Annotated in this window: 56 protein-coding genes and 1 pseudogene (2 of these 57 only partly in view); 37 read left to right on the top strand and 20 right to left on the bottom strand. The window is 69.2% G+C overall.

Translation table 11 applies throughout. The annotated features are described in order from the left end of the window. The 6 genes from IEY84_RS20995 to IEY84_RS20970 all read left to right on the top strand — a co-directional run. Nucleotides 1–649, top strand: partial view of a glycoside hydrolase family 25 domain-containing protein gene (locus tag IEY84_RS20995; protein ID WP_183548452.1) — the 3' portion only. Its footprint begins 299 nt before the window's first position; the window shows 649 of its 948 coding nt (coding positions 300–948); its start codon lies beyond the left edge, outside the window; it ends in the stop codon at nt 647–649. Nucleotides 650–710: 61 nt separating this feature from the next. After that, nucleotides 711–2,591, top strand: a complete 1,881-nt coding sequence (gene lepA, locus IEY84_RS20990) for a translation elongation factor 4 (RefSeq protein ID WP_183548450.1) — start codon at nt 711–713, stop codon at nt 2,589–2,591. An 8-nt stretch (nt 2,592–2,599) separates the two neighbouring features. After that, on the top strand, nt 2,600–3,100 hold the full coding sequence (locus tag IEY84_RS20985) for a GNAT family N-acetyltransferase (RefSeq protein WP_183548448.1): 501 nt from the start codon (nt 2,600–2,602) through the stop codon (nt 3,098–3,100). A gap of 411 nt (nt 3,101–3,511) precedes the next feature. Then, the gene (locus IEY84_RS20980) at nt 3,512–4,810 is read left to right on the top strand and encodes an HNH endonuclease (protein ID WP_183548446.1); all 1,299 of its coding nucleotides are present in this window, start codon (nt 3,512–3,514) and stop codon (nt 4,808–4,810) included. An 80-nt stretch (nt 4,811–4,890) separates the two neighbouring features. Further along, complete coding sequence (locus IEY84_RS20975) at nt 4,891–5,358, top strand: pyridoxamine 5'-phosphate oxidase family protein (protein WP_183548444.1); 468 nt, start codon at nt 4,891–4,893, stop codon at nt 5,356–5,358. A 31-nt stretch (nt 5,359–5,389) separates the two neighbouring features. Then, a complete protein-coding gene (locus IEY84_RS20970; protein WP_183548442.1) occupies nt 5,390–5,842 on the top strand; it encodes an NUDIX hydrolase in 453 nt (150 codons plus the stop codon). Here IEY84_RS20970 and IEY84_RS20965 read toward each other — a convergent pair. Next, nucleotides 5,827–6,351: a cupin domain-containing protein gene (locus IEY84_RS20965; RefSeq protein WP_229788894.1), complete on the bottom strand. Its 525-nt coding sequence runs from the start codon at nt 6,349–6,351 to the stop codon at nt 5,827–5,829. The genes IEY84_RS20970 and IEY84_RS20965 overlap by 16 nt on opposite strands. A gap of 56 nt (nt 6,352–6,407) precedes the next feature. Here IEY84_RS20965 and IEY84_RS20960 point away from each other — a divergent pair, with 56 nt between their 5' ends. Beyond that, nucleotides 6,408–7,301, top strand: a complete 894-nt coding sequence (locus tag IEY84_RS20960) for an aminoglycoside phosphotransferase family protein (protein ID WP_183548440.1) — start codon at nt 6,408–6,410, stop codon at nt 7,299–7,301. A 6-nt stretch (nt 7,302–7,307) separates the two neighbouring features. Here the strand turns inward: IEY84_RS20960 and IEY84_RS20955 are convergent, their stop codons facing one another. Both IEY84_RS20955 and IEY84_RS20950 read right to left on the bottom strand, forming a co-directional pair. Then, nucleotides 7,308–8,183 (bottom strand): hypothetical protein, encoded by an 876-nt coding sequence (locus IEY84_RS20955; protein ID WP_183548438.1) that lies wholly within the window; start codon nt 8,181–8,183, stop codon nt 7,308–7,310. Next, nucleotides 8,180–8,671, bottom strand: a complete 492-nt coding sequence (locus tag IEY84_RS20950; protein ID WP_183548436.1) for a SigE family RNA polymerase sigma factor — start codon at nt 8,669–8,671, stop codon at nt 8,180–8,182. Before IEY84_RS20950 ends, IEY84_RS20955 begins: the two co-directional genes overlap by 4 nt. Nucleotides 8,672–8,824: 153 nt before the next feature. Here IEY84_RS20950 and IEY84_RS20945 point away from each other — a divergent pair, with 153 nt between their 5' ends. From IEY84_RS20945 to IEY84_RS20915, 7 genes are all read left to right on the top strand, one after another. Continuing rightward, on the top strand, nt 8,825–10,372 hold the full coding sequence (locus IEY84_RS20945) for a family 10 glycosylhydrolase (protein ID WP_183548434.1): 1,548 nt from the start codon (nt 8,825–8,827) through the stop codon (nt 10,370–10,372). Nucleotides 10,373–10,468: 96 nt separating this feature from the next. Then, nucleotides 10,469–10,999 carry an ArsR/SmtB family transcription factor gene (locus IEY84_RS20940; protein ID WP_183548432.1) on the top strand — a complete coding sequence of 177 codons (531 nt, stop codon included), beginning with the start codon at nt 10,469–10,471 and terminating at the stop codon, nt 10,997–10,999. Then, nucleotides 10,996–12,240 (top strand): MFS transporter, encoded by a 1,245-nt coding sequence (locus IEY84_RS20935; RefSeq protein ID WP_183548430.1) that lies wholly within the window; start codon nt 10,996–10,998, stop codon nt 12,238–12,240. The genes IEY84_RS20940 and IEY84_RS20935 overlap by 4 nt, the downstream gene beginning before the upstream one ends. Continuing rightward, on the top strand, nt 12,237–14,000 hold the full coding sequence (locus tag IEY84_RS20930) for a serine hydrolase domain-containing protein (protein ID WP_183548428.1): 1,764 nt from the start codon (nt 12,237–12,239) through the stop codon (nt 13,998–14,000). Before IEY84_RS20935 ends, IEY84_RS20930 begins: the two co-directional genes overlap by 4 nt. 160 nt (nt 14,001–14,160) lie before the next feature. Next, nucleotides 14,161–14,850, top strand: coding sequence for a DnaE2-dependent mutagenesis accessory factor ImuA' (imuA', locus tag IEY84_RS20925; RefSeq protein ID WP_183548426.1), 690 nt, complete (start codon nt 14,161–14,163; stop codon nt 14,848–14,850). Then, entirely contained in the window at nt 14,847–16,379 is a 1,533-nt protein-coding gene (locus IEY84_RS20920; RefSeq protein ID WP_183548424.1) for a DNA polymerase Y family protein, read from the top strand. The genes imuA' and IEY84_RS20920 overlap by 4 nt, the downstream gene beginning before the upstream one ends. A gap of 14 nt (nt 16,380–16,393) precedes the next feature. Beyond that, nucleotides 16,394–19,885: an error-prone DNA polymerase gene (locus IEY84_RS20915; RefSeq protein ID WP_183548422.1), complete on the top strand. Its 3,492-nt coding sequence runs from the start codon at nt 16,394–16,396 to the stop codon at nt 19,883–19,885. 119 nt (nt 19,886–20,004) lie between these two features. Here IEY84_RS20915 and IEY84_RS20910 read toward each other — a convergent pair whose 3' ends face one another. Then, complete coding sequence (locus tag IEY84_RS20910; RefSeq protein ID WP_183548420.1) at nt 20,005–20,712, bottom strand: GNAT family N-acetyltransferase; 708 nt, start codon at nt 20,710–20,712, stop codon at nt 20,005–20,007. Nucleotides 20,713–20,781: 69 nt separating this feature from the next. Here IEY84_RS20910 and hemW point away from each other — a divergent pair, with 69 nt between their 5' ends. Continuing rightward, nucleotides 20,782–21,993 (top strand): radical SAM family heme chaperone HemW, encoded by a 1,212-nt coding sequence (gene hemW, locus IEY84_RS20905; RefSeq protein ID WP_183548417.1) that lies wholly within the window; start codon nt 20,782–20,784, stop codon nt 21,991–21,993. A gap of 89 nt (nt 21,994–22,082) precedes the next feature. Beyond that, entirely contained in the window at nt 22,083–22,277 is a 195-nt protein-coding gene (locus tag IEY84_RS20900; RefSeq protein WP_183548415.1) for a PspC domain-containing protein, read from the top strand. Here IEY84_RS20900 and IEY84_RS20895 read toward each other — a convergent pair. Together IEY84_RS20895 and IEY84_RS20890 are read right to left on the bottom strand one after the other, a co-directional pair. Next, on the bottom strand, nt 22,271–23,119 hold the full coding sequence (locus tag IEY84_RS20895; protein WP_183548413.1) for a DUF3097 domain-containing protein: 849 nt from the start codon (nt 23,117–23,119) through the stop codon (nt 22,271–22,273). The genes IEY84_RS20900 and IEY84_RS20895 overlap by 7 nt on opposite strands. Nucleotides 23,120–23,172: 53 nt before the next feature. Then, nucleotides 23,173–23,445 (bottom strand): hypothetical protein, encoded by a 273-nt coding sequence (locus tag IEY84_RS20890; protein ID WP_183548411.1) that lies wholly within the window; start codon nt 23,443–23,445, stop codon nt 23,173–23,175. Between the two features lie 193 nt (nt 23,446–23,638). On the opposite strand from IEY84_RS20890, the gene hrcA reads away from it, so the two are divergent. From hrcA to IEY84_RS20840, 10 genes are all read left to right on the top strand, one after another. Further along, nucleotides 23,639–24,673, top strand: coding sequence for a heat-inducible transcriptional repressor HrcA (hrcA, locus tag IEY84_RS20885; RefSeq protein WP_183548409.1), 1,035 nt, complete (start codon nt 23,639–23,641; stop codon nt 24,671–24,673). A gap of 34 nt (nt 24,674–24,707) precedes the next feature. Beyond that, nucleotides 24,708–25,901, top strand: coding sequence for a molecular chaperone DnaJ (dnaJ, locus tag IEY84_RS20880; protein WP_183548407.1), 1,194 nt, complete (start codon nt 24,708–24,710; stop codon nt 25,899–25,901). 6 nt (nt 25,902–25,907) lie between these two features. Then, nucleotides 25,908–26,651 (top strand): 16S rRNA (uracil(1498)-N(3))-methyltransferase, encoded by a 744-nt coding sequence (locus IEY84_RS20875; protein ID WP_183548405.1) that lies wholly within the window; start codon nt 25,908–25,910, stop codon nt 26,649–26,651. A 201-nt stretch (nt 26,652–26,852) separates the two neighbouring features. Further along, a complete protein-coding gene (locus IEY84_RS20870; RefSeq protein WP_183548404.1) occupies nt 26,853–27,443 on the top strand; it encodes a hypothetical protein in 591 nt (196 codons plus the stop codon). Between the two features lie 100 nt (nt 27,444–27,543). Continuing rightward, nucleotides 27,544–28,005 carry a Gmad2 immunoglobulin-like domain-containing protein gene (locus tag IEY84_RS20865; protein ID WP_183548402.1) on the top strand — a complete coding sequence of 154 codons (462 nt, stop codon included), beginning with the start codon at nt 27,544–27,546 and terminating at the stop codon, nt 28,003–28,005. 15 nt (nt 28,006–28,020) lie between these two features. Continuing rightward, complete coding sequence (locus tag IEY84_RS20860) at nt 28,021–29,073, top strand: winged helix DNA-binding domain-containing protein (protein ID WP_183548400.1); 1,053 nt, start codon at nt 28,021–28,023, stop codon at nt 29,071–29,073. Nucleotides 29,074–29,163: 90 nt separating this feature from the next. Continuing rightward, on the top strand, nt 29,164–30,210 hold the full coding sequence (locus IEY84_RS20855) for a PhoH family protein (RefSeq protein WP_183548398.1): 1,047 nt from the start codon (nt 29,164–29,166) through the stop codon (nt 30,208–30,210). Continuing rightward, nucleotides 30,207–30,671, top strand: coding sequence for an rRNA maturation RNase YbeY (gene ybeY, locus IEY84_RS20850; protein WP_183548396.1), 465 nt, complete (start codon nt 30,207–30,209; stop codon nt 30,669–30,671). Before IEY84_RS20855 ends, ybeY begins: the two co-directional genes overlap by 4 nt. A 17-nt stretch (nt 30,672–30,688) precedes the next feature. Beyond that, a complete protein-coding gene (locus IEY84_RS20845) occupies nt 30,689–32,125 on the top strand; it encodes a hemolysin family protein (RefSeq protein WP_183548394.1) in 1,437 nt (478 codons plus the stop codon). After that, nucleotides 32,118–32,453 (top strand): cytidine deaminase-like protein, encoded by a 336-nt coding sequence (locus IEY84_RS20840; RefSeq protein WP_183548391.1) that lies wholly within the window; start codon nt 32,118–32,120, stop codon nt 32,451–32,453. Before IEY84_RS20845 ends, IEY84_RS20840 begins: the two co-directional genes overlap by 8 nt. A 20-nt stretch (nt 32,454–32,473) precedes the next feature. Here IEY84_RS20840 and IEY84_RS20835 read toward each other — a convergent pair whose 3' ends face one another. Next, entirely contained in the window at nt 32,474–32,746 is a 273-nt protein-coding gene (locus tag IEY84_RS20835) for a hypothetical protein (protein WP_229788893.1), read from the bottom strand. A gap of 147 nt (nt 32,747–32,893) precedes the next feature. On the opposite strand from IEY84_RS20835, the gene IEY84_RS20830 reads away from it, so the two are divergent. Next, nucleotides 32,894–34,255 (top strand): FAD-binding oxidoreductase, encoded by a 1,362-nt coding sequence (locus IEY84_RS20830; protein WP_183548387.1) that lies wholly within the window; start codon nt 32,894–32,896, stop codon nt 34,253–34,255. Continuing rightward, nucleotides 34,252–35,556, top strand: coding sequence for a class I SAM-dependent methyltransferase (locus IEY84_RS20825; RefSeq protein ID WP_183548385.1), 1,305 nt, complete (start codon nt 34,252–34,254; stop codon nt 35,554–35,556). Before IEY84_RS20830 ends, IEY84_RS20825 begins: the two co-directional genes overlap by 4 nt. A gap of 62 nt (nt 35,557–35,618) precedes the next feature. On the opposite strand, the gene IEY84_RS20820 is transcribed toward IEY84_RS20825, so the two are convergent. Next, on the bottom strand, nt 35,619–36,479 hold the full coding sequence (locus IEY84_RS20820; protein ID WP_183548383.1) for a putative endonuclease domain-containing protein: 861 nt from the start codon (nt 36,477–36,479) through the stop codon (nt 35,619–35,621). A gap of 319 nt (nt 36,480–36,798) precedes the next feature. Between IEY84_RS20820 and IEY84_RS20815 the strand changes: the two genes are divergently transcribed. From IEY84_RS20815 to era, 4 genes are read left to right on the top strand one after another with little or no spacing between them, the layout of a single operon-like run. After that, entirely contained in the window at nt 36,799–37,335 is a 537-nt protein-coding gene (locus tag IEY84_RS20815; protein WP_183548381.1) for a pyridoxamine 5'-phosphate oxidase family protein, read from the top strand. Beyond that, entirely contained in the window at nt 37,335–37,694 is a 360-nt protein-coding gene (locus tag IEY84_RS20810) for a VOC family protein (protein ID WP_221209079.1), read from the top strand. Before IEY84_RS20815 ends, IEY84_RS20810 begins: the two co-directional genes overlap by 1 nt. 25 nt (nt 37,695–37,719) lie before the next feature. Next, nucleotides 37,720–38,514, top strand: coding sequence for a siderophore-interacting protein (locus IEY84_RS20805; protein ID WP_229788891.1), 795 nt, complete (start codon nt 37,720–37,722; stop codon nt 38,512–38,514). Next, nucleotides 38,511–39,458, top strand: coding sequence for a GTPase Era (gene era / locus IEY84_RS20800; protein WP_183548377.1), 948 nt, complete (start codon nt 38,511–38,513; stop codon nt 39,456–39,458). Before IEY84_RS20805 ends, era begins: the two co-directional genes overlap by 4 nt. Before the next feature lie 15 nt (nt 39,459–39,473). Here the strand turns inward: era and IEY84_RS20795 are convergent, their stop codons facing one another. Genes IEY84_RS20795 through IEY84_RS20780 form a run of 4 tightly spaced genes read right to left on the bottom strand, consistent with a single transcriptional unit; the run spans nt 39,474 to nt 42,083 of the window. Beyond that, nucleotides 39,474–40,316 (bottom strand): septum formation family protein, encoded by an 843-nt coding sequence (locus IEY84_RS20795; protein WP_183548375.1) that lies wholly within the window; start codon nt 40,314–40,316, stop codon nt 39,474–39,476. A gap of 2 nt (nt 40,317–40,318) precedes the next feature. After that, nucleotides 40,319–41,152: a septum formation family protein gene (locus tag IEY84_RS20790; RefSeq protein WP_183548373.1), complete on the bottom strand. Its 834-nt coding sequence runs from the start codon at nt 41,150–41,152 to the stop codon at nt 40,319–40,321. 47 nt (nt 41,153–41,199) lie between these two features. Further along, on the bottom strand, nt 41,200–41,688 hold the full coding sequence (locus tag IEY84_RS20785; RefSeq protein ID WP_183548371.1) for a flavodoxin family protein: 489 nt from the start codon (nt 41,686–41,688) through the stop codon (nt 41,200–41,202). Then, nucleotides 41,688–42,083, bottom strand: coding sequence for a pyridoxamine 5'-phosphate oxidase family protein (locus IEY84_RS20780; RefSeq protein ID WP_183548369.1), 396 nt, complete (start codon nt 42,081–42,083; stop codon nt 41,688–41,690). Before IEY84_RS20780 ends, IEY84_RS20785 begins: the two co-directional genes overlap by 1 nt. Before the next feature lie 229 nt (nt 42,084–42,312). Here IEY84_RS20780 and leuA point away from each other — a divergent pair, with 229 nt between their 5' ends. Continuing rightward, on the top strand, nt 42,313–44,073 hold the full coding sequence (leuA, locus tag IEY84_RS20775) for a 2-isopropylmalate synthase (protein ID WP_183548367.1): 1,761 nt from the start codon (nt 42,313–42,315) through the stop codon (nt 44,071–44,073). On the opposite strand, the gene IEY84_RS20770 is transcribed toward leuA, so the two are convergent. Then, nucleotides 44,070–45,029, bottom strand: coding sequence for a DMT family transporter (locus tag IEY84_RS20770; protein ID WP_183548365.1), 960 nt, complete (start codon nt 45,027–45,029; stop codon nt 44,070–44,072). The genes leuA and IEY84_RS20770 overlap by 4 nt on opposite strands. A 58-nt stretch (nt 45,030–45,087) precedes the next feature. Between IEY84_RS20770 and pdxR the strand changes: the two genes are divergently transcribed. Further along, a complete protein-coding gene (gene pdxR / locus IEY84_RS20765) occupies nt 45,088–46,473 on the top strand; it encodes a MocR-like pyridoxine biosynthesis transcription factor PdxR (protein WP_229788890.1) in 1,386 nt (461 codons plus the stop codon). Here the strand turns inward: pdxR and IEY84_RS20760 are convergent. Further along, the gene (locus tag IEY84_RS20760; protein WP_183548363.1) at nt 46,470–48,236 is read right to left on the bottom strand and encodes a serine/threonine-protein kinase; all 1,767 of its coding nucleotides are present in this window, start codon (nt 48,234–48,236) and stop codon (nt 46,470–46,472) included. The two genes, pdxR and IEY84_RS20760, sit on opposite strands and share 4 nt — an antisense overlap. A gap of 93 nt (nt 48,237–48,329) precedes the next feature. Then, entirely contained in the window at nt 48,330–49,139 is an 810-nt protein-coding gene (locus IEY84_RS20755; RefSeq protein WP_229788888.1) for an ion transporter, read from the bottom strand. Nucleotides 49,140–49,251: 112 nt separating this feature from the next. On the opposite strand from IEY84_RS20755, the gene recO reads away from it, so the two are divergent. From recO to IEY84_RS20740, 3 genes and pseudogenes are all read left to right on the top strand, one after another. After that, the gene (gene recO / locus IEY84_RS20750) at nt 49,252–49,980 is read left to right on the top strand and encodes a DNA repair protein RecO (protein ID WP_183548359.1); all 729 of its coding nucleotides are present in this window, start codon (nt 49,252–49,254) and stop codon (nt 49,978–49,980) included. A 6-nt stretch (nt 49,981–49,986) separates the two neighbouring features. Continuing rightward, nucleotides 49,987–51,141, top strand: a pseudogene (locus IEY84_RS20745) (YibE/F family protein); the annotation flags it as partial. Nucleotides 51,142–51,271: 130 nt separating this feature from the next. Next, nucleotides 51,272–52,060 carry an isoprenyl transferase gene (locus tag IEY84_RS20740; RefSeq protein ID WP_221209077.1) on the top strand — a complete coding sequence of 263 codons (789 nt, stop codon included), beginning with the start codon at nt 51,272–51,274 and terminating at the stop codon, nt 52,058–52,060. A gap of 188 nt (nt 52,061–52,248) precedes the next feature. On the opposite strand, the gene IEY84_RS20735 is transcribed toward IEY84_RS20740, so the two are convergent. The 5 genes in view from IEY84_RS20735 to bioD are tightly spaced (at most 11 nt apart) and all read right to left on the bottom strand, a layout consistent with a single transcriptional unit that may run on beyond the window. Then, the gene (locus IEY84_RS20735) at nt 52,249–52,641 is read right to left on the bottom strand and encodes a Fur family transcriptional regulator (RefSeq protein ID WP_183548355.1); all 393 of its coding nucleotides are present in this window, start codon (nt 52,639–52,641) and stop codon (nt 52,249–52,251) included. Further along, complete coding sequence (locus tag IEY84_RS20730; RefSeq protein WP_183548353.1) at nt 52,628–53,647, bottom strand: metal ABC transporter permease; 1,020 nt, start codon at nt 53,645–53,647, stop codon at nt 52,628–52,630. The genes IEY84_RS20735 and IEY84_RS20730 overlap by 14 nt, the downstream gene beginning before the upstream one ends. Next, a complete protein-coding gene (locus IEY84_RS20725; RefSeq protein ID WP_183548351.1) occupies nt 53,647–54,471 on the bottom strand; it encodes a metal ABC transporter ATP-binding protein in 825 nt (274 codons plus the stop codon). Before IEY84_RS20725 ends, IEY84_RS20730 begins: the two co-directional genes overlap by 1 nt. Next, nucleotides 54,468–55,472, bottom strand: a complete 1,005-nt coding sequence (locus IEY84_RS20720; RefSeq protein WP_183548349.1) for a metal ABC transporter substrate-binding protein — start codon at nt 55,470–55,472, stop codon at nt 54,468–54,470. Before IEY84_RS20720 ends, IEY84_RS20725 begins: the two co-directional genes overlap by 4 nt. 11 nt (nt 55,473–55,483) lie before the next feature. Continuing rightward, on the bottom strand, nt 55,484–55,583 hold the 3' end of the coding sequence (bioD, locus tag IEY84_RS20715) for a dethiobiotin synthase (RefSeq protein ID WP_183548347.1). 548 nt of this gene lie beyond the right edge of the window; 100 of the gene's 648 nt are visible here — the last part of the coding sequence; its start codon lies beyond the right edge, outside the window; its stop codon occupies nt 55,484–55,486.

The following is a 55,583-nucleotide window of genomic DNA, read 5'->3' as shown; positions in this document are numbered from 1 at the left end:
GGGGTTGCCGATGCCGCTGGAGACGGCGGAGTACGTGATCATCGGGCTCACCAACGGCCCAGCGTTCCACCCCAACCCGTGCCTGGCCTCGCAGGTCGAGTGGGCGAAGAAGAACAAGCTGATGACCTCGGCGTACGCGGTCACCTCGTTCCCCGACGAGGCCACGACGCGCAGGTACGGAGGCGAGGGCCCTGGCGACCCGGAGACGAGGATCGGCCGGCTGACCAACGTCGGCTACCAGCAGGCGCTGTGGAACCTCGAGACGATGAAGCGTGCCGGGCTCGAGTCGCCCGCGATCTGGATCGATGTCGAGCCGGTCGCCGTATGGGAGTGGTCCGACGACGTCGCCGCGAACCAGGCGGTGGTCACGGGCGCGGTCGCCGGCTACCGGGATGCCGGGAAGCGGGTGGGGGTCTACTCGATCGAGGGGCTGTGGACGCCGATCGTCGGTGACCTGCAGCTGCAGCTCCCCGAATGGCGTCCGGCGGGCGAGAGCTCGCGGTCCGCAGCCCTGGAGCGCTGCGGTGGCGACTGGATGTTCCAGGGCGGCGCTGCGGTGATGGTGCAGTGGCTCGAGAACAACCGCGACCGCAACGTGACCTGCCCCGGGGAGTCGGTTCAGCTGCCGCTTTGGTTCCATCAGTACTGAGCGTGGGACAATCGAAAGAAGACGTACGTCCCCCTCAAGAGACACAGAGCGAAAGCAGCCCGTGCCCACGAACTCCGCGCCGAAGCCTGGGTCCACCGACCCGGCGATCATCCGCAACTTCTGCATCATCGCCCACATCGACCACGGCAAGTCGACGCTGGCCGACCGGATGCTGCAGCTGACGGGCGTCGTCGGCGAACGTGAGGCCAAGGCGCAATACCTCGACCGCATGGACATCGAGCGCGAGCGGGGCATCACGATCAAGTCCCAAGCGGTCCGCATGCCGTGGACGGTGACGGAGGACAACGAGGCCGGCACCGAGCCGGGCACGTACATCCTCAACATGATCGACACCCCCGGACACGTCGACTTCACCTACGAGGTCTCGCGATCGCTCCAGGCATGCGAAGCGGCGATCCTGTTGGTCGACGCCGCGCAGGGCATCGAGGCGCAGACGCTGGCCAATCTCTACCTCGCCATGGGTGCCGACCTGCACATCATCCCGGTGCTCAACAAGATCGACCTGCCGTCGGCCAACGTCGAGAAGTACGCCGTGGAGCTGGCCAACCTCGTCGGCTGCGACGTCTCGGACGTCCTGCTCACCTCCGCCAAGACCGGTCTCGGCGTCGAGAACCTGCTCAACGAGATCGTGCGGCAGGTGCCGGCGCCCGTCGGCGACCCGGACGCCCCGGCGCGGGCGCTGATCTTCGACTCGGTCTACGACACCTACCGCGGCGTGGTCACCTACGTCCGGGTCTTCGACGGCAAGCTGACCCACCGCGACAAGATCAAGATGATGTCGACCAACGCGGTCCACGAGATGCTCGAGCTCGGTGTGATCAGCCCGGAGCCGATCAAGGCCGATCACATCGGCGTCGGCGAGACCGGCTACCTGATCACCGGTGTGAAGGACGTACGCCAGTCGCGCGTGGGTGACACCGTCACCGGCAACAACCGTCCGGCCAAGGAGATGCTCGGCGGCTACTCCCACCCCAACCCGATGGTATTCGCGGGGCTCTACCCGATCGACGGCGACCAGTACCCGGTGCTGCGCGAGGCGCTCGACAAGCTGCAGCTCAACGACGCGGCCCTGACGTACGAGCCGGAGACCTCCGGCGCGCTCGGCTTCGGCTTCCGCGTCGGGTTCCTCGGCCTGCTGCACATGGAGATCACCCGCGACCGTCTCGAGCGCGAGTTCAACCTCGACCTCATCTCGACGGCTCCCAACGTGGTCTACGACGTGATCATGGAGGACGGCTCCGAGTACATCGTCACCAACCCGTCGGAGTTCCCCGAGGGCAAGATCCGCGAGGTCCGCGAGCCGGTCGTCAAGGCCACGATCCTCTCGCCGTCCGACTACATCGGCACGATCATGGAGCTGTGCCAGAAGAAGCGCGGCACTCTCGGCGGCATGGACTACCTCTCCGAGGACCGCGTCGAGATGCGCTACGTCCTCCCGATGGGCGAGATCGCCTTCGACTTCTTCGACCAGCTCAAGTCCTCGACCAAGGGGTACGCCTCGCTGAACTACGAGTTCAGCGGCGACCAGGCCGCCGACCTGGTCAAGGTCGACATCCTGCTCCAGGGCGAGCCCGTCGACGCGTTCTCCGCGATCGTCCACCGTGAGGCCGCCTACGGCTACGGCGTGATGATGGCCGGCAAGCTCAAGGAGCTCATCCCGCGGCAGCAGTTCGAGGTGCCCATCCAGGCCGCCATCGGCGCCCGCGTGATCGCCCGCGAGACCATCCGCGCCATCCGCAAGGACGTCCTCGCCAAGTGCTACGGCGGTGACATCTCCCGGAAGCGCAAGCTGCTCGAGAAGCAGAAGGAAGGCAAGAAGCGGATGAAGATGGTCGGCCGTGTCGAGGTTCCCCAGGAAGCCTTCGTCGCCGCGCTCTCCACCACCCAGCCCTCCACCGACAAGTCCGCCGGGAAGAAGTGACCCGAGCGATGGTCGAGATCCGGCCGGTCTCCGGAGAGGCCGAATGGGAGACCATCGCCTGGTTGTGGCAGGACTTCCGTCACGACCTCGCGCCGATCGTGAACGGCTTCCCGCTCGCGGACGGCCGCTACCGGCACGAATGGCTCGACGAGTATCCCGCCGACGACCGTTGCGGCTATCTGGTCTGGGCGCCTCACCCGAACGACGGGACGCCTGCGCCGGTCGGGTTCGCGCTGGTTCGGGGCCTGGGGTTCGTCGAGCGCGTCATGCAGGCCTTCTTCGTCGTTCCTGCTGCGCGTCGTGGTGGGCTCGGTCAGACTCTCGCGCTCGACGTCATCGGGCGGCACGCTGGGCCGTGGGCAATTCCCTTCCAGCACGACAACGTTCGCGCGATGGCGTTCTGGCGGCGGGTTGCATCTCGGGCTTGGGGTGAACAATGGGCCGAGACCGTTGAGCCTGTTGCTGGGCGGGCTGATGTGCCTCCGGATCATTGGATCCGGAGTCTTTGAGTCTCCAAACCTCGCTTCCGCTGGTCGAGCCGCCTCTCCCCGCTGGTCGAGCCGCCTCTCCCCGCTGGTCGAGCCGCCGGAGCCGCTAGGCGGAGGCGTGTCGAGACCAACACGGTCGGTTCGGGAAACCTTGCCAATGTGACCGTTTCTTCGTTTCTGGGTTCGCCGCCGACCCTTGATTGATTGTTTCTCGATCAGCCACCGCCTCAAGGACGCCCTTCGGGCGCCGGCTTCGCCGGCCGCTCCGCGGTCCTTGACCCGGCACCTGATCGAGAAAAGATTTCGCCAGTATCGGGGCGGCGGCGAGGGTGTGGCGCGGAGATCACGCCACATGTTCGCGGACCGCGTAATCCGGCGATGACCAGCATAAACAGGTAGCGGCGACGTGCCGTTTCGCATATAATTGGGGGTATGAACGAGACCGTCGACCAACTCCTCACCGGACCGCCCCTGGGCGCGTCCGAGAGTGAGCTGGTCGACTGGATCACTCGGCTCGAAGAGGTCAAGTGCGTCGCTGAGGCCGTGCAGGCAGAAGCGGCGGTACGCCTCGAGGACGCTGTCCGCACCCGGCAGGCTGAGGCTGGGGTTCCTGCCCGCAAGCTCGGCGAAGGGGTCGCCTCCCAGGTCGCGTTGGCGCGACGGATCTCACCCGCCAAAGGTGCAAGCGCGTTGGGGCTGGCGAAGGTGTTGGTGGCGGAGATGCCACACACCTTCGCATTGATGAAGATCGGGTTGTTCTCACAGTGGCAGGCCACCATCCTCGCCCGCGAGACCGCCTGCCTGTCGGTCGAGGACCGCCGCGTCATCGACTACCAACTCTGCGCTCTCGACCCCGACGGCGAACCGCCGGCGGTCGTGTCGATGGGGGTCAAGCAGCTCGAGAACGCCGCGAAGAAGCTCGGCATCACCCTCGACCAGGATTCCGTCGTGGCTCGTGCTGCGAGCGCGGAGAAGGACCGTCGGGTCAGTGTCCGGCCGGCACCGGACACGATGACCTGGCTCGGTGCTTTGTTGCCGGTTAAGGACGGTGTCGCTGTCTACGCAGCATTGGATCAGGCCGCCAAAGCCGCCCAAGCGGCCGGCGATGAACGAACCCGGGGCCAGGTCATGGCCGACACGCTGGTCGACAGGGTCACCGGACGCGCGGGCGCCGAAGGTGTGAAGCCTCGGATCGAGGTCAAGATTGTGATGACCGCAGACTCCCTCACCAACGAGAGTGATCAGCCCGCGATGGTCGAGGGCTACGGTCCCGTCCCCGCAGGCTGGGCGCGTGAGGCACTCAACGACGCCGAGGTGTTCGTGCGGAGGTTGTTCACCGACCATGCTGGCCAGTTGGTCGCGATGGAGTCCCGCTCACGCAAAGCACCCGACGGGCTGGCGGAGTTCATCGCCACCCGCGACGGCGGGATCTGTCGCACCAACGGCTGCGACGCCCCGATCCGCAACATCGACCACGTCGAACGCCACGCAGACGGCGGCACCACCAGCGCCGAGAATCTGCAGGGCTTGTGCGAGCGATGCAATCAAGCCAAGGAAGCCCTCGGCTGGCAAGCCAGACCCGGACCGGACGGCAGCATCATCACCATCACACCCACCGGGCACACCTACACCAGCCCACCACCGGAGGCCTGGCAACCGGAGCCACCGCCGCTGTCCACAGCAGAGTTCGTGCTGCGCAACGTGCTGCTCGACCAGACCCTTGCAGCCTGACCACATCGTCCCTGCTCCAGGCGACGTTTGCGCAAGAACGGTCGGGTCGGCCGGGGCCGGGTGGTGGTGGAGTGACATCCATGCGTACAGAACAGGTTCGATTCCCGAAGGAGTACGGCAGCCCGAGCGAGCTGCTGGCGTGGGCAGACGTACGTCAGATGCTGGTCGAGGCGAAGCAGTTCTGGTTCGCGTTCGAGCGGCCGGGACGGAGTCCGCATGTGACGCCGCTGGACGGCATCTGGTTCGAGGACAAGCTGGTCTACGGCGGCAGTCCAGAGACGTTGCACATGCGGCTCGCGACCGCGCGTCCGAAGGTGACGGTGAACCTGCCGGATCCGTGGAAGCTGGTCGTCGTCGAGGGGGAGGTGTGTACGACCTCGTTCACCCCTGCTGCGGCGGAGGAGATCGCGGCGCTGCTGAACGCGAAGTATCCCGAGTACGGCGAGGACGTCTTCAAGCCGGCCACGGAGTCACCGGCGGTGCATCCGCGCCGGATCCGGGCGTGGACTTCGTTCCCGAAGGACGCGACTGCGTTCGTCTTCGACTGACTTCGGGCCTGTCCGCGTTAGTCTCGCAGGGATGCACTTCACCGAGTACGACACCCGCGTGGCGGCGTACGCCGTCATCGTCGACGACGATGGGCGGATCCTGCTGAGCTGGTTCAGGGGCAACCACCGCAACGAACCGGGCTGGACGCTCCCGGGCGGCGGCGTGGACTACGGCGAGCAGATGCCGGACGCGGTGGCGCGCGAGGTGAAGGAGGAGACCGGGTACGACGTCGAGGTCGGGGCTCCGCTGACGACCAACGTCTACGTCGTGCCGTTCGAGCCGGGCCGTCGACCCTACCAGTCCACCCGGGTGGTCTTCTCGGCGCGGGTCGTCGGGGGCGAGCTGGGCACGCTGGAGGTCGACGGGACCACCGCGTTCGCGGAGTGGATCGGGGTGGACGACCCCGCGATCGGGGCCGACACCACCAGCCCCATCGTCAGGATGGGGCTGGAGGCGCTGAAGATCGCTCAGTCGACCCAGTAGTTGTCGTGGAGCTTGTAGAACTCGGCCATGTCGTCCGGGCCGAGCTCGGTGCCCTCGGCCAGCTCACGCAGCCCCTCGAAGTAGCCCTCCCGCGGTGCGCCCGGGGTGAAGTGGAGCAGCATCGAGGCGGGCTCGTCGGTCGTGTTGCGGAAGCCGTGCAGACCGCCGACCGGCACGTGCACGAAGTCGCCGGCACCGGCCGGGATCCACTCCTCGCCGTTGAAGATCCGCACCGTTCCGGTCAGCATGTAGAACGACTCGGCCACCGCACGGTGGAAGTGAGGCCCCGGGCCGGTCTCGCCGGGGCCGAAGTGCCAGCGGTAGAGGCCGTAGTCGCCGGCGGTCGTCGCTCCGGTCGCCAGATAGTCGACCTTCACCCCGTTGGGGTAGGTCAGGTCCGGCGGGGTGGTGTCGGGGCGGTAGAACGCCGAGACCTCACCGGCCTCGCCGTCGTAGCGCTCGGGCGGGTAGGGAACACCCTTGGTCCCCATCGACTCTGGAAGTGACATGAGTCGAAATCTGCCCGATCCGCCCCGGGTTGGGAAGCGGATTTAAGGTTGCCGCCGTGACCCTCGTCCCGGACTCCTTCCTGGCTCTCGCGGCCAACGGGCCGTCGTGGGCGGCCTGGCTCGACGACCTCCCGAGTCTGCTGCGCGACCTGGTCGAGGAGTGGTCGCTGACCGTCGACGGCCGCTCCACCCACGGTAGGTGCGCCGTCGTGGTCCCGGTGCGCACCGCCGACGGCGAAGCCGCCGTGCTGAAGGTCGGCTGGCCGCACTGGGAGGCCGAGCACGAGGCGCTGGCGCTGCAGGTGTGGGGCGGTCGGGGTGCCGTACGTCTGCTGCGGGCCGACCCGAAGCGCTTCGCGCTGCTGCTCGAACGGCTGCACCCCGAGGATCTCTCGGAGATGTGGGACGTCCAGGCGTGCGAGATCGTCGGCGGGTTCTACCGTCGCCTGCATGTTCCGGCTCCGCCGCAGCTGCGTACGTTGTCACAGCAGGCCGAGCGCTGGGCGAGCGAGCTGGGCGAGAAGGAGCGGCGGCTTCCGGTGCCGCCCCGGATGGTCGAGCAGGCCCGGTCGATCGCGCGCGACTTCGCCCGCGACGAGGAGACCGACGGCACCCTGATCCACACGGACCTGCACTTCGACAACGTCCTCCGAGGGGACCGCGACGAGTGGCTCGTGATCGACCCGAAGCCCCTCTCCGGCGACCCGCACTACGAGCTCGCGCCGATGCTGTGGAACCGCTTCGACGAGTACGCCGGCCGGATCCGTGATGGTGTGCGGGACCGGTTCTTCGCCCTCGTCGATGCCGCCGAGCTCGACGAGGATCGCGCCCGCGCGTGGGCGATCCTGCGGCTGATCGTCAACGTCAAGGGCGAGCTCGAGGACAATCCCGCGCCCGACAAAAGCTGGATCACCGCGATGATCTCGGTCGCCAAGGCGGTCCAGGACTGAGGGTTCTCAGTCGACCGGCCACGCCTTTGGCGGCACCGGCTTGCTGCCACCGACCCGCTTCCCGTCGGCGTCGTAGGCCGCGAAGCCGGTGGCGGTGTCGTCGTCCAGCTCCGGCAGGCCGTCCGTGCTCAACCACGCGACGGCGATCCCGCCGTTGAGAGTGCCGTCGACGTAACCGTCGCCGATGACGAACTTCACCGAGGTGACCCCGGGCGGCGCGGGCAGCATGAAGTTGACCGTGTTGGTGTCCCAGCCGCTGCTGAACTGTTCCCACGGCACCGTGTTGGGGAAAGGTCTGATACGGCTTGCCGTGCCCGCGGCGTCCTCTGCCTTCGGCTGGCTGGAGTCGGTCGTGAATGCCTCGCAGTGCACCAGATAGTCGTCGGTCAGGAACATCGCGCGCAGGACGTTGTGACGCTCGGGCCCGACATCGGCGCGCCGCTCGGCGAAGATCGGGTAGAGACGCGCGGGATCGATCGTGTCCGGCAACGGCGGACTTTCGGGCCGGCCACCTGGGATCATGCGCCACCCGTTGGCCTCTTCGTAGGCGTCTTGATTGGCGCTGCGCAGGCAACTGCGTTCGAGCGTCGCCAGCTCCTTGTCGGAGACGTTCGTGGGTTCGCCGCTCCAGGTGAGCACCTGCTCCGGAGCGGACGGAGAGGTGCTCTGGTCCGCGGGCGCGAGATCGGTCGCCACCGGGCTGCGCCCGAGACCGGCCAGGACGACCCCGGTCACGACGAGGCACATACCGGCGGCAGCGGCGGTCAGCAGCGACGTACGCCGCCGGCGGAGCCGGTTGCCGCGCGTCCGGATCTCGGCGAGCGACCGGTCGAGGGTGAGGTCGCTACTGGTGCGCAGGGCGTCTTCGAGGTCGAGGCTCATGAGCAGGCTCCTTCGGTGGCGAGATCGGCTCGCAGCGTGGCGAGCGCGTGGTGCAGATGGGCCGAGACGGTGCCTGGCGAGATCTCGAGCACGGCCGACGTGGTCGCAGTGTCGAGGTCGAGGATGTAGCGCAGCGCCACGACCTCGCGCTGCCGCTTCGGCAGGCGACGCACGGCGGCGATGAGGTCGCGCCGCCCGTCGAGGTCGAGATGCTCGCTGCGTACGTCCTCGGGTGGACCGGTCTCCCGGCGGCGCTTGCGCCACCAGGAGATGTCGGCGTTGATCGCGGTGCGCACGACCCAGGCCGCCGGCGACCGGGCGTTGCGGACCGTCCGCCACTGTGCCCAGGCGCGGGCGAAGGCTTCGGACACCGCGTCCTCGGCACGCCCCGGGTCGACCCCGCTCGCGACGGTCGCCCGCAGGCAGCGGTCCTTGTGGGACGCGTAGAACGCGCCGAACTCTTCGAAGCTCACAGCCTGTTGACGCATCAGCACCCGGATCCCTTTAGTCGCTGTCGAGAGATTCTCCTCGGATACCGAGCCGGGCGACCGGGTTGGCCGAATCAGGTCCGCCGACCGCGCCCAGGCCCTACGCTCGATCAGCCGGCGACGGCGCCGGCCGCGGGGGCGACGGAGGTCATGATGAGACGTTTCCTGTTCGCAGTGGTGAGTGCCGTGGTCCTGATCGGGGCGATGATGGCCCCTGCGTCACCCGGGGCGGCCGCAGAGAAGGACCCGCCCGAGCAGTGGCGGAGCCTGTGGGTCGACGGCTTCAACCGGGGCGTCTACACCCCGGCGCAGGTCGACGAGCTGGTTCAGGTCGCCGAGGACATGCACGTCAACGCGCTGATCGTGCAGACCGCGCGGCGTTGGGATTGCTTCTGCAACGACGCGCTCTACCCACGTACGGATGCGGCCATCGACCCCGCTCCCTACGACCCGTTGCAGGAGATCATCACCGAGGCGCACGCGGCCGGGATAGAGGTCCACGCCTGGGTCAACGTCAACACGATGTGGAACTCCGCGACCGCGCCGCGCTCGCCCGAGCACGCGTTCAACCAGCACGGCCCCACCGCGACCGGTGACGAGCGATGGCTGAACAAGAAGTACGACGGCACCGAACGCGTGGGTGCGAACTCCTACGCCGACCCGGGGCACCCCGGCGTGGTCGACTACATCGTCGCAGGCGTGCAGTCGATCGTGCAGAACTACGACGTCGACGGGATCAACCTCGACTACGTCCGCTACCCCGACGGTTCCTCCACGACCACCCACAGCGACTGGGGCTACAACGACGTCGCGGTCGCCCGTTTCCAGGCGGCCACGGGGCGTACGGACGTTCCCGCGCCTGCGGACGCCCAGTGGAGCCAGTGGCGACGTGACCAGGTCACCGGCCTGGTTCGCAAGATCTACCTCGGGCTCTGGTCGGTGGACCCGAGCGCCCGGCTCTCGATGGACGCGATCACCTACGGCAACGGACCCCAGGCCGTGGGTGGCTGGACGAAGACCCGCACGTACGCCGAGGTCCTCCAGGACTGGAAGGGCTGGCTGGCCGAGGGGATCATGGACACCGCGGTGACCATGAACTACAAGCGCGACTGGATGCCGGCGCAGGCGACGATGTATGACGAGTGGTCGGAGTTCCTCGCCGACAACCAGGGTGAGCGGCAGGCGGTCAACGGCCCGGCGCTCTACCTGAACTCCGTGGCCGACTCGGTGGCGCAGGCATGGCAGGCGGTCACTCCGAGCGCCGCGGGCAACCAGGGGGCCGGCTGGAGCGGGTACGCCTACGCCAACCCGACCCGCGAGGCCCTGGCGGACCCGTCGAAGCGGCCTGCCGAGCTGGCTGCGCTGACGGCCGCGCTCGCCGGACCCGGTGGGCCCTTCGAGACCCCCGCGGCGGTGCCGGACATGCCGTGGAAGTCGGCTCCGACCGACGGGCACGTGACCGGCGTGGCCCGGCTCGCCGACGGCACGGTGCTCGACCAGACCGCCGTCAGGTTGCGACCCCTCGATCACGCGGGACCGTCACTGTCCGCCAGGGCCGACGGCTCGGGCTGGTTCGGCTTCGTGCATGTGCCGCCCGGGCTCTATCAGGTCCGCATCGAGGTGCCCGAGGGCGCCGACCAGCGTCCCGTCGATGTCGTACGTGTCGAGGCTGGAGGGATCGCAGCGGCTTCGTTCTCCTGAGTCGGACACAGCGCATAACCTTACTCCCCAATAACTGTTTGACGGTCGTGGGACGGCCGCGCCATACTTACCCCCAAATAACTCTTTGGGGGTTTGATGGACGAGGAGATCTCGCGGCTGCGGGCGGCCGGGCATCCGCTGCGGCTCCGCATGCTGTCACTGCTGACCAGCGCCGAGCTGTCGGCCGCGGAGGTGGCGCGTGAGCTCGATCTGACGCATGCCAACGCCTCTTACCATCTTCGGCTGCTCGAGAGCGCCGGGCTGCTCGAGGTCGCGGGGGAGGAGAGGATCCGGGGCGGGATCGCGAAGCGCTACCGGCACCCATGGACGTTCGAGCTGCAGGTGAAGGGTTCCGAGGTGAGCAAGGCCGACGACGAGGTCTTCGTGCGCGCCATGGCCGAAGAGATGGTGCGCCGTCGCCGGGAGCGTACGACTGGCCCGGCCGTGGTCTCCGACGCGGAGATGTGGGTCGATCCCGAGGTCTGGGAACGGGTCCGAGACCTCGTCCGGGACGCGTCCGACCTGCTTCACGACAACGCTCGCCCGCCGCGTACGGACGACACGATCCACGTCAGTCTGACGGCCGCCGCGTTCGTGATGGGTGACCCCGAGAGCGATCGGGAATGAGCATCAAGGAGAGCCTCTTCGTCCTCAAGGACCGCGACTTCGGCTGGTTCTTCGCGTCGCGGTTCGTGAACATCGCCGGCACCTCGATGTCGCACATCGCGCTGGCCTTCGCGGTGCTGGAGGTCACCGACTCGGCGTCCGCGCTGGGTGCGGTCGTGGCGGCGCACACGATCCCGATGGTCATCTTCCTGCTGGTCGGAGGCGTGATCGCCGACCGGTTCCCGCGGCGACTGGTGCTGCAGATCTCGAACCTGTCCTCGGCGCTCACCCAGGCAGTGGCTGCCGGGCTGATCATCACCGGCAACGCCGAGATCTGGATGCTGATCGTCCTCGAGGCGGTCAACGGCACCATGTCGGCGATGGCATACCCGGCGATGCAGGGGATGGTGCCGCAGTTGGTCGCGAGGAAGGACCTGCAGCCGGCCAACCTGCTGCTGTCGATGTCGCGAGGCGCGCTGACGATCCTGGGGCCATCGGTCGCGGCCGTCCTGGTCGTCGGGGTCGGCGCCGGCTGGGCGCTGGCGATCGACGCGCTGACCTGGCTCCTCGCTGCGATCTTCCTGCTGCCGGTGCGGATCCCGCGCCGCGCCAAGACCGGTCCGAAGACGTCGGCCCTCACCGACCTGGTCGAGGGGTGGACGTACGTCCGTTCCACCACCTGGCTGTGGGTCGTCGTGCTCGCCTTCATGGTGATCAACACGATGTGGGCCGGTGGGATGCAGGTGCTGGGTCCGGCGTACGCCAAGTCCTCCTCTCTGGGGGTCCAGGGCTGGGGCCTGGGCAGCTCGGCCCAGGCGATCGGCCTCCTGGTCATGACGTTCGTGCTGATGCGGATGACGCTTCGGTATCCGCTGCGTGCCGGGATGCTCGGCGTCACGCTGATGGGGCTTCCGTTCATCGTCCTCGGGCTGTGGCCGCAGACCGTGCCGTTCATCATCGTGATGGCCGTCGCCGGCGCCGGGATCGAGATCTTCAGCCTCGGCTGGAACCTGGCGATGATGGAGAACGTGCCCGAGGAGATGCAGTCGCGGGCGTGGTCCTACGACATGCTCGGGTCCTACATCGCGATGCCGGTCGGACAGCTGATGTACGGGCCGCTGGGGGCGCTTTTCGGGGCGCAGCCGGTGTTCCTGGCGAGCGGCGTGCTCTGCGTCTTGATCTGTCTTGCCACGGTTGCGGTGCCTTCGGTGGCTAGGCTGCAACGCGTCGAGCAACCTGCCACCGAAGGAACGCCTGTATGAGCCTGAACACCTCCGTCGTCGACGAGCTCTTCTCTCGACGCTTCGAGGAGAACCTGACTCCGGGGCTGGCCTATGGGGTCGTACGCGGCTCTGAGCTGCTCCACTCCGGTGCGTTCGGAGCGACGACCGAGGGTGGTCCGGCGCCGACGGCCGAGAGCGTCTTCCGGATCGCGTCGATGTCGAAGTCGTTCACGGCGGCCGCGGTGCTGCTGCTGCGCGACCGCGGGCTGGTCGACCTGGACGAGGCGATCGCGCAATACGTGCCCGAGCTCGTCGACCAGGCGCCCTACTCCGCCGACTCGCCCGCTGTGACGCTGCGGCTGCTGCTCTCGATGTCGGCCGGGCTGCCGACCGACGACCCATGGGGCGACCGGCAGGAGTCGTTGTCCTACGACGCCTTCGGGACGTTCCTCGACGGGGGCTTCTCGACCGGGCGGGAGCCGGGGGTCGGGTTCGAGTACTCCAACCTCGGCTATGCGCTGCTCGGGCGGGCGATCGAGAACGTCGTCGGTGGTTCCTCTCCCGAGGGGGCCAACCGGGACTTCGTCGAGCACGAGCTGCTGGCGCCGCTGGGGATGACCTCCTCGGCCTATTCGCCTGACGCGGTGCCGAACCGGGTGCCGGGACACGTCCCGCCGCTGCATCCGGCCTGGGCCGGCGACCGGCTCGAGGGTCCGCCGACGTGGGCTCCGACGGCGCCGGTGCCGTCCGGGTCGTTCGCGGCGATGGGTGGGCTGCACTCCTCGGTCGCCGACCTGGCGCGCTGGGTCGGTGGGTTCCTGGGCGCCTTCTCCTCGGCCGCCGACGGGCATCCGCTGTCGAAGGCGTCGCGGCGGGAGATGCAGCAGCTGCACCGGTTCGGCTCGGTGTCTGCCTCGCTGGGTTTCTCCGGCGGTGAGGTGGGAGTCGGAGCGGTCGCTGCTGGCTACGGCTACGGCCTGATGGTCGACCACGACAGCCGGCTCGGGCAGTTCGTCCACCACTCCGGCGGCTACCCCGGCTACGGCTCGCGGATGGTCTGGCACCCGGCGACGGGGCTGGGCGTGATCACGCTCTCGAACAGCACGTATGCCGGTGGTTACCCGACCGCGATGACTGCGTTGCGATCGCTGGTTTCGGACGCGCTCGCCGGTGGCGGTACGCATCGGTTCTCGGCGGCGGTCAAGGGCCTGCGGCCACGGCTCGACTCGGCGCTGGAGAGCGCGGTCGAGCGGCTGCGTACCTTCGACCCGGCGGGCGCCGAGGCCTTCGCGCTGCCGTCGCTGTTCGCCGACAACGTCGAGCTCGACGCGCCCGACGCCGCTCGTCGCGTCCAGATCACCCAGGCACGGGCGAAGGTCGGGCTGCCGCTCGGCGGCGCGCCCTACGGCTACTTCTCCCGGGGCATGGGCGTCGCGCTGGCCGTGGTGCCGGCCGAGAAGGGCCGCTACGACATCGAGGTCATGCTCTCGCCCGAGGCCGAGCCGCGCATCCAGACCCTGCGTATCAGCGCCGTCCCCGACGCCCACGAAGGCGTCTTGGCCGCTGGCCGCGCCGCCCTCGAGGAGGACTCCTCGGTCATCGCTGCGATGCGTGCCTTCGGCGAGCCCGAGCTGATCACCACGCCGCTGTCCGGTGACGGTTCGTCCAAGGCCGACTTCCTCGTGGTGGCCGGCGCGACGTACTGGAAGATCGCGGTGGCCAAGACGGTGGAGGTCACCGCCTTCCCCACCGTCGACCACCCCCGCCTCGCCTACCTCGCCTCCGCGCTCCGGGGTTGACCCCACCCTTGCCGAGGCGTCACTAGCGTCGGCCGAGGCGTCACGTACGTCGGCCGAGTTGGCAATGAGGTGCCCACTCGGCCGACGTGACTGACGCCTCGGCCAGCGGGAGTGACGTCTCAACCTTGCTCTGTTCGAACAAATGTTCGATACTCGTTGAGTGGGAGCAGTAGCGGGGATTGAGCGACACCAGAAGCTGGCTCAGATCGAGCAGCTTCGGTCGAAGGTGCGACGGCTGGAGCAGAAGCCGGGCATCGGCGCGGAGCTGCCTACGCACGAGGCGCTCGGTGGGGTGGTGCAGCTGCGGGCCGGCGGGACGTACGCGGCCGACTCGCTCTCGCTGGCGATGCTGCTGCTGGCCGGTCCGTCGGCGGCCGGGGAGTGGACCGCCGTCGTCGGGGTCGAGGACTTCGGCGCCGAGGCGGCGGCCGAGGCCGGGGTCGATCTGGAGCGGACCATCCTGGTGCCGCGCCCCAAGGACTCCTGGCTGGAGGCGACCGCGGCGCTGGTCGACGTGGTCACGCTGGTGCTGGTCCGGCCGACCGGTCGGGTGAACCCGGGCGTCGCCGAGAAGATCGGTGCCCGGCTGCGCACCCGCGGCGCCGCGCTGGTCGCGCTGGGGGAGTGGCCGAGAGCAGACGTACGGCTGCGGGCGACCGAGCCGCGCTGGGTCGGGCTGGGCAACGGCGACGGCCATCTCCGGGCGAGAAGGATGGTGGTCGAGGCGGTGCGCGGGGCGGCTCCGCCGCGGCGTACGGCGCTCTGGTTCCCCGCCGAGGACGGCGGCATGCGACGGGTTCTCGATCCGGTCACAAGCATTGCTGACCTGCGGAAACAGGAGTCGGCATGAAGGGGACGACGAGTCGTACGCTGGTGGTCTGGTGCGCCGACTGGCCGGTCGCCGCGGCGCTGGGTGACCAGGGGCTGCCGCGGCATCTGCCGGCGGCGGTCTTCGCGCAGAACCGGGTCCAGGCCTCCAACCAGGCGGCACGGGAGTTCGGGATCAAGCGTGGGATGCGGCGCCGCGACGCGCAGTCGCGCTGCCCCGAGGTGCAGGTGCTCGCCGCCGATGACGCTCGCGACGCGCGGGTGTTCGAGGAGGTGCTGGTGCGCCTGGAGGAGCTGCGTCCCGGTGTCATGCCGCTGCGTCCCGGCCTGGTCGCGCTGCGCTCGCCGGCACGGTTCTACGGCGGCGAGGCAGAGGCGGGCGCGGCGATCGCCGAGTGCGTCGTCGGGCTCGGGATCTGGGACGTACGAATCGGCATCGCCGACGAGCTCTTCACCGCCGAGCAGGCTGCGCGCAGCGCCGGGCTGCAGGAGACGTACGCGGTGCCGGCGGGAGGCTCCGCCGGGTTCCTGCGTGCGCTGCCGGTCCACGTCCTCGAGGACGCGGACGCGGTCAGCCTGCTGCAGCGACTCGGCCTGACCACCCTCGGCGGCCTCGCCGACCTGCCCGGCGCCGACGTCAAGGCGCGCTTCGGTGCCCAGGCCGCGTGGGTCCGCCGGGTGATCCACGGCGAGGGAGCGCGGCCGGTGAGCGGGCGTACCCCACCTCCCGAGCTCGCCACCGAGGCGGCCTTCGAGCCGCCGCTCGACTCCGCCGAGGCGGTCTGCTTCTCGGCCCGGCAGGCGGCCGAGGGGTTCGTGAAGGGCCTGGCGACGCGGCAGGAGGTCTGCACCGAGGTGCGGATCGAGGTCGCCATGGAGGATGTCCCGGACTCGGTACGCACCTGGGCGCATCCGCGGTGGTTCTCCTCCGTCGATCTCATCGACCGGCTGCACTGGCAGCTGGCCGGGGTCGCGCGCAGGGGCGGGGGAGCGGTGACCGAGGTCCGGTTCGTCCCCGAGGTCGCGGTCTCCGAAGCGGTCCACGCCGACGGTCTCTGGGGCGGCACGAACGAGCGCGTCGATCGCGGCATCGCCCGGGTCCAGGGTCTGCTCGGCCACGAGGCCGTCGTCGCCCCGATGCTTCAGGGCGGCCGGACGCCACGCGACCGGCAGGCGTACGTCCCCTGGGGCGACCGCCCCAGCACCCTCCGCGACCGCGCGCTGCCCTGGCCGGGCTCGATCCCGCCGCCGGCGCCTGCCCGGGTCCTGGCCGAGCCGTGGCCGGCGGAGGTCTGCGACCAGGCCGGGCGGCAGGTCCTGGTGCTCCCACGTGGCGGCGTCTCCGCCGACCCCGCCCGCTACCGGCCCGCGGCCGGCCAACCCTGGCAACGGATCGCCTCCTGGGCCGGTCCGTGGCCGGTCACCGAGGCGTGGTGGGAGCCCGACGGCGGTCGGCGGGTGGCCCGCTTCCAGCTCGTCGGGGTCGACGGCCGCGCCTGGCTGGCCACCTTCGACACCGACCACTGGCTCACCGAAGCCAGCTATGACTGACGGGGCTTCGACCGATGGGCTGGAACAACCCCGAGATCCCGTGGAAAGAGCTGGAGCGGCGGTTGTCCGGCCGCCCGCCGAAGGACCCCTATGGTGACGCGCCGATCTCCCGGCGCAAGAAGCGGCTGACCGAGGAGGAGGTCCGTGGGCCGGAAGGCCCGGTGGTGCCGTACGCCGAGCTCCACGCCCACTCCGACTTCTCCTTCCTCGACGGAGCGAGCTCGCCCTCGGCGCTGGTCGCCGAGGCGATCCGGCAGGGGCTGCACGGGATCGCGATCACCGACCACGACGGGTTCTACGGGGCTCCTGCCCTAGCGGAGGCGGCGCAGAAGCTGACGGAGCCGGGACGGTTGCGGACCATCTACGGCGCCGAGCTGTCCCTGGGCCTGACCAAGCCGCAGAACGGGGTCGCCGACCCGGAGGGCAGCCATCTGCTGGTGCTCGCCAGGAACGTCGAGGGTTACCGGCAGCTGGCAGGGGCGATCACCGAGGCGCAGCTGCGTGGCGATGAGAAGGGGCGGCCGGCCTACGACCTCGATGAGCTCGCCGACCGGGCTCGCGCCGGCAACTGGCTGATCCTGACCGGCTGCCGCAAGGGCGAAGTCCGCCAGGCGCTCGCCGGCACCGGCCCGATCGCCGCGGCCAGGGGGCTGCAAGAGCTCGTCGATCGCTTCGGGAGGGAGAACGTCGTCGTCGAGCTGACGGACCGCGGTCATCCGACCGACTCCTATGACAACGACCTGCTCGCCGGGATCGCCCGCGAGGCCGGTCTGCCCATGGTCGCCACCAACAACGTCCACTACGCCACCCCCGACCGGCACCGGGTGGCCGACGCGCTCGCGGCGGTCCGCGCGCGGCGCACCCTGAGCGACATCGCCGGCTGGCTCCCGGCCGGGCCGGCGGCGTACGTCAGGTCGGGGGAGGAGATGGACCAGCTCTTCCGGCGCTACCCGGGCGCGGTGGCACGCAGCGTCGAGATCGCCGACGAGTGCGCCTTCGACCTGCGCAAGGCAACCCCGAAGCTGCCCAAGCGCGGGATCCCCGAGGGCGAGCCGGCCGCGAGCCGGCTGCGTTTCCTGACCGAGCGTGGTTTCGCGGAGCGCTATGCGAAGGCGAATGCCGCCGACCCGGAGTTCGTCGAGAAGGCCCGCGAGCGCGTGGAGCACGAGCTCGACGTCATCGAGCGCAAGGACTTCCCGGGTTACTTCGTGATCGTGCACGACATCGTCGAGTTCGCGCGGAAGGAGAAAATCCTCTGCCAAGGGCGAGGGTCGGCGGCCGCATCCGCGGTCTGCTACGCGCTCGGGATCACCGCGATCGACCCGGTCTTCTACAAGCTGCCGTTCGAGCGGTTCATCTCCGAGCACCGGGAGGAGGAGCCGGACATCGACGTCGACTTCGACTCCGACAAGCGCGAGACGGTGATCCAGTGGGTCTACGACACCTACGGCCGCCGCAACGCCGCACAGGTCGCGAACATCGTCGGCTACCGGCCGAAGATGGCGGTCCGGGACGCAGCCAAGGCGCTCGGCCACAGCCCAGGCCAGCAGGACGCCTGGTCCAAGCACCTCGGCTACTCGCGCGTCGAGGCCCCCGACGACGTCGGCATCCCCGCGCCGGTCCTGGCGCTGGCCGAGGAGATCCACGGGACCCCGCGCCATCTCGGCATCCACTCCGGCGGCATGGTGCTCACCGAGGAGCCGATCGGCGAGGTCGTACCCATCGAGCGCGCCCGCATGGAGAAGCGCACCGTGATCCAGTGGGACAAGGACGCCGCCGAATACATGGGGCTGGTGAAGTTCGACCTGCTCGGGCTGGGGATGCTGGCGGCGCTCGACCACATGATGCACTTGGCGCTCGAGCATCTGGGGGAGGAGTGGACCCTGGCGACCATCCCCAAGGAGGAGCCGGCGGTCTACGACATGCTCTGCCGGGCCGACTCGATCGGGGTCTTCCAGGTCGAGTCGCGCGCCCAGATCGGCACCCTGCCGCGCCTGCAGCCGCGGTGTTTCTACGACCTGGCCATCGAGATCGCGCTGATCCGGCCGGGGCCGGTGCAGGGCGGAGCGGTCCATCCCTACGTACGTCGGGCCACCGGGCGCGAGGAGGCCAGCTATGCCCACGAGCTGCTGATCCCGGTGCTGGAGCGGACGCGCGGGGTGCCGCTGTTCCAGGAGCAGCTCATGGAGATGGGCCGGGTGCTAGGCGACTTCTCGCACGACGACGCCGACCTGCTGCGCCGCGCGATGGGCTCCAAGCGCGGCGTCGAGCGCATCGACTCGCTCAAGGAGAAGCTCTACCGGGGCATGCGCGCCAAGGGCATGGCCGCGGAGACCGCCCAGGCGGTCTACACCCAGATCCTCTCCTTCGCGAACTTCGGCTTCGCCGAGTCCCATGCGCTGAGCTTCGCCAAGCTCGTCTACGCCTCGTCGTGGTTCAAGCTCCACTACCCGGCCGCGTTCCTGGCCGGTCTGCTCCGCGCCCAGCCGATGGGCTTCTACTCCCCGCAGTCGCTGACCCAGGACGCCCGCCGCCACGGAGTGGAGGTACGCCGCCCCGACCTCCTCCTCTCCGGGGCCGCTGCCGACCTGGAGCCCCTGACCGCCGAGTCGGCGCAAATGTCCCAAGAATCCCCGCCGAGTCGGCGCGAATGTCTCGCTGAGGATGGTCGATTCGGCGCAAATGTCCCGGTGACAGGTCAGGACAGCTGTCTGCACGATGGGTCCCAGACCGACTGGGTGCCGGGCACTCCCGATCCCACCCCGGAGCACCGGCGTGACGGCAACATCGCGGTGCGGCTGGGTCTGGACTCCGTACGCGGCATCGGAAAGGACGTCGCCGAGCGGATCGTGAAGGCCCGGACCGAGGCACCGTTCAAGGACTCCCTGGATCTGTCGAGACGCGCCGGTCTGGAGCGGGCCCAGCTCGAGGCGCTGGCCACCGCGGGATGTTTGCAGGTGTTCACATCGAGCCGGCGTCAGGCGCTGTGGCAGGCCGGCTGGACCGAGAGCGAGAACCAGCTCGAAGGGGTCCGGTTCACCGCCGAGACACCCGAGCTGCCCGACCTCGACCCGGTCGAGGAGACCCTCGCCGACCTGTGGGCGACCGGCGTGACCCCCGGCAGCCACCCCTTCGCCCACCTCCGGCCCGGGCTGACCGCGGCCGGGCTCCCGAAGATCGGCGACCTCCCCACGTACGACTCCGGGCGCCGCATCACCGTCGCCGGCCTGGTCACCCACCGCCAGCGCCCGGGCACCGCGGGCGGAGTCACCTTCATCAACCTCGAGGACGAGACCGGCATGCTCAACGTCGTCTGCTCTGCCGGCTTGTGGAAGAAGCACCGAAAGATCGCCGTCTCCGCCTCTGTCATGCTCATCCGCGGCATCCTCGAGCGCAACGACGGGGTGACCAACCTGGTAGCCGACCGCCTCGCCCCGCTCGAGGAGATCCACCCCGAGGCCGCCCGAGCCATCGCCTCCCGCCACCGCTCCCGCGACTTCCGCTAGCAACAGCCGAAGCGTCACTCCCGTCGTCCGAAGCGTCACTCCCGTCGGCCGACACGGCAGCTGGTGACGTCTCGGCCGACCTACGTGACGCCTCGACCGACCTACGTGACGCCTCGGCGCTAGGCGGGAGCGCGGAACATCTCGAAGGTCGTGCGCCGGCGCTGCTCGAAGCCGAGCCCGAGATAGACCGAGATCGCGCTGGTGTTGGTGACCGAGGCGTGCATCAACGCGCGACAGCCGCGGGAGTGGATGTCGGCGGTGACGGCGCGGACGAGGCGACCGGCGAGACCGCGGCCGCGGGCCTCGGGGGCGGTGCAGACGGCGCTGATCTCGACCCACCCGTCCGGGTGCATCCGCTGGCCGGCCATCGCGACGAGCCGGCCCTCGTGGCGCAGCCCCAGATACGTACCCATCGTGTAGGTCGACTTCTCGAACGGCCCGGGCTCGGTGCGCGCGACGAGGTCGAGCATCTCGGGTACGTCGGTGGCCCCGAGCACGACCGCCTCGGGATCAGGCGCTGCGGCGACCCGCGGCGTCTCGACGAGCTGGACCCCTTCGCCACCCCCGAGGACCGACCACCCGTCCCCGCAGACACCGGCGGCCCCGGTGATCAGCGCGGTGCCGCCGGGTCCGACCGCCGCCGCGAGATCGCGCCACGCCTGCGGTGAGCTCGGGTCGGCGACTGCGGCGAAGGGCGAGACGTCGGGCCGATAGCGCCGAGCGAGCCCCGAACCCTCGGAGAGCGAGGCATGGGCGCCGGTCAATGAGGACCACACCGGGTTGTCGAGGACATCGTCGAGAAGAAGATCGGGCTGCGAGACGGACACCCCCAGATTTTCCCACCACCGCACCAGGCACGGTTAACCCTTTTCGACAGGTGGCTCGATAATGGACCCGTGCCTTCCGCTCTGCCTCCCGGCGACCCCGCCCCCGCCGACGGGTCGCTGCCGGCCGACTCCCTGAGCACGCTGGGGGAGAAGGGACTGGGCTTCTACGTCCACGTCCCGTTCTGCACGGTCCGGTGCGGCTACTGCGACTTCAACACCTACACGGCGATCGAGCTCGGCGAAGGCGTGAGCCGGCAGACGTACGCCGACCAGGCAATCGAGGAGGTCCGGCTGGCCCGCCGGGTGCTGGCCGGCAGCGACAAGCAGGTGGACACCGTCTTCTTCGGCGGTGGCACCCCGACCCTCCTTCCGGCGAGCGACCTGACCGGCATGCTCAAAGCGATCAAAGACGAGTTCGGCCTCGCCGGTGACGTCGAGGTGACGACCGAGGCCAACCCCGACTCCGTCGACCTCGGCTACCTCCGAGAGCTGCGCGAGGGCGGCTTCACCCGGCTCAGCTTCGGCATGCAGTCAGCGGTCCCGCACGTACTCGAGACCCTCGACCGCACCCACGACCCCGAGCGGGTCCCGCTGGTCGTGGAGTGGGCCCGCGAGGCCGGCTTCGAGCAGGTCTCCCTCGACCTCATCTACGGCACCCCCGGCGAGTCGATCGACGACTGGCGCACCAGCCTCGACTCCGCGCTGGCCAGCAACCCCGACCACATCTCGGCCTACTCCCTCATCGTCGAGGACGGCACGGCCCTGGCCCGGCGGGTCCGAAGAGGCGAGATCGAGATGCCCGACGAGGACGACCTCGCCGACAAGTACGAGCTGGCCGACAACACCCTTCAGAATCACGGCCTGACCTGGTACGAGGTCTCCAACTGGGCGACCGACGAGACTCAGCGCTGCCGCCACAACATGCTCTACTGGCAGGGCGGCGACTGGTGGGGCGTCGGCCCCGGTGCCCACAGCCACGTCGGCGGCACCCGGTGGTGGAACGTCAAGCACCCCAAGGCGTACGCAGATCGCATCACCAGCGGACAGAGCCCGGCCCACGCCCGCGAGATCCTGGCGGAGGAGGACCGACGCGTCGAGCGCGTCCTCCTCGAGCTCCGCCTCGCCGACGGGCTGTCCACCCACACCCTCGATGACGAGGGACGTGCCGCCCTGCCCGATCAGGTACGCCGCGGCCTGGTCACCGTCGCCGACGACACGATCGTCCTCACCGACACCGGCCGGCTCCTCGCGGACGCGGTGGTCCGAGACCTTCTTCCCTGAGAAGCCCTGAGTCCGGGACCTTGGTCCTGACCGAAGGATCAGGGGAGATCCTGATTGGTAAAGAGCGCCCGACAGGGGAGAGTGGAGCTATGGCAACCACAACTCTTTCCCGTCCCACCAACGACAAATGGATCGCCGGCGTGTGCGGCGGTCTCGGCCAACGGTTCGGCATCAACTCGAACCTGATCCGGCTGGCCTTCGTCCTCTCCTGCCTGCTGCCCGGACCGCAGGTGGTCGTCTACCTCGTGCTGTGGATCATCATGCCGAAGAAGTCGTCCTACTGATCCGTCGTCACGAAGTCGATCAGCTCCTCGACCCGGCCGAGCAGGGCGGGTTCGAGGTCGCCGAAGGTGTTCACGCGTCCCAGGATGTGTTTCCACGCCCGGGCGATGTCGGCCTGGTCGCGGTGGGGCCAGCCCATGTGCTGGCAGATGCCCTTCTTCCACTCGATCGAGCGCGGCACGCTCGGCCAGGCCTCGATCCCGAGCCGGGCCGGCTTGACCGCCTGCCACACGTCGATGAACGGGTGGCCGACGATCAGCACGTGCTGGCCGACCGCGGAGCGCCGGATCGACTCCGCGATCCGGGCCTCCTTCGAACCTTTGACCAGGTGGTCCACCAGGACCCCGACTCGCCGCTGCGGCCCGGGCTTGAACGAGACCAGGTGGTCGGCGAGGTCGTCGACGCCGCCGAGATATTCGACGACGACGCCCTCGATCCGTAGGTCGTCGCCCCAGATCTTCTCGACCAGCTCGGCGTCGTGACGTCCCTCGACGAAGATCCGCGACTCACGCGCGACCCGAGCCTTGACATCCGAGACGGCCACCGAGCCGGAGGCGGTGCGGGTGGGCTTCGCCGGAGCCGCACGGGTCACCGGGGGAGTGAGGATGACCGGCTTGCCCTCGAGCCAGAAGCCCGGGCCCAACGGGAACGTACGCCGCTTGCCGTGCCGGTCCTCCAGCGTCAGCGTGTGCAGGTCGCGGTCGATCCGGACGATCTCGCCGACGAAGTCGGTCTCGACCTCCTCCACCACCGCGCCCAGCTCTGCGGGGGTCTCGACGGCGCGCCCGTGCTTGGGCTTGCGCCAGTCACCGGACAGGACGTCGGAGCCGTAGCGATCGCTCATCCGGGCGAGGTTAGTGACCTATGCCCTCAGGGGCACGCAGCCACGCCGATCGGTCAGCAGCGCGACCCGGCCAGCACCCGCCCGAGCTGCACGAGCACGTCGTCAGCGGTGGCCGCGGCCTCCGGGAACCGGAACGTCGCGTGGTGGCCGCCGTCGAGGGTGATCCAGGAGACCTCGACGCTCTCGGCGGTGAGGTGGGAGAGGCGTACGCCCACGATGTGTCGAGGCCGGAGTCCGAGTCGCGCCGAGAGCGTGTGGCACAGGTCGACCTGGTGCTCGTCGTTGGCGTGGGCCGTGATGCGGGTCAGCACCTCGTTGGCGATCATGGACCCTCCAGTGGGGCGGAAGCGATGAAGCGGATCTCTAAGGTCAGCCTAACCTAAGGCTGTCTCGATGACGAGAGACGTGTCTCGTTCCACAGAGCGAGCAACCACCGCGAACTGGTTCCCTGCCGATGAACCGGTAGGATTGGCACTCGCACGGAATGAGTGCCAGGCAGCCAGGGCGAGAGGAGCGCAGATGCAGAACGAACGCAGGCTCTCCGTCCTTCGAGCGATCGTCGAGGACTACGTGAAGACCGAGGAGCCCGTCGGCTCCAAGGCGCTCGTGGAGCGTCACGGTCTCGGCGTCTCCCCGGCGACGGTACGCAACGACATGGCCGCGCTGGAGGAGGAGGGTTACATCACCGCCCCCCACACCAGCGCCGGCCGGGTGCCCACCGACAAGGGCTACCGGCTCTTCGTCGACCGACTGACCACGGTCAAGCCGATGACGGCGGCCGAGAAGCGGGCGATCGCCGGCTTCCTCGACGGCGCCGTCGACCTCGACGACGTCGTCACTCGCTCGACCCGGCTGCTCTCCCAGCTGACCCGCCAGGTCGCGGTGGTGCAGTACCCGACCCTGAGCCGTTCGACCGTACGCCACGTCGAGCTGGTCGCGCTGGCCCCGACCCGGCTCCTCCTCGTGCTCATCCTCAGCACCGGCCGCGTCGAGCAGCGCCTGCTCGAGGTGGCCGAGGAGGTCTCCGAGGAGACCCTGGCGACCCTGCGTACACAGATCAACACCGCGGTCGACGGCGTCGTCATCGCCGAGGCCGGCGAGGCGCTGCGCACCATCGCGAACCGGGCGGACCAGCCGGTCGACGCCCCGCACGACGGGCTCGCCGCCGCGGTCGCGGAGGCGCTGATCGAGGCGATGAACGACCACCGCTCCGACGAGCGGATCTCCATCGGCGGCACCAGCAACCTGGCCCGCTTCGGCGACAGCTTCGACACCGCGGTGCGCCCGCTCCTGGAAGCCCTCGAGGAGCACGTCGTGCTGCTCAAGCTGATGGGCGAGGCGACCGCGGGCGGACTGGTCACGGTGCGGATCGGTGCCGAGGGCCCCTACCAGGAGCTGGCGCAGACCAGCGTGGTCGCGACCGGCTACGGGCCTGGTGACGAGGCGCTGGCCACGCTCGGCGTGGTCGGCCCGACCCGGATGGACTACCCCGGATCCATGGCGGCGGTGCGCGCGGTGGCGCGTTACCTCTCCCGGATCCTCGACGAGGCATAGCAGCAGACGATTCAAGGAAGATCAGCGAACTTCGATGGCAGGAAGACAGACGTTGGACCCCTATGAGCTCCTCGGCGTCGACAAGGACGCCGACGACGCAACGATCAAGAAGGCGTACCGGAAGCTGGCGCGCCAGTACCACCCTGACGTCAACCCCGACGCGGAGTCGCAGGAGAAGTTCAAGGAGATCTCCCACGCCTACGAGGTCCTGAGCGACCCGCAGAAGCGGGCTGCGTACGACCGCGGCGGCGACCCGTTCGCGGGCGGTTTCGGTGCGCAGGGTGCGGGCTTCTCGTTCACCGACATCATGGACGCGTTCTTCGGCGGGGCCGGAGCCGGTGGTGCCGGTGCCGGGCGCGGCCCCCGTCCGCGCGTACGCCGCGGGCAGGACGCCCTCATCCGCCTCGACATCGACCTGGCCGAGGCGGCCTTCGGCGTCACTCGCGACCTCAAGGTCGACACCGCGGTCGTGTGCGACACCTGTGGCGGTGAGGGCGCTGCGGAAGGCTCTCACCCGGTCCCGTGCGAGACCTGCCACGGTCAGGGCGAGGTCGCGGTCGTGCAGCGCTCCTTCCTGGGCGAGATCCGTACGCTGCGCCCGTGCTCGGCCTGCAACGGCTTCGGCACCGTCATCCCCGACCCGTGCCGCGACTGCAGCGGCGAGGGCCGGGTGCGCTCCCACCGCACCCTGACCGTCAAGATCCCGCCGGGCGTCGACGACGGCACCCGGGTGCAGCTCGCCGAGCAGGGCGAGGTCGGTCCCGGCGGTGGCCCCGCAGGCGACCTCTACGTCGAGATCCACGTCGCCAAGCACGCCACCTTCACCCGGCGCGGCAACGACCTGCACTGCACCGCGAAGGTTCCGATGACCGCCGCCGCGCTCGGCACCACGCTCAACCTGCCGACGCTGGAGGCCGACCTCGTCGGCGAGGTCGCCGACCAGATGGACCCCGACGACGTCTCGATCCAGATCGACCTCAAGCCCGGCACCCAGTCCGGCACCGACCACGTCCTGCGTGGCCGCGGCGTACCCGGTCTGCGCGGCGGTCGCGGCGACCTGATCGTGACCGTCAACGTGGAGACCCCCACCAAGCTCGACCTCGAGCAGGAGGCGCTGCTGCGTCAGCTCGCCGAGATGCGCGGTGAGGAGTCCGTCCAGGGCCAGCTCAAGGCGTCCCACAAGGGCGGCGTCTTCTCCTGGTTCAAGGACACCCTCAACGGGCACTGATCCACGATGACTCTTCCCGTTCACCTCGTCGAGTCGCTCGTCGGAGCCCGCGTCGGCGACCTCGTCGAGGTGGGCGGTGACGAGGGTCATCACGCCGTCGTCGTACGCCGCCTCCGCGTCGGCGAGGAGGTCGTGCTCACCGACGGCGCTGGCGAGGGCGTCACCGGCACGATCACGGCGACGACCAAGAAGTCGATGACCGTACGCGTCGACGAGGTCGTCCTCGGCGACGCACCGCCCGAGCCCGCGCTGACGGTGGTCCAGGCCCTTCCCAAGGGCGACCGCGGCGAGCTCGCCGTCGAGATGCTCACCGAGATCGGCGCGGCTCGTATCGTCCCGTGGGCGGCGACCCGCTCGGTCGCGGTCTGGAAGGGCGAGCGTGCGGTCAAGTCGCTCGCCCGCTGGCGTGCCACCGCCCGCGAGGCGGCCAAGCAGTCGCGCCGCCTGTGGCATCCCGAGGTCGAGCCGATGGCCACCACCGACACCGTCGTGGCCATGATCGAGGCGGCCGACGTCGCCGTCGTACTCCACGAGGAGGGGACCCTCCCGCTCGGCGCCGTCCCCGTCGTCGACGAAGGCATCATCCTCATCGTGGTCGGTCCCGAAGGCGGCCTGACCGAGGACGAGATCACCCTCTTCGAGAAGGCCGGCGCCACCACCATCCGCCTCGGCGACGAGGTCCTCCGCACCTCGACAGCGGGAGTAGCCGCCGCAGCAGCCCTCCTGGCGAGAACCCACCGCTGGGCCTAACCCCTCGCCGAGACGTCAGTTCTTGACGCCGACACGTCAGTTTCTGAGGCCGAAACGTCAGTTTCTGAAGCCGAAACGTCAGTTTCTGAAGACGCCTCTCCAGAAACTGACGTGTCGCGCTCGATAATCGACCTCTCGGCGGTCGGATAATCTGACGCGGGGCGCCCGGCAGGGTGCGTACGTGCTCTCGGGAGGATCATCGTGGGTGACACATCCGTCGCGCAGTCGCGACCGACGCTTGTGCCGGGGATAGCGGCAGGACTGGTTCTCGTCGGCGGGATCTGGATACTCCAAGCCATGGCGAGCGCGGGCGCTGTTCAGGACATGCTCGAACGCGACGGCGTGCCGAGCTTCGGGCAGAACCTGTTCGGCTTCGGCCTCGGTTTCTTCGGTCCCGATCTGCGCGCGTTGACGTTGCATCCGTCGTACGCAGTGGGGGCGATCACGGCCACGGTTGCGATGTTCGCAGTGGTCACCGGGGTGGTGTGGCTCGGCGGGCGTTACGTGATCCCGAGCGGAGGTCTCGCGATCTTCGTGATCGCCTGGTTCGCCAGCTGTCTGGCCTGCGCCACCGGAATCGCCGTGAACGTGGTGGTACGTAGCGCGCTGAGCCCGAGTCCGAGGTTGGACTACGCCTTCGACCTGCTGGGCGCAGCGCCACGAGTCGGAGGTGAGTGGGGGATGACTTACGGGTGGATCCCGGCAGGGGTTGCGCTGCTCGTGTGGATCCTGGGCTCGCCCCGGCCGTCCCGGAACGTGCTGACGTCGCCGCCGGCGCCCGTCGGCGACTAGTCCTGTCGAAGGGTTGGCACCCGACGGCATCGAGCGCCCAACTCACCCCGTCGCGGCGTGTGCTGCAGATCCCTCCGGTCCTGCGCGCGACGATGGAAGCATGAGGAGAACAGGGACGCGCCAGGCGGGATGGATGATTGCTGTGGCGTTCTGCGGTGTGCTTGCCACAGGCTGCGGAAGCGAAGACGCGAGCGCCGAGGATCCGGCCACGTCCGGCGAGCCGTCGGCAGAAGCGAGTGCCCCGCCACGTACGTCCGAGCTGATCGTCCTGACGACGCCCACCGAAGGCGCGACGGTCAAGGGCAGCTTCGAGGCCTCGGGCAAGGCCAACTCGCCGGAGGCGAACGTGCCGTGGGAGATCCGTGACTCCTCTGGGGAGACGGTCCTCGAAGGAGCCGTGACCGCCGAGGGCTGGATGGACAAGCTCTACCCGTGGAAGACGAAGGTCGACGTCTCCGACCTCGAGCCCGGGACGTACGTCTTCATCGCCCGCACCGACGACACCTCCGACGGCGAGGGGAAGCCTGCGGAGGAGGTCGGCGTGAGGATCACCGTCGAGTAGGACATCATCGCTACCGTGATCCTCACCGAACGGCAGCTCAACCGGACTCTGCTGCTACGTCAGCATCTGCTGTCCCGGACGACTCTCACCCCGGCCGAGATGATCGAGCATCTGGTCGGCCTCCAGGCGCAGGACCAGCTGCCGCCGTTCATCGCGCTGGCCGCCCGGCTGGAGTCGTGCGACCCCTATGCGGTCAGCGCCCAGCTCGAGTCGAGCGCACTCGTTCGGCTCTCCTCGCTGCGCTCGACGATCCACATGCACACCGCCGCCGATGCGGCGCTGATCCGGGCCTGGACCCAGCCGGTCCACGACTTCTACACCCAGCGGGTCGAGATCATCCGCCCGGCAGCGCAGCTGGCCGGTTTCGTGGAGGCGCTCGAGGACGTACTCGCTCTCGGTGCGCTGCCCAACGCAGCCCTGGAGGCGGGGCTGGTGGAGCACTTTCCTGGTGTGCCGGCCAAGGCGTTGGGCCTGCGGGCGCGCAACGAGCTGCCGCTGGTCCAGCTGCCCCCGCGGGGCTTGTGGAAGGGCTCCGGCGGGCTCGTCTACGACCTGCTGCCGCGCTGGACAGGTGTGCCGCCGGTCATCGCCGACGACGTCGTCCCGGACCTGGCCCCCGAGATCGTACGCCGCTATCTGCTCGCCTACGGACCGGCGAGCGCCGCTGACATCACCACCTGGTCCTCGCTGACCCGGCTCGGTCCGGTGATCAAACGGATCGAGGGCCTGGTGACCTACCGTGACGAGGCGGGCAAGATCCTCTACGACGTCCCGGACGCACCGCTGGCCAGCGGCGAGGAGCACGCTCCGGTGCGGCTGCTCGGGGTATACGACAATCTCTGGCTCTCTCACGCCAACCGCGAGCGGATCACCCCCAAGGGAGGCCGCAAGGAGTGGGGCATCGCACGTAGCGCCTCGGTCATCATCGCGGGCGGCCATCTCGTCGGCCTCTGGAAGCCGATCGACGGCAAGGTCGAGGTCGTCAAGCTGCTCCGCGACCTCACGCCCGACGAGCGCGACGAGCTCGCCGAGGAGACCTCCCGCGTCGAATCGCTGCTCGCGAGCTGACCCGAAACTATCCAGTAGGAACGGGGCCGAGCGCCCGCGTACCATGGACGCATCAGCCTCGTGACGAGAAAGGGCCCGCTCCGGGCATCCATGACCGATCGACACCCAAGTCCGCTTCCGACCGACGCCTCCGAGCAGAGGGTCAACGCGACCACCACCACCAAGCACACCGTGGTCGTTCCGAACAGCGTCGACATGGTGACCGTGCTGGGCCCTGCCGACGAGCACCTCGGGATCATCGAGTCCCACTTCGATGCCGATGTGCACGTACGCGGCGACCGGATCACTCTCCACGGCGCTCCCAGCGAGATCGCGATGATCGAGCGAGTCCTGGAGGAGCTGGTCCAGATCATCCGCACCGGTCAGGGCGTCAGCGGCGAGACCGTCGAGCGCGTGATCGGGATGCTCCGGGCCGACACCACCGAGAAGCCGGCCGACGTGCTGAGCCTCAACATCCTGTCCAACCGTGGCCGGAGCATCCGTCCGAAGACGCTCAACCAGAAGCGCTACGTCGACGCGATCGACAAGCACACGATCACCTTCGGCATCGGCCCGGCCGGCACCGGCAAGACCTACCTGGCGGTCGCCAAGGCGGTCCAGGCGCTGCAGTCCAAGCAGGTCAACCGGATCATCCTGAGCCGGCCCGCGGTCGAGGCGGGGGAGAAGCTCGGCTTCCTGCCCGGCACCCTGACCGAGAAGATCGACCCCTACCTGCGCCCGCTCTACGACGCGCTGCACGACATGATGGACCCGGAGATGATCCCCAAGCTGATGGCTTCGGGGACGATCGAGGTCGCCCCGCTCGCTTTCCTGCGTGGGCGAAGCCTCAACGACTCCTTCATCATCCTCGACGAGGCGCAGAACACCACGCCCGAGCAGATGAAGATGTTCCTCACCCGCCTCGGGTTCGGCTCCAAGATCGTGGTCACCGGCGACGTCACCCAGACCGACCTGCCCAACGGCCAGAAGTCCGGGCTCCGGGTCGTGGAGGGCATCCTCGACGACGTCAAGGACATCAGCTTCAACAACCTGACCAGCCACGACGTCGTACGCCACCGGCTGGTCGCCAAGATCGTCGCCGCCTACGAGGAGCACGACGTGCAGAGCCAGGGAAGGGTGTCTGGAGACAACCGATGAGTACGGAGATCATCAACGAGTCCGAGCAGGAGGTCGACGTCGAGCACGTCGCCAAGCTCGCTCGTTTCCTGCTCGAGCAGCTGCGCGTGCACCCGCAGGCCGACCTCCGGATCAAGTTCGGCGACGAGGCCACGATCACCGAGCTCAACGAGCGCTACTTCGACACCGAGGGCCCGACCGACGTGCTGTCGTTCCCCGGTGACGAACTCCTCCCCGGCCGCCTCGATGAGGAGCCGGAGGAGGGCGACCTGGGCGACATCATCATCGCCCCGACGATCGCGGCCAAGCAGGGCGAGGCAGCCGGTCACGGCACCGTGGCGGAGATCGAGCTGCTGACCACCCACGGCATCCTCCACCTGCTCGGCTACGACCACGTGGACCCCGACGAGCACGCCGAGATGTTCGCCCTGCAGGCCAAGCTGCTCAAGGCCTGGGGTTCCTCGGCCACCGCACCCGACTAGGAGCATTCTCACCACCCATGGACGATGCGAGGCTGCTGATCGCAGCCGCAGTTCTGGTCCTGATCGCCGGCATCTTCTCCGCCGCCGACGCAGCGCTCAGCGCCTTCTCCCGCGCCCGGGCCGCGGAGCTGGTCTCCGAGGGCCGTGCCGGAGCCAAGCGGCTGGTGGCGGTGGTCGGCGACCCCGCCCGCTACGGCAACACCGTGCTGCTGCTCAGGATGCTGTGCGAGATCGGCGCGACGGTGTTGGTCGCGCTGTGGGCGTACGACCTCTATCAGGGGCGCTGGTGGCCGACGGTGCTCACCACGACCGGGACGATGACGGTCGTCTCCTTCGTCGTCATCGGCGTCGGGCCGCGCACCCTGGGGCGTCAGCACCACGAGGGCATCGCCCTCGCGGTGGCAGGCCCGATCGGCGCGATCACCGCCATCCTCGGCCCGATCCCGAGCCTGCTGATCATGCTCGGTAACGCGCTCACCCCCGGCAAGGGTTTCCGCAAGGGCCCGTTCTCGACCGAGACCGAGCTGCGCGAGCTGGTCGACATCGCCGAGGCCAGCGACCTGATCGAGGCCGACGAGCGCCGGATGATCCACTCGGTCTTCGAGCTCGGCGACACCCGCGCCCGCGAGGTGATGGTGCCGCGCGGTGACATCGTCTTCCTGGAGCGCCGCAAGACGCTGCGCCAGGCGCTGTCGCTCTTCCTGCGCTCCGGCTACTCCCGGATGCCGGTGATCGACGACAGCCTCGACGACATCGTCGGGATGGTCTATCTCAAGGACGTCGTCGCCCGGGACTTCGAGGCGCCCGAGGTCGAGACCACCCAGCGGGTCGAGTCGCTGATGCGCGAGCCGACCTGGGTCCCCGACTCCAAGCCGGTCGACGAGCTGCTCGCCGAGATGCAGCAGCACCGCCAGCACATCGCGGTCGTCGTCGACGAGTACGGCGGCACCGCCGGCCTGATCACCATCGAGGACATCCTCGAGGAGATCGTCGGCGAGATCACCGACGAGTACGACGTCGAGGACCGCGAGCCCCTCCACCTCGGCGACGGGTCCTGGCGGGTGCCCGCTCGCTTCCTGGTCAGCGACATCGAGGAGCTCATCGGCGTCCCGGTCGAGGAGGACGACGTCGACTCCGTACGCGGCCTCATGGCCAAGCATCTCGGCCTGGTGCCGATCCCTGGGACCGAGGTCGAGGCCCACGGGCTCAGCTTCGTCGCCGAGGAGGCTGCCGGCCGAAGGAACAAGATCGGGACCGTACGCATCAGCGCCGCCGCGCCGGCCGAGACCGAGGCCGACGAGCCCGAGCAGAGCGAGAAGTCGGATCGGAAGAAGACCGACCGGACCAAGACCGACCGCACCAAGACCGACCGCACCAAGGCCGATCGGGCCAAGCCCGATCGGAGCAAGAGCGACCGAACGAAGACGGACAGGACGAAAGAGGCCCATGCCTGAGCAGAGTGAGCTGTTGGCCGAAGACCGCAAGCTGGTGACCCTGGCCCGCGCGACGCGCGCCCGCACCGGCGCGGCAGAGGGAGCAGCCGTACGCGACCTCGACGGTCGCACCTACGCAGCAGCCACCGTGGATCTGCCCTCGCTCCAGGTCTCCGCGATCGGCGTGTGCGTGGCGATGGCGGTGGCATCCGGCTCCAAGGGACTCGAGGCCGTCGTCGTGCTCGGCGAGGCGCGAGAAGCCGCCGCGAACGACCTCGCGGCCATCAAGGAGTTCGCGGGCGAGGACGTCCCGGTCCTTGTCGGGGATCCGCGCGGCAACCTGCGCTGAGCCCGGGCTGAGCCCTCTGCTCAGCGAGCGGCCCGGTGGCCGCCGGTGCTGCCCGCCGCGCCGGTCTCGGCGACGAGCGGGAGCGTACCGAGCTCGATCGTGACGTGGATCCCGTCCTCGTCACGGTAGGCGGTCAGGCCGTTCATCGTGGCCATGTCGACGCCCTTCTCGCGCATGTGCACGACGATCTGGTCGATCGCCAGCGCGAGCCGGGCCTGGGACACGGACTTGTTGCGCCACTTGACCTGGTTCTCGGTGAAGTAGGGGGTTGCCTTCTCGGCGAGCGTTGCCACAGCGTCACGATGGGCAGCACTGGACATTGGACCCTCCAGGGTGCACGAGATGGGGGAGCTCGACGGGTGCAGTCGGCGCTTGCGACTGTAAGCGAACTAACCAAAAAATCGAAACCGAAGATCCATCGCGAGCGTAAAGTGGATCAAGTGACGGGTGAGACTGGCTGGGAACGACACAACGAGGCCGTCGAGCGGCTGACCGACTCTTTCGCGAAGATCCCTGACGGTGCTCCCGTCAGGCTGGCCAAGCGCACCACCAACCTCTTCCGGGCCCGGGCCGCGACCAGCGCTCCGGGTCTCGACGTCTCCGGCCTCGGCGGCGTGATCGAGGTCGACGCTGCGGCGGGCACCGCCGACGTACAGGGGATGTGCACCTACGAGGACCTCGTCGACGCCACCTTGGCGTACGGGATGATCCCCTACGTGGTCCCGCAGCTGCGGACGATCACGCTCGGGGGTGCGGTGACCGGCATGGGCATCGAGGCCACCTCGTTCCGCAACGGCCTGCCGCACGAGTCGGTCCTCGAGATGGACATCTTCACCGGCGCCGGCGAGATCGTCACGACGAAGCCCGGGGAGGACCTGTTCGACACCTTCCCCAACTCCTACGGCTCGCTCGGCTACGCCACCAGGATCAAGATCAAGCTGGAGAAGGTGCCGGGATACGTCGCACTCCGACACGTACGCTTCGACGACCTCGGTCTGCTGACGAAGACGATCGCGCAGATCACCGAGACCAGGACGTACGAAGGTGTCCAGGTCGACGGGCTCGACGGGGTCGCGTTCGAGCCGGCGGAGTACTACCTCACGCTCGCGACCTGGACCGAGAAGGCCACACGGACCCCCAGCGACTACGGCGGCCAGCAGATCTACTACCGCTCCATCCAGGAGCGTCAGACTGATGTGCTGACGACCTACGACTACCTGTGGCGCTGGGACACCGACTGGTTCTGGTGCTCGGGCGCCTTCGGCGCCCAGAACAAGTACGTACGCCGCCTCTGGCCGCGGCGGCTGCGGCGCTCGGACGTCTACATGAAGCTGATCGGCCTGGACCGCAGGTTCGGCATCGCCGACAAGCTGGACGCGCGTGCGGGCCGGCTGCTGCGGGAGCGGGTGATCCAGGACATCGAGGTCCCGGTCGAGAACCTGCCCGCCTTCCTGGAGTGGTTCGACGCCGAGATCGGGATGCGGCCGGTCTGGCTCTGTCCGCTGGTCTCACACGGCGCATGGCCCACCTACCCGCTCGAAGCGGGCAAGACCTACGTCAACGTCGGCTTCTGGGGCACCGTCCACGTCGGCCCCAGCGCGGTGAACGCTCCGAAGAACCGCGCGATCGAGGACCAGGTCCACGAGCTCGGTGGACATAAATCGCTCTACTCCGAGGCGTTCTACGACAAGGATGTCTTCGACGCTCTCTATGACGGGGACAACCTCGCTGCCGTGAAGGCGAGGTATGACCCTGGCAATCGGTTGACCGATCTGTACAGCAAGGCGGTGAAGAGACTGTGAACCATATTGCAGAGACCATCAACGAACTCTTCGACGGTGGGCTGCCGATCAAGCTCACCGCGTACGACGGCAGTGTCGCCGGCAACAAGGACTCTCCCTTCGCGATGGAGATCCTCAACCCGCGCGGGCTCGCGTTCCTGCTGACCGCGCCGGGCGATCTGGGCCTGGCCCGTGCCTACGTCAGCGGTGACATGGCACTCAACGGCATCCACCCGGGCGACCCCTACCCGCTCTTGGACCTCGTCCTGGACAAGACCGACTTCAAGCGGCCGAGCCCGCGCGAGACCGTCGAGCTGGTCAGAGCCCTCGGGGTGACGAACTTCGTCCCGCCCAAGCCTCCGCCGCAGGAGCACCTGCCCGCGTGGCGGCAGCGGGCCGAGAACGTCCGCAACATCTCCGGCCGCGCGCTCAGCGCGCTGCCGTGGACGCGGCACTCGCCCGAGCGTGACGCCGACGCGATCCACCACCACTACGACGTCTCCAACACCTTCTACGAGTACGTCCTCGGTCCGTCGATGACCTACACCTGTGCGCTCTACCCGACCGAGGAGTCCACCCTCGAAGAGGCACAGGCGGCCAAGTACGACCTGATCTGCCGCAAGCTCGGCCTCGAGCCCGGGATGCGGCTGCTCGACATCGGCTGCGGCTGGGGCGGGATGGTGCGCCACGCCGCCCAGCACTACGGCGTGAAGGCGCTCGGCGTGACCCTGTCGCGTGAGCAGGCCAACTGGGCCCAGCGGGCGATCAAGGCCGACGGTCTCGACGATGTCGCTGAGGTGCGCTACTCCGACTACCGCGACGTGGTCGAGGGGGACTTCGACGCGGTCAGCTCGATCGGGCTCACCGAGCACATCGGCGTGGCCAACTATCCGGCGTACTTCGGGAAGATCTCGAGCAAGCTGCGCGATGGTGGGCGGTTGCTCAACCACTGCATCACCCGTCCCGACAACATCTCGAAGGCGAACGCGGGGGCGTTCATCGACCGCTATGTCTTCCCCGACGGCGAGCTGATCGGCTCCGGCACGATCGTCTCCGCGATCGAGAACACCGGCCTCGAGGTGCAGCACCACGAGAACATCCGGGTCCACTACGCCAAGACGCTCGCGGCCTGGAACGACAACCTCCGCGACAACTGGGACGCCTGCGTCAACGAGGTCGGCCTCGGCACGGCCAAGGTCTGGGGCATCTACATGGCCGGTTCCCGGATCGGCTTCGAGCGCAACAACATCCAGCTCCACCACGTGCTCGCCACCAAGACCGTCGACGGGCTCTCCGGCTACCCGCTGCGGCACACCTTCTGAGTAGCTGAGTGGGCGAAAGTGGCAGTTCGGACCGCGGTCTGGCTGCCGCTTTCGCCCACTTGCTATGAGACTTCGGGCAACTGCCAGGCACGTCGCATCGCCGCCGTCCCGGGCTTCGAGAAGAGTGACGACTCCCAGAGCTTCCACCATGGTCGGATGTCATCGACGGTTAGCTCTCGGCCGAGCGCATCGGTCGCCGCCCGGAGGATCAGCCAGCTGTCATTGCGGACCTGGCTCGCGACCCATCCGTGCCGTACGTATCCAGCCTTGGCGAGGTCCGCGTCCCTTCCCCGGTCGCGGCGGTACTGCACGCGCTCACGGTGCTGTGCCCCGTCGTACTCCTGCAGCGTTCTGGTCTCGGTCACCACGAGATCGGCTCGGCCGATGAAGACGCCACGGGCGTCATGGATGTCCACCTGCGGCTCGACCTCGACCCCGCACGCGGTGTGCATGATCCGCAGGAGGGACTCCCAGGCGGACTCCGAGCGCCGGTCGGAGCAGCGCAACGCCTCGCCCAGCCGACGTGAGCCCGGTCGCCCCGTGGCTGCGGCGGCCTGGAGATCGGCGAGCGTGCACTTCTCCAGGTGGAGGGCGCTGTCGATCAGGACAACCAGATCCACAACGCCGAGGTCGCGTGCGCAAGCCAGAGCCGCATCGGGCACCGGCGCGACCCGAAGATCGTCGAGCGAGATGGCTGCCGGTGGCCGCGGGTGTCGACTGATCCGCAGCTCGGGCCGGCGTATCCGCACCGAGGACTCGTGAAGTGCCATGAAGATCGGCAGATCGTCGGGCAGAGGAGGGAGCCAGAGGTCGTGGAGCTGCATGGCCGTCAACCCGGTGAACACGGCGGACCCGGGGAGGACCTCTGCCCATGTCGCCAGCTCGGCTCGCCACCGGGCGTCCCGGTCGAGCCCTGCTGGCACGTATACGCCGTTACCGACCCTTTCCCACGCGGGGCCGCGCCGCCGAGGTTGTCGCTGGCGTCGGCGTCGGGCGTTCTTCCGTGGCCGCGGTGATGTGTCCTCCAGACGCCGACCTCCGATATCGATGAGATCCATGGACCCAGCATCGCTGCGACCACCGACATCCCTGGTCGACGGTCATTGAGAGTGGGCGAAAGGGGCGGGTCTGACCGCGGTCTGGCTGCCACTTTCGCCCACTCGGCTGTGGCACGGTGTCGAAATCCGCGCCTTCTGTTCGTGGAGTAGGTGAAACGTCCCGTTCCGACTGAAGGAGACAGTCATGGAGACCTACAACCTTGCCGAGATGTACGACGCTCCGCCCATGTCCTGGGAGGAGGTCGCCGCTCGCCTCGACCAGGGGTTCAACCAGGGTCCGGGGTCGCAGGAGGGCGAGCCCGGTCGCTACACGACCTGGGTGAGCACGATCAACGCCGACGGCGGTCCGCACGTGAACGCCGTCGGCGCGGTCTGGCTCGACGGCAGCTTCTACCTGGTCACCGGGCCGGGGACGCGGCGCGGCCGCAACCTGGCCCGCGACCCCCTCTGCGCGCTGTCGCTCTCGGTGCGCGAGTTCGACCTGGTCGTGGAGGGGCGCGTGACGCGGGTCCTCGGCGACGAGCTCGAGCGGGTGGCCAAGCACTACCACGACGACGAGGGCTGGCCGGTCGAGGTCGACGAGTCGGGCGAGGCCGTCACCGCGCCGTTCAACGCGCAGAGCGCGGGCCCGGCGCCCTGGCACGTCTTCCGCATCGACGCGACCTCCGCCCACGCGGTCGCGACCGTCGAGCCCTACGGTGCGACCCGCTGGAGGTTCTGATGACCGACCTGTTCGCCGGACTTCCGGTCGCGGACCTGGCGCGAGCAGCCCGCTGGTACGAGGCGCTGCTCGCCGGCCCGCCGGCCTTCTATCCCAACGACACCGAGGCCGTCTTCGAAGTGGTCGAGCACGGCTACGTCTACATCGAGGTGAAGCCCGAGCTCGCCGGAAGCGGGTTCGTCACCCTCTTCGTCGACGACCTGGACGCCCGCCTCGCCGCGATCGCCGGCCGCGGCCTGCGGCCGGAGTCGCAGGAGACGTACGAGAACGGGGTCCGCAAGACCATCTTCCGCGACCCCGACGGCAACGAGGTCGGGCTGGGAGGTGGCCCCGCAGAGGCCAGCGATGCGGACGGCTGAGCCCGGCGCGGATAACCTTGAGGCGATGAGTGTCAAGGCCCAGCAGTACGCCGCGGAGGTGCTGCGGCGCGAGCAGATCACGCCCCACCTCGTACGTCTGGTGCTCGGTGGCCCCGGGTTGGCCGGGTTCACCTCCACCGGGATCCCCGACGAGTGGGTCGGGTTGATCGTCCCGGGGCAGTTCCAGATCCGCTACTACACCGTGCGGTCGTGGCAGGGTGGTGAGCTCACCGTCGACGTCGTCGTCCACGACGTCGGGCTGGTGACCGAGTGGGCCACCCGCACCGACCCGGTGGGGCAGACGGTCACGATCACCGAGCCCAAGGGTTCCTACGCCGCGCCCGAGGCCGCGCAGTGGTTGCTATTGGTCGGCGACCTGACCGCGATGCCGGCCATGGCTCGGATCGCGGAGACCACCACGCTGCCGACCCGGATCTGGGCCGAGGTGCCCGAGGACCTACCCGGCTATCTCCCCGACAGCGCCGAGGTCACCTGGTCCACGCCGCCCTCGGAGACCTCCTCCGACCTGGCGGCGGCAGTGGAGAAGATCGAGTGGCCCGCGGGCGACGGCTACTTCTGGATGGCAGGGGAGTCGAGCCAGATGCGGGCGATCCGCAAGCATCTGATGCGTGAGCGGAAGCTCGACTCGCATGCGTACGACGTGATGGGCTACTGGCGCGGAGGCGGCCAGAAGCGGCAGCCGCGCGCGGTCGACCCAGGACCGGTGTGGCGCGAGGGCAAGGCCCAGGGGCTCACCGATGAGCAGATCTGGCAGCGATACGACGAGCAAGTCCACGAACAAGCACAGGAGCAACAGTGACCGAGCCAAGCCCTGCGCCGCCAGCACCAGAATTTCGGAGCGGCTTCGTGTCGTTCGTCGGACGCCCCAACGCGGGCAAGTCGACCCTGACCAACGCGCTGGTCGGCACCAAGGTGGCGATCACCTCCGACAAGCCGCAGACGACCCGCACCGTGGTCAAGGGCATCGTCCACCGGCCCGACGGCCAGCTGATCCTGGTCGACACCCCGGGCATCCACCGGCCGCGTACGCTGCTCGGCGAGCGGCTCAACGACCTGGTCGAGGCCACCTGGACCGAGGTCGACGTGGTCGCGATCTGCTTCCCGTGCAACGAGAAGATCGGCCCCGGTGACCGCCGGATCGCGGAGAACGCCAACAAGCTCAAGAAGGGCATCAAGCGGGTCGCGGTCGCCACCAAGACCGACCTCGCCACGCCCGAGCAGATCGGCGAGCACCTGATGTCGATCCAGACCCTCGGCGCCGAGCTCGGCATCGAGTGGGCCGAGATCGTCCCCGTCTCCAGCGTCGGTGGCGACCAGGTCGACCTACTCTCCGACCTGCTGATCAAGCTCCTCCCCGAGGGCCCGCCGCTCTACCCCGACGGCGAGCTCACCGACTCGCCCGAAGAGATCATCATCGCCGAGCTGATCCGCGAGGCAGCCCTGGAAGGCGTACGCGACGAGCTCCCGCACTCGATCGCCGTCGTCGTCGAGGAGATGCGTCTGCGCGAGGACCGCGCCGAGGACAAGCCGCTGATGGACATCCATGCCTTCCTCTACGTCGAGCGCGACTCCCAGAAAGGCATCGTGATCGGCCACAAGGGCTCACGGCTCAAGGACGTCGGTCAGCGCGCGCGCCTGCAGATCAAGGAGCTGCTCGGCATGCCGGTCTACCTCGACCTGCACGTCAAGATCGCCAAGGACTGGCAGCGCGACCCTCGGCAGCTGCGCAAGCTCGGGTTCTGAAGTATGGCCGGCTGATCAGGCCGGCGCCCAGCAGATCCCGTACGACTGGCCACCCTGCCACTGCTCGGCACTGGGGAACTCCCAGGACCACTCGTACTTGAGCGGGTCGTCGGCGACCTCGGCGGCAGCGGCCTTGCAGTCCTCGGCGCCGGCGCTGTTGACCCTCGCCTCGCCGGGGTACTTCCCGGAGCCGAGGTCGATGACCGACAGCGCTCGCCAGGAGTGCTTGAGGGAGCACGGGACGCGCTTGAAGGAGTCGGACTTCGGCGAGGCCGTGCCGCACATCCGGAACGGCTCGGCGGTCTCGGAGCTGCCCAGGACGCCCTTCATGTTGCCCTTGAGCGTCATCAGGGCCTCGGGACCGGCGATGCCGATGACATCGCAGCGGAACCAGCTGGCGCCCGCCTCGGACTCCTCGATCGTCGGGGTGAACCAGACCGGTCGCAGCATCGAGAGGCGCAGGTCGTCGGCGTCGCCGCCGAGGTATCTGGTGACCTTGTTGGGGCACGCCTCCGCGACCTGGGCCGCAACCTGCTCGGAGTCGACGGCGACGAGGTGGCCGTCGACGACGTTCCTCAGCTTTCCCACGGCGTACGTCTGGGTGGTGTGCTTGCCCTTGCAGCTCACCGCGGTGCCGCCGGCGGTGGGGGCGAGCGCCTCGTCGTAGGTGAGGTTGTAGCAGGCACCCTCCTTGGGGGCCGGCGCCGGCGAGGCGGAGGCGGACGGAGGTGCCGACGAGGGTGACGGGGCCGACTTCGGCTCGCCTCCACCGCAGCCGGCGAGCGCCATCGCCCCCGCGATCACGAGAGCGCCCCACAGAGCGTGCTTCGGGGCCCGTCTCAGCTCGTTGTGTCGCATGCTCACTCCTCGGTCACTGCCCAGCAGATCGCCCAGCGGTTGCCGGCTTTCCACTCCTTCTCTCCGAACCATGTGTACCCGTAGTCGAAGCTTTCCGGGTAACCCAACCAAGCGCTGACCGAGCCCTTGCAGAACTGCGAGGCCTTCTTCTTGGACTCCGCTACACCGGGGAACGGGGTCTTCGCCTCACCCAGCTTGATGGTCGTCACCGCCCGCATCTGGTGTGGCTCGGAGCACGGCACCTTCGGGGAGGTGACGCTCTTGCCCTCGGCGCACACCATCCAGCGGTCCTCGATGTCCTCGATGTTCTTGACCTTGAGGAGGTTGCGGGTGGTGGTCGGCAGGTCGACGTACTCGGCGCCCTGCTGCCCGCCGCCGACCACGTCGCAGCGGATCCAGCGCGCGCCCTCCTCCCAGGCCTTCTCCGAGGGGCCGAAGTAGACGTGGGAGAGCATCGAGCGCATCAGCAGGCTCTGGTTGGTGCCGACGTACTCCTCGAGCAGCTTGCGGCACTGGCTGAAGGCCCACTCGTTGACCTTCTCGTCGCGGTACTCGGCGTCCTTGAACTCCTCGGGAAGCGGCCCGGCGCCGAAGGTCTCGGCATTGTGCGGCTCGTCGCAGGGCACGTACTTGTCGAAGTTGTAGGCCTCGGCGACGTCCTCGTGGGTGAGGTTGCGGCACTTGCCGACCTCGGGCACCGCGGTCGAGTCGACCTGCTTCGGGTCCTCGCCCTTGGCAGCCGCCCGGTCGCCGCCGCATCCACTGAGCGCGAGGGCAGCGAGCACCACGATCAGGAGAGACAAAGACGTCGTACGTCTGGGGGTATGGCCGATCACGGGGATCGACTCTACTTGCGAAACCATGAGCGGGCCGAAAGCACAGATCAGCCGAGCACGGCGGCGAGCGTGGCTCCCAGCTCGTACGCCGCCTCGGTGTGCGCGTCGTCGACGTCTCCCATGACGTCGAGGATGTCGTAGGCCTGGGCCCATCCCAGCGCGCCGACGATGGACTGGACCGAGCGGATCGCGCCGGTGGTGTCGTAGCGGCCGTGGACGTAGAGGCCATAGGGCCGCTTGGCGGTGTCGCCCTCCGACTCACCCGCTGCGCCGGACGGATCGAGCGCGCCGCCGACGGCGAGGAACGTCGAGTCGAAGAAGTGCTTCAGGGCACCCGACATGTAGCCGAAGTTCGCGCTGGTCCCGAGCACGTAGCCGTCCGCGGCCAGCACGTCCTCGGCCGTCGCCTCCAGAGCGGGACGTACGACCACCTCGACCCCTTCGATCTCCGGGTCATGGGCACCGGAGACCACGGCATCGGTCAGCCGCTGCAGCGACCGGGTGGGGGAGTGGTGGACGACGAGCAGGCGAGGCATCAGCCGGCGACCAGTCGGCGGCCGGTGACCTCTTTGGGGCGCAGGCGCACCCACAGCGGACGGGGGCCGGCCGCCCAGGGATGGAGGCTCTTGACGGTCTCGGGGATCTGGTCCTCGCGGTAGAGGATCTCCGCGCGTCCCTTGAACAGCGCCGACCAGCCCACGTGGGTGTCGGGGTCGAGGTCGTCGACCAGGAGCGCGACGGCGCTCTCGTCGATCTGCTCGGCCATCGAGGAGTGGGCCGAGGTGCGGATCCAGAGCGCTTCCTCGTGCACGACGTGGTTGACCGGCAGCACCACCGGGCCGCGCGGGCCGGTCCAACCGATCCGGGAGACCTGGGTGTCCGCCGCGAGCCGCCAGGACTCCTCGACCGTGAGCTCTTCGAGTTGGGCCACGCCCGTTCCTCCCCTTCGTCGTCACTTCTGTGTCTCAGCACTTCTGCGTCTCAGCGTTGAGGATCAATCGCCTGCCCGGCCAGTCTGCCAGTTCTGTTCTGTTATTGTTACCGACGTCATGATGCGCAGCCTCCTCCTTAGCTGCCGCAGCGGGGCCTGAGACAGCCGGTCCCCTCGCTGCGGAGGTTCGACGTGCGCCGGCACTCGCTCCCATTGATGAGGATTCCGCATGACCAACCTGAGCAACTCCCGCAACCAGCAGAAGCCGTCGGGGATGCCGCACGAGCGCTATCGCGCATTCGTGCCCGTCGACGTCCCCGATCGCACCTGGCCCGCCAAGAAGGTCACCAAGGCTCCGCGGTGGCTCTCCACCGATCTGCGTGACGGCAACCAGGCCCTGATCGACCCGATGACGCCGGCCCGCAAGCTGCGGATGTTCGAGCTGCTGGTCGCGATGGGCTACAAGGAGATCGAGGTCGGCTTCCCGAGCGCGAGCCAGACCGACTTCGACTTCGTGCGCAAGCTGATCGAGGAGGACCGGATCCCCGATGACGTACAGATCTCGGTCCTGACCCAGGCCCGCGAGGACCTCATCTCGCGCACCGCCGAGTCGATCGCCGGGGCCCCGCGCGCCACGATCCACCTCTACAACGCCACCGCGGAGCTGTTCCGCCGGGTCGTGTTCAACGTGACCCCGGCCGAGTGCATCGGGATCGCGGTGCGCGGCACCGAGATGGTGATGAAGTACGCCGAGGAGCATGTCCCCGAGCTGATCGGCACCGAGGACTTCGGCTACCAGTACAGCCCGGAGATCTTCACCCAGACCGACACCGACTACGCGCTCGAGGTCTGTGAGCGGGTCTCGGACGTCTGGCAGCCGGAGGCCGGGCGCGAGATCATCCTGAACCTGCCCGCCACCGTGGAGATGTCCACCCCGAACACCTACGCCGACCAGATCGAGTACTTCGGCCGGGGCCTGACCCGCCGCGAGCACTCCGCCATCAGCCTCCACCCGCACAACGACCGCGGCACCGCGGTCGCGGCCACCGAGCTGGGCCTGATGGCCGGCGCCGACCGCGTCGAGGGCTGCCTGTTCGGTCACGGCGAGCGCACCGGCAACGTCGACCTGGTCACCCTGGGCATGAACCTCTTCTCCCAGGGCATCGACCCGCAGATCGACTTCACCGTCGGCGGCGGCATCGACGAGATCCGCCGCACGGTCGAGTACGTCACCAACATCAACGTCCACCCGCGCCACCCCTACGCCGGCGACCTGGTCTACACCGCCTTCTCCGGCTCCCACCAGGACGCCATCAAGAAGGGCCTGGAGGACCTCGACCGGATCGCCGCCGAGGCCGGCAAGCCGACCAGCGAGATCCCGTGGGAGGCGCCCTACCTGCCCATCGACCCCAAGGACGTCGGCCGCACCTACGAGGCAGTTATCCGGGTCAACAGCCAGTCCGGCAAGGGCGGCGTGGCCTACCTGCTCAAGACCGAGCACTCCCTGGACCTGCCGCGTCGCGCGCAGATCGAGTTCAGCCGTGTGGTCCAGCAGCACACCGACACCGAGGGCGGCGAGGTCGCACCCGCGGAGATCTGGTCGATCTTCGCCAAGGAATACCTGGAGCGCGAGGAGCCGTACGCCCTGGAGAGCTGGTCCTCGGTGACCGACGCCGAGGGTGGCGACGAGCAGATCGTCGACCTGCGGGTACGTGGCGAGGCGCGCACCTACAAGGGTGTCGGCAACGGCCCGGTGGCCGCCTTCGTCGACGCGCTCAAGGAGGCCGGCGCCGAGATCCGGGTCCTCGACTACGCCGAGCACGCCCTCTCCGCCGGTGGCGACGCCGCCGCGGCGGCGTACGTGGAGTGCGAGATCGCCGGCGAGATCGTCTGGGGCATCGGCATCCACGAGAACATCGTGACGGCGAGCCTGCGAGCAGTGGTCTGCGCGGCAAACCGCGCCCAAGCGGTCACGATCCCGCGCGGCTAAGGCCCCGGGTGTGCTGCCAAAGGTGCGCTCCGGCGCACTCTTGGCAGCACACCGCCAAGGCCAATACATAGGCCCACTGCTACTACTGCTGTGCCTGCCCATACCAGTGGGTTTGGAACTGTGCCGTCTAGGGGGATGGCTAGGGCGGCTGCGGTCACTGGCACTACACCGGTCAGGAGGCCGGCGCGGCCGGAGCCCAGGCGGTTCACGGCGGTGAACCAGAGCAGGAACGCGAGCGTGGTGACGACCACGGCCAGATAGAGCGCGGCGAGCAGGTCGCCGGTGCCGAGCGTCGTCACCGCGGCCGGTCCCTCGGTCGCGACACCGACGACCGCCATGCCGGCGGCCGCCATCCACACCGCGTGGAACGAGACACCGAACGCGCCCAGGCGAGCGAGGACCGGGATGGCCAGGAGCGTGAAACCCGCCTCGCAGGCCAGCACCAGGAGCGCGTAGCCGATCCCGGCCGCGTCGGTCCTCCCGAACCCCTGGACCAGGACTGCTCCTGCCGTGACCACGGTGGCTCCGACGACGACCGGCCGAGCCGGCAGGGTGCGGGTCGCGATCGCCGGGACGACCGCGAGCAGCATCGGGACCGCGGCGACGGCCACCCCGATCACCGCCGGTTCCGCATGGGCGACGCCGCGGACGACGCCGACGTTGAAGAGCACCAGACCCGCGGTCGCGACGCCGGCCAACCAGCGCCACTCACGTCCACGTGGCCTCGGCACCCGCCAGCCGGTGACGCGTGCGACCACGAGCAGGAGGAGCGCGGCGAGGGCGTACCGGACCGCCTGCAGGGTGAAGAGCGGTGCATCGGTGATCGCCGTGGAGACGGCGACGCTGCTGCCGACGCAGGCCATCCCGGCCGCGGCGAACGCGATGCCGAGAAGCGTGCCGTTGCGTCGGGAGCCGGGAAGGTCGGTGGCGCGACGGGGGAGGGCTTCGATGCTCATGACCACGAGGCTCGTCGCATCTTGGTCCGACGGACAGATCCAAGCCAGGTGTGCCAGAGTGGACCAAGTGACCGGAGCGGACTTTCTTCAGCTCGATCCGGCCGGCGTGCCTGCCGGTGGGCTCGCGACCTGGCTCACCGGCGCCCTGCGGGAGGCGGTGGCCGATGGCCGGCTCGCGGTCGGCGCCCGGGTGCCGGCATCGCGCACCCTCGCCGGTCAGCTCGGGGTCTCCCGCGGGGTGGTGGTCGAGGCGTACCAACGGCTCACCGACGAGGGGTTGCTCTCGGCTCGCAGCGGCGGCGGAACCAGGGTGAGCGCGGCTCCCGAAGCCGTACGCCGCCTCGGTGCTGCCACTCGGCTGCCGACCCCCGACCTGGACCTCTCGCCGGGAGTGCCGGATCTCTCGGCGTTCCCGCGGGCCGCCTGGGCCAAGGCCTCGCGCGAGGTGCTCGCCGAGATCGGCAGCGCCGACCTCGGCTACGGCGACCCGCGGGGTGTGCCGGCGCTCCGAGAGGCGCTCGCGGTCTGGCTGGGACGCACCCGCGGGATCACCGTCTCGCCCGACGAGATCCTGGTGGTCAACGGCGTCGCTCAGGGCCTCGTCCTGCTGGCGCGCTCGCTGGAGGAGCGTGGCAGGACCACGGTCGGTTTCGAGGAGCCGGGGTCCTACGGCGTACGGGTGCACCTGCAGAAGTGGGGGATGACGACGGCCGCGGTGCCGGTCGATGCCGACGGCCTGGACGTGGCGGCGCTCGACGCCCTCGGGGTCGACGCCGTCGTTGTCACACCCGCACATCAGTTCCCGACCGGGGTCGTGCTCTCGCCGCAGCGTCGGCGGGAGCTGGTCGAGTGGGTCAGGGCAGAGCCGCACCGGTTGGTGATCGAGGACGACTACGACGCCGAGCATCGCTACGACAGGCCGCCGGTCTCAGCGGTGAAGGCGCTCGCGCCCGACCGCGTCGCCCATCTCGGCAGCGTGTCCAAGACGTTGGCGCCGGCGATGCGGATCGGCTGGCTGATCGCTCCGCCCGGGATGCAGGAGGAGCTCGTCGAGGCGCGCTACTGGCTCGACCTCGCCACTCCGGCGCTTCCCCAGATCACCTTGGCCCGGATGCTGACCTCGGGCGCCTTCGAGCGCCACCTGCGGCTGGTCCGGCAGCGGCACAGGGCGCGCCGCGACGCTCTGCTCGAGGCTCTCGCCGAGCATCTCCCCGCAGCTCGGGTCCACGGCGTGGCGGCCGGCCTGCACGTGCTGGTGACCCTCCCCGACGGGATCGACGACACCGCGGTCGCCACGGCTGCGCTCGAGGCGGGCATCGCCGTCCATCCGCTGACCCGGCATCGTCAGGACGACGGTCCGCCGGGGCTGGTGATCGGGTACGCCGCGACGACCCCTGACCGCCTGCGCGAGGCGGTCAGGCGGTTGGCGCCGCTGATCTCCTAGGAATCGACGTCGTACTTCGCGCAGAGGCCCAGGCGGCTGCCGGCGATCCAGGCGGTCCTGAACGGGGCCTTGAACATCGTCGCCTCGCTCGGGCAGCCGCCCAGCCCCTGGATGTTGGTCTCGCTCTGCTCGGGGTAGGTGTCGCCGGTCATCTCGAAGGTGTCGACGACGATGTAGTCGTGGGTGGTCCCGCACCTGACGACCTTGTCGATGGTGCTGTCGATGCAGGCCCGCAGGTCGGTCGGGAACGGGTTGGGCACCGGGTCCTCGGGCAGGTCGATCATCGGCGCCTTCTGGACCGTCACCCCGACGTCGCACCGGACGTAGCGGTCGCCGTCGTTCCAGGTGGCCTCCGAGGGCCAGTACCAGCTCACGATGTAGGCGGTGCGGGCGAGCGCCTCGGGATGCAGGCCGAGCCCGGTCTCCAGGCGGGTGAAGCAGGCGGCCCCGGCGGCCTCGTTGTCGTTGTAGGCCTTCACGTCGGTGGCGACGTGGAAGGTGTAGAGCGTGTGCGGCTCGGCGCAGTCCACCGGCTCCGACTCGTCGACGAACTCGTTGGCCGCGGCATAGTCGAGGTTGCGGCACTCGCCGACCTCGGGTACGCCGCCGCCCCGGTTGGCCACGACGTAGACCAGCCCGGCGACGAGCCCGATGACCACCACCGCGGCGGCCAGGCCGCCCAGGAGCCGGGTGCGCTTCCGCTTGGCCGGCGGCCGCGGGCCGCCACCGGTCGGCACCATCGTGGGCTGCTCGAACGGTGACCCGGTCGGAGCGCCGCTGGGTGGTCCGACCGGCGGTGGGCCGCTCGGTGGGCCGACAGGCGGGCCGACAGGCGGGCCGACAGGCGGTGCCTGGGCCGCCGACTTCTGCCACGGCGAGGTCGAGGTCGGCGGCGGAGGCTGAGCTGCGGAGTGGGTCTGCGGCGCGGAGGTGACTCGGGTGCCCTTGACTGCGCCGCGGAGCGCCTCCGCGAACGAGCGTGCGTCGGGCCAGCGGTCCTCGGCGCGGGGTTCCAGCGCCCGGGCGATCGCCTGGCTGATCGAGGCCGGGAGGGGGCGTACGGAACCGGCCTCGGGAACCCGCGAGGTGAGTCCGAGTGCGGGAGCGGGGGAGCGGCCGGCGAGGAGGGCCCAGGCGACGGCACCCAGGGCTCGTACGTCGGCGCGGTGGTCGATCGGAAGTGAAGGGTCGAGCTGCTCGGGCGCCATGTAGGACGGGGTGCCGATGTCGCGGGTCACCTCGTCGAGCGAGTCGAGCGAGCGAGCCACCCCGAGGTCGGCGATCATCACCCGGCGAGCGCCGGAGGTGCCGCCGGAGGTCTCCGAGGTGAGCAGCAGGTTGGCGGGCTTGATGTCGCGGTGGATCACGCCGCGTGCCTTCAGCGCCATGAGTCCATCGGCGGCCTGCGCGACGATGTCGGCGACCTCGCGCGGCTCGAGACCGCCCGGGGAGCGCTTGAGCAGGTCGGCGACCGAGCCGCCGTCGGCGTACGACATCACGAAGAAGGGGATGCCGGTGCTGGTCTGGCCGATGTCGTAGACACGTACGACATGGGGCGAGTCGACCGAGCGGAGCAGCCGTGCCTCCTGGAGGAAGCGCTTGTGGATCTCCGGGTTCGACACCCAGCCGGGGGAGAGCGCCTTGACCGCGACGTGGGAGTCGAGCTCGGGGTCGTAGTAGAGCCACACGGAGGCGAATGCACCGGCGCCGATGTGGCGGACCTGCTGCAGCCGCCCGAGATGGGTCGGGAAGGTCGCGCTCATGCCCGAATCATGCCCTGACTCTCCGCCTGGGGACTGTGGTGACACCTACTTCGTCAGGTTTCGCAGGGAAATCGAGATCTGGAGATCGATCGTCTACGGGGCGCGCCAGGAGCGGTCGCGCTTGACCGCGGCGTACTCCTCCGAACCGATGTTCGCGCGCAGCTCCTTGGCGGACTCCCGGATCGCGTCGGAGATGATCTCGTGGACCCGCGGGTCGGCCAGGCCCTCGTCGACGAGCCGCAGCACGGTGTCGGCGACGAGGCGGACGATGTCGTCGTGGAAGGGGAGGTACTTCAGCTTCCCCGTCGCTTGGTCCTGGCGGATGAGGTCGATGATCAGCGTGTCGATCTCGGCACGGTTCTCCTCGATGGCGCTGGAGATGTGCCGGGTGTAGTTGCCGGTCTGGATCACCGCGATCACCTCGTCGAGCACTGCGACCGTGATCGGCTTGCGGATGACGTTGACGATGGTTCCGGTGAACCTCCCCACGACGTACGCCGAGATGCGATCGCCGAACGCGCGGTCGGCCGCGCGCATCAGCCGCACGAAGATGACCACCACCCGCAGCAGCCGGAGGCTGCGGAAGGCCGGGCTCGCGGCGACCCCGAGCGGGATCATGCCGAGCAGCTCGTACCAGTACAGCAGCGGGAACTTCCAACCGAGCCCGGAGCGGGTCCAGCGCCACACGAACTCGACACCGAAGATGGCGCACACCACGTAGTCGGCGGCGACGACCCGGTCGTACCAGACCTTCGGCACATCCCAGAACGTCACCCACACGACCGCGACGACCGAGAGGATCGCCAGCACCAGCATGAACCAGTCGACGGCTGTGACCGGCGGTGTCGGCGCGGCGCCCGGCCTACGGTCGTCGTGGCGGCGGTCGATGCCTGTGGCGCTCATGATCGGCACGATAGGAGACGAGCACCCCAAAGGCGATCACCCACACGCGTCGTTGCCGTCATGTTGGTCTGTCGCTGCACCGGTTGTCGGTGCGGCGCGGCAGAATGGGCCCGTGCCCCTCTACCGCGACGAAGCCATCGTGCTTCGCACCCACAAGCTTGGTGAGGCCGATCGCATCATCACCATGCTCACCCGTCACCACGGACGGGTGCGTGCGGTGGCGAAGGGCGTGCGGCGGACGACCTCGCGATGGGGTTCCCGGCTCGAGCCGTTCACCCACGTCGACCTGCAGTTCGCCGAGGGTCGCACGCTGGACACGATCACCCAGGCCGAGACGCTGACCCTCTTCCACAGCGGCATCGGCCTCGACTACGACCGCTACACCGCCGGCACCGCGATGCTCGAGACCGCCGACCGGCTCGTGCACGAGGAGGGCGAGCCGGCGCCGCAGCAGTATCTGCTGCTCGTCGGCGGGCTGCGGGTGCTCGCCCAGGGCGACCGCCTTCCCCGGCACGTGCTCGACTCCTATCTGCTCCGCTCGCTGGCCGTCGCCGGCTACGCGCCGTCTTTCGAGGGATGTGCGCGCTGCGGGCTGGAGGGCCCGCACCGCTGGTTCAACGTGTCCATGGGAGGTGCGCTGTGCACGACCTGCCGGGTGCCGGGCTCGGCGACGCCCTCGCCCGAGACGCTCACCCACCTCGGTGCACTGCTCTCCGGCGACTGGGATACGGTCGGCGGCGCCGAGGACCGGACCAGCAGGCAGGCGAGCGGGTTGGTCGCTGCGTACCTCTTCTGGCATCTGGACCGCAACCTGCGCTCGCTCGAATACGTCGAGAGCTGAGGAACGATGGCGCACTCCCACGGCCACTCCCACGGTGGGCACGACGCCGAGGTGGAGGTCGAGGCGCTGCCGCGGATGGTGCTGACCGTCTCGCTCGTGCTCGTGGCTGTCGTCACCATCGTCGGAGTGGCCCTGTGGTGGCCCGACCGTGCCGCGGTCGAGAAGCTGCAGGGGTCGCAGGAGTTCGTCGCCGACGGGGTCGTCTTCGAGACCGCCGAGGTGACCTCGGTCGCCGAGCCTTGCTCCGCCGAGGGCACCCCTGAGGGCTGCAACACCGCGGCGGCGAAGCTCACCAGCGGCCCCGACACGGGCACCGAGGTGGCGGTGAAGGTCTCCACGCCGATGGCCAGCTCCGGTCTGGAGGCCGGGGACAAGGTCGAACTCTCCCGCACCGAGCGGGAGGGAGAGGCGACGTACGCCTTCTTCGACGTCAAGCGCGGCCCGCCGCTGCTCCTGCTCGTCGGTCTCTTCGTGGTGTGCGTCGTCGCGGTCGCCCGGCTGCGCGGGCTGATGGCCGTGCTCGGCCTGGGGTTCGCGGGGGCGGTGGTGTGGCTCTTCCTGCTGCCCGCACTGCTCTCCGGGGAGCCTGCGGCCGCGGTCGCGCTGGTCTCCTCGGTGCTGATCCTCTACGTGGTGCTCTACACCACCCATGGGCTCTCGGTGCGAACCTCGGTGGCGCTCGGCGGCACCCTGGCCGGGGTCGCGGTGACCGCGCTGGTCGGCACTATCGCGATCGGCGGGAGCCGGCTCAGCGGCCTCGGCTCTGAGAGCGGCCAGACGCTCTCCTCGCTCGACGGCGATCTCGACCTGCAGAGCCTGTTGGTCGCCGCGGTGATCATCGCCGGTCTCGGTGCGCTCAACGACGTCACCATCACCCAGGCGTCCGCAGTGTGGGAGCTGCGCGCGGTCGGGCCTTCCTCCTCGCGATGGGAGGTCTTCCGCGGCGCGATGCGGATCGGCCGCGACCACGTCGCCTCGACGATCTACACGATCGTGTTCGCCTACGTCGGCGCGGCGCTGACCTTGCTGCTGGTGATCCAGCTCTACGACCGGACCTTCTTCTCCCTGCTGACGACCGAGCAGATGGCCGGCGAGATCGTCGCCACCATGGCCGCGGGCATCGGGGTGGTGCTGGCGATGCCGATCACCACGATCATCGGGGCGCTGACCGTCCCCGGCCCGGCCGGGGACCCTGCAGAGATGGAGTACGACGCTCCCCGGCGCCCGATGGTCCCATCCCGGCCGCAGCCTCCCGGGCCGCAGCCGCCTCCTGGCTATCGCCCGACTAGGGTTGGGCCTCGTGAGCAAGCCGGTCCGTACCCCAACACCCCACCCGTCCGGGGCTACCCCGCCCCGGGTCCCCAAGGACCTCGTCCCGCACCACGTGGCGATCATCATGGACGGCAACGGCCGATGGGCCAAGGAGCGTGGCCTCCCCCGGACCAAGGGCCACGAAGAGGGTGAGTCCTCGCTCTTCGACGTCGTCGAAGGTGCCATCGAGATCGGTGTGAAGGCCATCTCGGCCTACGCGTTCTCCACCGAGAACTGGTCGCGCTCGCCCGACGAGGTGAAGTTCCTGATGGGTTTCAACCGCGACGTCATCCGCCGCCGCCGCGACGAGATGAACGAGCTCGGCGTCCGGGTCCGCTGGGCCGGCCGCGCGCCGCGACTGTGGAAGTCGGTGATCAACGAGCTCAAGATCGCCGAGGAGATGACGAAGGACAACACCGTCTGCACGCTGACGATGTGCGTCAACTACGGCGGTCGCGCCGAGCTCACCGACGCGGCGTCGCGGATCGCGAAGGACGTCGCAGCGGGTCGCCTGAACCCGGACAAGATCACCGACAAGGTCTTCCAGCGCTACCTCTACGTCCCTGAGCTGCCCGACGCCGACCTCGTCTGGCGCACCTCCGGCGAGCAGCGGCTCTCCAACTACATGCTCTGGCAGGCCGCCTACTCCGAGTTCGTCTTCACCGACGTGCTCTGGCCCGATGTCGACCGCCGCCACCTGTGGCATGCCATCGAGACGTACGCGAGCCGGGACCGCCGCTACGGCGGCGCCCTCCCCAACCCGGTCTGACCCCTCTCTCCCTCCCTCCCCGAAAGGTCAGTTCCTGACGCCGAGAAGTCAGCTCTCGACGTCGAGAAGTCAGTTCTAGGCGTCGAGGGGTCAGTTTCTGACGCCGCGATGATGAGCGCCGACAACTGACCTCTCGGGCTCAGAAAGTGACGTGTCGCGGTCGAGAACTGACCTCTCGGGGAGAGGGGTCAGCGGCAGGTGGTGCAGGTGCCGAAGATCTCCAGGGTGTGGGAGACGTCGGTGAAGCCGTTCTCCTCCGCCATGGTCCTGGTCCAGCGCTCGACGGCGGGGCCTTCGACCTCGACGGTGCGACCGCAGGTCCGGCAGACCAGGTGATGGTGGTGGGTGTCGGAGCAGCGGCGGTAGATGGTCTCGCCGTCCTCTGAGCGCATCGCGTCGACCACACCGGCCTCGGCCAGCGCGGTCAGGGTGCGGTAGACGGTGGCGAGGCCGACGGCGCCGTCGAGGCGGGAGTGGATCTCCTGGGCGGAGTGGAAGCCGTCGTAGGTCTCCAGCGCCTCGGCGACGGCGAGCCGCTGCTTGGTGGGGCGCAGGGCGCCGGAAGGTTCAGTGCTCGTCATAGTGCTCTCCTTCCGCGCCGACGTGCGCCGCGTGGCGGTGGCCGTCATGGATGTAGTCGACGTGGTCGCCGTGCTCGACCGCGACGTGCCCACACTTCTCGCCGTGGTGGTGCGGGTGGGCCTCATCGACCGGCTTCTCCTCGGGTGAGGTCTCCGGGAACGGGGCCACCAGGGCACGCCGACGGCGTAGCCAGGCGCCGATCGGCCAGACCAGGAAGAACCCGGCCAGCGCGACCAGCACGATGCTGGGGCCGGGCTGGACGTTGGCGCCGGTGCGGGAGAGGGCGGCCGCCAGCACGAGACCGCCGACCGAAGCGGCCAGGCCGGCGCCCATGGCACCGAGCAGCGTCATCCGGAACGACCGGGTGAGCTGCTGCACGATCGCGACCGGTACGACCATGAGCGCCGAGACGAGCAGCAGCCCGACGGTACGCATCGCGATCACCACGCTCAGGGCGGCGAGGACGGCGACCAGGATCGAGTAGAACCGCACCGGCAGCCCGGCGACCTTGGCGTAGTCGGGGTCCTGGGAGACAGCGAACAGCTGGGGAGAGAGCCCGACGCAGATCACGATCAGCACGACGGAGAGAGCCATCGTCACGAGCAGGTCGTTGACCGAGATCGTCAGGATCGAGCCGAAGAGGAACTCCTGGAGCCGGGAGGCGCCGGTGCCGGCGAGACCGGTGACGAAGACGCCGCCGGCGAGTCCGCCGTAGAACAGCATGGCGAGGGCGACGTCACCTTCGGCGTGGCCACGCTCGCGCACGATCTCGATGACCACAGCGCCGGCGATCGCGACGATCACCGCGGTCCAGGTCGGCGAGGTCTGGGTCCACAGGCCGATCGCGACGCCGGTGACGGCGACGTGACCGATGCCGTCGCCCATCAGCGCGAGCCGTCGCTGCACGATGTAGGTGCCGACCGCGGGAGCCGCGATCCCGACGAGGAACGCCGCGATCAGGGCCCGCTGCATGAACGGCACCGAGAAGAGCTCGAAGAGAGTCATCAGAGCTCCTTCAGCGGAGTCGGGACCGCGGCGCTGGCGGCCGATGTCGAGCCAGCCGTACCGAGCCCGGTGTCGCAGTGGACGTGACCGGCGTCGAAGCCCTGGGCGTGGACGTCGGCGTCGGTGAGCGGAGGACCGTCGTACGCCTTGCGTCCATCCCGCATGACGACGGCCCGGTCGACCAGCGGAGCCAGCGGCCCGAGCTCGTGGGCGACCAGCACGATCGTGGCGCCGTCGTCCTTGAGGCGCCTGAGTGCCCCGGCGAGCGCCTGCTGGTTGGGCAGGTCGACGCCGGCGGTGGGCTCGTCGAGCAGCAGCAGCTCGGGGCGGCCGGCGAGCGCCCGCGCGATCAGCACCCGCTGGTGCTGACCGCCGGAGAGCTGGGCGACCCCGCGGTGGGCATAGGCACCCATCCCGACCACGTCGAGCGCTGCCCGGATCGCGGCCCGGTCGGCGCTGCGCAGCGGGCGCAGCAGCTTGCGGTGGGTCAGCCGGCCGGAGGCGACGACCTCCCAGACCGAGGCGGGCACGCCGCCGGTCGCGGTGCTTCGCTGTGGGACGTAGCCGATCCGCGACCAGTCGTGGAAGCCGGACAACGAGCGTCCGAACAGCTCCAGACGACCGGTGGAGAGCGGGTTGAGGCCGACCAAGGTGCGTACGAGCGTCGACTTCCCGGAGCCGTTGGCGCCCATCAGGGCGACGAACTCGCCGCGGTTGACGGTCAGGTCCACCTCACGCAGGACGGGTCGTCCGGACAGGGCGACATCCCCGTGCAGGAGCTGCACGGGGACATCGGCGGGAACGGTGCTCCTCGGTTTGCTCACTGACAACCGTTGGCCGCCTTCAGGGCGTCGAGGTTCTGGCGCATGAGGGAAAGGTAGTCCTCTCCCTCGGTCTCCTTCGAGAGACCCTCGATCGGGTCGAGCACGGCGGTCTTCAGACCGAGGTCGTCGGCAAGGGTGTCGGCGAGGGCGGTGCTGACCAGGCGCTCGGAGAAGATCGTGGTCACGCCGTGCTCCTTGGCGTGCTCGCCGATCTCGGCGAGCTGCGCCGGGTTGGGCTCGGCATCGGGGGTCAGGCCGGCGATCGACTCGAACTCCAGGCCGTACTTGTCCAGGTAGGCGAAGGCGTCGTGGGAGACCACGACCTCCTTGATCTTGCACTGCGCCAGGCCGGTCTCGAACTCCTCGTCGACCTTCGTCAGGTCCTCGGTCAGGGACTTGGTGTTGGCGGCGTACGTCTCCGCGTTGTCGGGGTCGGCCTTGGAGAGGGCGTCGCGTACGCCCTCGGCGTACTCGGCCATGAGGGCCGGGTCGTGCCAGAAGTGAGGGTCGATCTCGCCGTGGTCGTGTCCTTCCTCGGCGTGAGCCTCCTCTTCGGCAGCGTGCTCCTCTTCGGCAGCGTGCTCCTCTTCGGCAGCGTGCTCGTCCTCGTGGCCCTCGTCGGCCTTGCGGAGCTCGACGACCTTCTCGACATCGACCACGTCACCCGTGACGTCCTGCTCGATCGCGTCGTCGATGGCGGGCTGGAAGCCATGCTCGGTGAGGATCACGTCGGCGCTCTGCAACGCCGCGGTCTGGTTGATGCTGAGCTCGAGATCGTGCGGCTCGACGCCCGGCTTGGTGAGGCCGGTGACGTCGGCGAGGTCGCCCGCCACCCGCTCCGCGACGAACTCCAGCGGGTAGAACGCGGCGGCGACCTGAACCTTCTCCGAGTCGGACCCGGAAGCGGAGGAACCGGAGTCGTCGGAGAGCGCGGCACAGCCGGAGGTGAGCAGGAGTGCGCCGGCAGCTAGGAGGCCGGCGGAGCGGATAGTGGGGGCCATGAGAACCATTCTCAGTTAAGTTGAGAATGGTTGTCAATTCCTTCCGGGATGCCGAACAGCAGAGGTACGCCGGTCACGCGGGGGAGCTCGATGCGGTTGCACCGCTCGGCG

The organism is Nocardioides albus, assembly GCF_014648255.1.
GTDB classification, from domain to species: domain Bacteria; phylum Actinomycetota; class Actinomycetes; order Propionibacteriales; family Nocardioidaceae; genus Nocardioides; species Nocardioides albus.
The sequence above is the reverse complement of the archived record's forward strand: the minus strand, read 5'-3'. Positions and strand labels throughout refer to the sequence as shown.

Excerpts from the sequence above, each read along its gene's own strand:
- IEY84_RS20970 (WP_183548442.1), top strand. The coding sequence starts at position 5,390 with ATGCACTTCACCGAGTACGACACCCGCGTGGCGGCGTACGCCGTCATC.
- IEY84_RS20805 (WP_229788891.1), top strand. The coding sequence starts at position 37,720 with ATGAGTGTCAAGGCCCAGCAGTACGCCGCGGAGGTGCTGCGGCGCGAG.
- IEY84_RS20795 (WP_183548375.1), bottom strand. The coding sequence starts at position 40,316 with ATGCGACACAACGAGCTGAGACGGGCCCCGAAGCACGCTCTGTGGGGC.
- IEY84_RS20915 (WP_183548422.1), top strand. The coding sequence starts at position 16,394 with ATGGGCTGGAACAACCCCGAGATCCCGTGGAAAGAGCTGGAGCGGCGG.
- IEY84_RS20950 (WP_183548436.1), bottom strand. The coding sequence starts at position 8,671 with ATGCGTCAACAGGCTGTGAGCTTCGAAGAGTTCGGCGCGTTCTACGCG.
- IEY84_RS20840 (WP_183548391.1), top strand. The coding sequence starts at position 32,118 with ATGCCTGAGCAGAGTGAGCTGTTGGCCGAAGACCGCAAGCTGGTGACC.
- IEY84_RS20865 (WP_183548402.1), top strand. The coding sequence starts at position 27,544 with ATGAGGAGAACAGGGACGCGCCAGGCGGGATGGATGATTGCTGTGGCG.
- IEY84_RS20720 (WP_183548349.1), bottom strand. The coding sequence starts at position 55,472 with ATGGCCCCCACTATCCGCTCCGCCGGCCTCCTAGCTGCCGGCGCACTC.
- IEY84_RS20755 (WP_229788888.1), bottom strand. The coding sequence starts at position 49,139 with ATGAGCGCCACAGGCATCGACCGCCGCCACGACGACCGTAGGCCGGGC.
- IEY84_RS20985 (WP_183548448.1), top strand. The coding sequence starts at position 2,600 with ATGGTCGAGATCCGGCCGGTCTCCGGAGAGGCCGAATGGGAGACCATC.
- IEY84_RS20735 (WP_183548355.1), bottom strand. The coding sequence starts at position 52,641 with ATGACGAGCACTGAACCTTCCGGCGCCCTGCGCCCCACCAAGCAGCGG.
- IEY84_RS20730 (WP_183548353.1), bottom strand. The coding sequence starts at position 53,647 with ATGACTCTCTTCGAGCTCTTCTCGGTGCCGTTCATGCAGCGGGCCCTG.
- IEY84_RS20875 (WP_183548405.1), top strand. The coding sequence starts at position 25,908 with ATGACTCTTCCCGTTCACCTCGTCGAGTCGCTCGTCGGAGCCCGCGTC.
- IEY84_RS20980 (WP_183548446.1), top strand. The coding sequence starts at position 3,512 with ATGAACGAGACCGTCGACCAACTCCTCACCGGACCGCCCCTGGGCGCG.
- ybeY (WP_183548396.1), top strand. The coding sequence starts at position 30,207 with ATGAGTACGGAGATCATCAACGAGTCCGAGCAGGAGGTCGACGTCGAG.
- leuA (WP_183548367.1), top strand. The coding sequence starts at position 42,313 with ATGACCAACCTGAGCAACTCCCGCAACCAGCAGAAGCCGTCGGGGATG.
- dnaJ (WP_183548407.1), top strand. The coding sequence starts at position 24,708 with ATGGCAGGAAGACAGACGTTGGACCCCTATGAGCTCCTCGGCGTCGAC.
- IEY84_RS20945 (WP_183548434.1), top strand. The coding sequence starts at position 8,825 with ATGAGACGTTTCCTGTTCGCAGTGGTGAGTGCCGTGGTCCTGATCGGG.
- IEY84_RS20815 (WP_183548381.1), top strand. The coding sequence starts at position 36,799 with ATGGAGACCTACAACCTTGCCGAGATGTACGACGCTCCGCCCATGTCC.
- IEY84_RS20965 (WP_229788894.1), bottom strand. The coding sequence starts at position 6,351 with ATGTCACTTCCAGAGTCGATGGGGACCAAGGGTGTTCCCTACCCGCCC.
- IEY84_RS20920 (WP_183548424.1), top strand. The coding sequence starts at position 14,847 with ATGAAGGGGACGACGAGTCGTACGCTGGTGGTCTGGTGCGCCGACTGG.
- IEY84_RS20890 (WP_183548411.1), bottom strand. The coding sequence starts at position 23,445 with ATGATCGCCAACGAGGTGCTGACCCGCATCACGGCCCACGCCAACGAC.
- IEY84_RS20895 (WP_183548413.1), bottom strand. The coding sequence starts at position 23,119 with ATGAGCGATCGCTACGGCTCCGACGTCCTGTCCGGTGACTGGCGCAAG.
- IEY84_RS20935 (WP_183548430.1), top strand. The coding sequence starts at position 10,996 with ATGAGCATCAAGGAGAGCCTCTTCGTCCTCAAGGACCGCGACTTCGGC.
- IEY84_RS20855 (WP_183548398.1), top strand. The coding sequence starts at position 29,164 with ATGACCGATCGACACCCAAGTCCGCTTCCGACCGACGCCTCCGAGCAG.
- IEY84_RS20810 (WP_221209079.1), top strand. The coding sequence starts at position 37,335 with ATGACCGACCTGTTCGCCGGACTTCCGGTCGCGGACCTGGCGCGAGCA.
- IEY84_RS20770 (WP_183548365.1), bottom strand. The coding sequence starts at position 45,029 with ATGAGCATCGAAGCCCTCCCCCGTCGCGCCACCGACCTTCCCGGCTCC.
- IEY84_RS20930 (WP_183548428.1), top strand. The coding sequence starts at position 12,237 with ATGAGCCTGAACACCTCCGTCGTCGACGAGCTCTTCTCTCGACGCTTC.
- IEY84_RS20900 (WP_183548415.1), top strand. The coding sequence starts at position 22,083 with ATGGCAACCACAACTCTTTCCCGTCCCACCAACGACAAATGGATCGCC.
- IEY84_RS20940 (WP_183548432.1), top strand. The coding sequence starts at position 10,469 with ATGGACGAGGAGATCTCGCGGCTGCGGGCGGCCGGGCATCCGCTGCGG.
- IEY84_RS20975 (WP_183548444.1), top strand. The coding sequence starts at position 4,891 with ATGCGTACAGAACAGGTTCGATTCCCGAAGGAGTACGGCAGCCCGAGC.
- IEY84_RS20785 (WP_183548371.1), bottom strand. The coding sequence starts at position 41,688 with ATGCCTCGCCTGCTCGTCGTCCACCACTCCCCCACCCGGTCGCTGCAG.
- hrcA (WP_183548409.1), top strand. The coding sequence starts at position 23,639 with ATGCAGAACGAACGCAGGCTCTCCGTCCTTCGAGCGATCGTCGAGGAC.
- IEY84_RS20845 (WP_183548394.1), top strand. The coding sequence starts at position 30,689 with ATGGACGATGCGAGGCTGCTGATCGCAGCCGCAGTTCTGGTCCTGATC.
- IEY84_RS20955 (WP_183548438.1), bottom strand. The coding sequence starts at position 8,183 with ATGAGCCTCGACCTCGAAGACGCCCTGCGCACCAGTAGCGACCTCACC.
- IEY84_RS20760 (WP_183548363.1), bottom strand. The coding sequence starts at position 48,236 with ATGAGCGCGACCTTCCCGACCCATCTCGGGCGGCTGCAGCAGGTCCGC.